General features: G+C 58.6%; 55 protein-coding genes and 1 tRNA gene (2 of these 56 only partly in view). 25 read left to right on the plus strand and 31 right to left on the minus strand.

Annotation, left to right across the window (positions count from 1 at the left end):
* On the minus strand, positions 1 to 505 hold the 5' portion of the coding sequence (locus tag B9Z42_RS01105; protein WP_100131494.1) for an NUDIX domain-containing protein. It extends 38 nt beyond the left edge of the window; only the first 505 of its 543 coding nucleotides appear in the window; its start codon is at positions 503 to 505; its stop codon lies off the left edge, out of view.
* Entirely contained in the window at positions 502 to 1404 is a 903-nt protein-coding gene (cysM, locus tag B9Z42_RS01110; protein WP_100131800.1) for a cysteine synthase CysM, read from the minus strand. Before cysM ends, B9Z42_RS01105 begins: the two co-directional genes overlap by 4 nt.
* 50 nt (positions 1405 to 1454) lie before the next feature.
* On the opposite strand from cysM, the gene B9Z42_RS01115 reads away from it, so the two are divergent.
* The 4 genes from B9Z42_RS01115 (at position 1455) to B9Z42_RS01130 (ending at position 5450) form a co-directional block, all read left to right on the plus strand.
* Positions 1455 to 1539: transfer RNA gene (locus tag B9Z42_RS01115), tRNA-Leu, on the plus strand.
* Positions 1540 to 1812: 273 nt separating this feature from the next.
* Positions 1813 to 3201, plus strand: a complete 1389-nt coding sequence (locus tag B9Z42_RS01120) for a hypothetical protein (RefSeq protein WP_158235882.1) — start codon at positions 1813 to 1815, stop codon at positions 3199 to 3201.
* Positions 3202 to 3307: 106 nt separating this feature from the next.
* Complete coding sequence (locus tag B9Z42_RS01125; RefSeq protein ID WP_100131801.1) at positions 3308 to 4429, plus strand: NADH:flavin oxidoreductase/NADH oxidase; 1122 nt, start codon at positions 3308 to 3310, stop codon at positions 4427 to 4429.
* A gap of 28 nt (positions 4430 to 4457) precedes the next feature.
* Entirely contained in the window at positions 4458 to 5450 is a 993-nt protein-coding gene (locus B9Z42_RS01130; RefSeq protein ID WP_100131802.1) for a tripartite tricarboxylate transporter substrate binding protein, read from the plus strand.
* On the opposite strand, the gene B9Z42_RS01135 is transcribed toward B9Z42_RS01130, so the two are convergent.
* Positions 5437 to 6375, minus strand: a complete 939-nt coding sequence (locus B9Z42_RS01135; protein ID WP_100131496.1) for an NAD-dependent epimerase/dehydratase family protein — start codon at positions 6373 to 6375, stop codon at positions 5437 to 5439. The two genes, B9Z42_RS01130 and B9Z42_RS01135, sit on opposite strands and share 14 nt — an antisense overlap.
* A gap of 34 nt (positions 6376 to 6409) precedes the next feature.
* On the opposite strand from B9Z42_RS01135, the gene B9Z42_RS01140 reads away from it, so the two are divergent.
* Positions 6410 to 7441: a CDP-6-deoxy-delta-3,4-glucoseen reductase gene (locus tag B9Z42_RS01140; RefSeq protein ID WP_100131497.1), complete on the plus strand. Its 1032-nt coding sequence runs from the start codon at positions 6410 to 6412 to the stop codon at positions 7439 to 7441.
* Positions 7442 to 7476: 35 nt separating this feature from the next.
* Positions 7477 to 8547, plus strand: coding sequence for a tripartite tricarboxylate transporter substrate binding protein (locus B9Z42_RS01145; RefSeq protein WP_100131498.1), 1071 nt, complete (start codon positions 7477 to 7479; stop codon positions 8545 to 8547).
* Positions 8548 to 8582: 35 nt separating this feature from the next.
* Here the strand turns inward: B9Z42_RS01145 and B9Z42_RS01150 are convergent, their stop codons facing one another.
* From B9Z42_RS01150 to B9Z42_RS01190, 9 genes are all read right to left on the minus strand, one after another.
* Positions 8583 to 9392, minus strand: a complete 810-nt coding sequence (locus B9Z42_RS01150; RefSeq protein ID WP_100131499.1) for a phytanoyl-CoA dioxygenase family protein — start codon at positions 9390 to 9392, stop codon at positions 8583 to 8585.
* A 5-nt stretch (positions 9393 to 9397) separates the two neighbouring features.
* Positions 9398 to 10126, minus strand: a complete 729-nt coding sequence (locus B9Z42_RS01155) for an ABC transporter ATP-binding protein (RefSeq protein WP_100131500.1) — start codon at positions 10124 to 10126, stop codon at positions 9398 to 9400.
* A 1-nt stretch (position 10127) separates the two neighbouring features.
* Positions 10128 to 10901, minus strand: coding sequence for an ABC transporter ATP-binding protein (locus tag B9Z42_RS01160; RefSeq protein ID WP_233203500.1), 774 nt, complete (start codon positions 10899 to 10901; stop codon positions 10128 to 10130).
* 62 nt (positions 10902 to 10963) lie between these two features.
* The gene (locus B9Z42_RS01165; RefSeq protein WP_100131502.1) at positions 10964 to 12067 is read right to left on the minus strand and encodes an ABC transporter ATP-binding protein; all 1104 of its coding nucleotides are present in this window, start codon (positions 12065 to 12067) and stop codon (positions 10964 to 10966) included.
* A 5-nt stretch (positions 12068 to 12072) separates the two neighbouring features.
* Positions 12073 to 13002 carry a branched-chain amino acid ABC transporter permease gene (locus tag B9Z42_RS01170; protein WP_100131503.1) on the minus strand — a complete coding sequence of 310 codons (930 nt, stop codon included), beginning with the start codon at positions 13000 to 13002 and terminating at the stop codon, positions 12073 to 12075.
* A 3-nt stretch (positions 13003 to 13005) separates the two neighbouring features.
* Complete coding sequence (locus tag B9Z42_RS01175) at positions 13006 to 14295, minus strand: replication-associated recombination protein A (protein ID WP_369806814.1); 1290 nt, start codon at positions 14293 to 14295, stop codon at positions 13006 to 13008.
* A 46-nt stretch (positions 14296 to 14341) separates the two neighbouring features.
* Positions 14342 to 14896 (minus strand): DNA-deoxyinosine glycosylase, encoded by a 555-nt coding sequence (locus B9Z42_RS01180; protein ID WP_233203476.1) that lies wholly within the window; start codon positions 14894 to 14896, stop codon positions 14342 to 14344.
* Between the two features lie 12 nt (positions 14897 to 14908).
* Positions 14909 to 15592 (minus strand): outer membrane lipoprotein chaperone LolA, encoded by a 684-nt coding sequence (lolA, locus tag B9Z42_RS01185; RefSeq protein WP_100131804.1) that lies wholly within the window; start codon positions 15590 to 15592, stop codon positions 14909 to 14911.
* Between the two features lie 31 nt (positions 15593 to 15623).
* Entirely contained in the window at positions 15624 to 17975 is a 2352-nt protein-coding gene (locus tag B9Z42_RS01190) for a DNA translocase FtsK (RefSeq protein WP_100131505.1), read from the minus strand.
* 102 nt (positions 17976 to 18077) lie between these two features.
* Between B9Z42_RS01190 and trxB the strand changes: the two genes are divergently transcribed.
* From trxB to rpmG, 3 genes are all read left to right on the plus strand, one after another.
* The gene (gene trxB / locus B9Z42_RS01195) at positions 18078 to 19034 is read left to right on the plus strand and encodes a thioredoxin-disulfide reductase (protein ID WP_100131506.1); all 957 of its coding nucleotides are present in this window, start codon (positions 18078 to 18080) and stop codon (positions 19032 to 19034) included.
* A 127-nt stretch (positions 19035 to 19161) separates the two neighbouring features.
* Positions 19162 to 19395 (plus strand): 50S ribosomal protein L28, encoded by a 234-nt coding sequence (gene rpmB, locus B9Z42_RS01200; protein ID WP_100131507.1) that lies wholly within the window; start codon positions 19162 to 19164, stop codon positions 19393 to 19395.
* A gap of 25 nt (positions 19396 to 19420) precedes the next feature.
* On the plus strand, positions 19421 to 19591 hold the full coding sequence (rpmG, locus tag B9Z42_RS01205; protein ID WP_100131508.1) for a 50S ribosomal protein L33: 171 nt from the start codon (positions 19421 to 19423) through the stop codon (positions 19589 to 19591).
* 164 nt (positions 19592 to 19755) lie between these two features.
* On the opposite strand, the gene B9Z42_RS01210 is transcribed toward rpmG, so the two are convergent.
* Positions 19756 to 20967: an acyl-CoA desaturase gene (locus B9Z42_RS01210; protein WP_100131509.1), complete on the minus strand. Its 1212-nt coding sequence runs from the start codon at positions 20965 to 20967 to the stop codon at positions 19756 to 19758.
* A 55-nt stretch (positions 20968 to 21022) separates the two neighbouring features.
* On the minus strand, positions 21023 to 22366 hold the full coding sequence (locus B9Z42_RS01215) for an RsmB/NOP family class I SAM-dependent RNA methyltransferase (RefSeq protein WP_100131510.1): 1344 nt from the start codon (positions 22364 to 22366) through the stop codon (positions 21023 to 21025).
* Between the two features lie 20 nt (positions 22367 to 22386).
* On the opposite strand from B9Z42_RS01215, the gene B9Z42_RS01220 reads away from it, so the two are divergent.
* Positions 22387 to 22629: a DUF1653 domain-containing protein gene (locus B9Z42_RS01220; protein WP_100131511.1), complete on the plus strand. Its 243-nt coding sequence runs from the start codon at positions 22387 to 22389 to the stop codon at positions 22627 to 22629.
* Positions 22630 to 22635: 6 nt separating this feature from the next.
* Here the strand turns inward: B9Z42_RS01220 and B9Z42_RS01225 are convergent, their stop codons facing one another.
* Together B9Z42_RS01225 and B9Z42_RS01230 are read right to left on the minus strand one after the other, a co-directional pair.
* Entirely contained in the window at positions 22636 to 23751 is a 1116-nt protein-coding gene (locus tag B9Z42_RS01225; protein ID WP_100131512.1) for an acyl-CoA dehydrogenase family protein, read from the minus strand.
* A gap of 15 nt (positions 23752 to 23766) precedes the next feature.
* Positions 23767 to 24987, minus strand: a complete 1221-nt coding sequence (locus B9Z42_RS01230) for an acyl-CoA dehydrogenase family protein (RefSeq protein ID WP_100131513.1) — start codon at positions 24985 to 24987, stop codon at positions 23767 to 23769.
* Between the two features lie 107 nt (positions 24988 to 25094).
* On the opposite strand from B9Z42_RS01230, the gene purN reads away from it, so the two are divergent.
* Complete coding sequence (gene purN, locus B9Z42_RS01235) at positions 25095 to 25685, plus strand: phosphoribosylglycinamide formyltransferase (RefSeq protein WP_100131514.1); 591 nt, start codon at positions 25095 to 25097, stop codon at positions 25683 to 25685.
* A 134-nt stretch (positions 25686 to 25819) separates the two neighbouring features.
* Here the strand turns inward: purN and B9Z42_RS01240 are convergent, their stop codons facing one another.
* A complete protein-coding gene (locus B9Z42_RS01240) occupies positions 25820 to 26377 on the minus strand; it encodes an HNH endonuclease (RefSeq protein ID WP_100131515.1) in 558 nt (185 codons plus the stop codon).
* A 110-nt stretch (positions 26378 to 26487) separates the two neighbouring features.
* On the opposite strand from B9Z42_RS01240, the gene B9Z42_RS01245 reads away from it, so the two are divergent.
* The 3 genes from B9Z42_RS01245 (at position 26488) to lspA (ending at position 31081) form a co-directional block, all read left to right on the plus strand.
* Positions 26488 to 27462, plus strand: a complete 975-nt coding sequence (locus B9Z42_RS01245; RefSeq protein ID WP_100131516.1) for a bifunctional riboflavin kinase/FAD synthetase — start codon at positions 26488 to 26490, stop codon at positions 27460 to 27462.
* A 127-nt stretch (positions 27463 to 27589) separates the two neighbouring features.
* Positions 27590 to 30514, plus strand: coding sequence for an isoleucine--tRNA ligase (gene ileS / locus B9Z42_RS01250; RefSeq protein ID WP_100131517.1), 2925 nt, complete (start codon positions 27590 to 27592; stop codon positions 30512 to 30514).
* Positions 30515 to 30571: 57 nt separating this feature from the next.
* Positions 30572 to 31081, plus strand: a complete 510-nt coding sequence (gene lspA / locus B9Z42_RS01255) for a signal peptidase II (protein ID WP_100131518.1) — start codon at positions 30572 to 30574, stop codon at positions 31079 to 31081.
* Positions 31082 to 31222: 141 nt separating this feature from the next.
* Here the strand turns inward: lspA and B9Z42_RS01260 are convergent, their stop codons facing one another.
* Complete coding sequence (locus B9Z42_RS01260; protein ID WP_100131519.1) at positions 31223 to 32206, minus strand: quinone oxidoreductase; 984 nt, start codon at positions 32204 to 32206, stop codon at positions 31223 to 31225.
* 127 nt (positions 32207 to 32333) lie between these two features.
* Between B9Z42_RS01260 and B9Z42_RS01265 the strand changes: the two genes are divergently transcribed.
* Positions 32334 to 33254, plus strand: a complete 921-nt coding sequence (locus tag B9Z42_RS01265) for a DMT family transporter (RefSeq protein WP_100131805.1) — start codon at positions 32334 to 32336, stop codon at positions 33252 to 33254.
* Between the two features lie 49 nt (positions 33255 to 33303).
* Here B9Z42_RS01265 and B9Z42_RS01270 read toward each other — a convergent pair whose 3' ends face one another.
* Together B9Z42_RS01270 and B9Z42_RS01275 are read right to left on the minus strand one after the other, a co-directional pair.
* Positions 33304 to 34098, minus strand: coding sequence for an SDR family oxidoreductase (locus tag B9Z42_RS01270; RefSeq protein ID WP_100131520.1), 795 nt, complete (start codon positions 34096 to 34098; stop codon positions 33304 to 33306).
* Positions 34098 to 35006: a DMT family transporter gene (locus tag B9Z42_RS01275; protein WP_100131521.1), complete on the minus strand. Its 909-nt coding sequence runs from the start codon at positions 35004 to 35006 to the stop codon at positions 34098 to 34100. Before B9Z42_RS01275 ends, B9Z42_RS01270 begins: the two co-directional genes overlap by 1 nt.
* Before the next feature lie 86 nt (positions 35007 to 35092).
* Here B9Z42_RS01275 and B9Z42_RS01280 point away from each other — a divergent pair, with 86 nt between their 5' ends.
* Together B9Z42_RS01280 and B9Z42_RS01285 are read left to right on the plus strand one after the other, a co-directional pair.
* The gene (locus B9Z42_RS01280) at positions 35093 to 36853 is read left to right on the plus strand and encodes a cation:proton antiporter (protein ID WP_100131522.1); all 1761 of its coding nucleotides are present in this window, start codon (positions 35093 to 35095) and stop codon (positions 36851 to 36853) included.
* Positions 36854 to 36940: 87 nt separating this feature from the next.
* Complete coding sequence (locus tag B9Z42_RS01285) at positions 36941 to 37894, plus strand: DMT family transporter (protein ID WP_100131523.1); 954 nt, start codon at positions 36941 to 36943, stop codon at positions 37892 to 37894.
* Here B9Z42_RS01285 and B9Z42_RS01290 read toward each other — a convergent pair.
* From B9Z42_RS01290 to B9Z42_RS01335, 10 genes are all read right to left on the minus strand, one after another.
* Positions 37869 to 38276, minus strand: coding sequence for a hypothetical protein (locus tag B9Z42_RS01290; protein ID WP_100131524.1), 408 nt, complete (start codon positions 38274 to 38276; stop codon positions 37869 to 37871). The two genes, B9Z42_RS01285 and B9Z42_RS01290, sit on opposite strands and share 26 nt — an antisense overlap.
* A 16-nt stretch (positions 38277 to 38292) precedes the next feature.
* Positions 38293 to 38802 (minus strand): EndoU domain-containing protein, encoded by a 510-nt coding sequence (locus B9Z42_RS01295; RefSeq protein WP_100131525.1) that lies wholly within the window; start codon positions 38800 to 38802, stop codon positions 38293 to 38295.
* 78 nt (positions 38803 to 38880) lie between these two features.
* Positions 38881 to 40800: a gamma-glutamyltransferase family protein gene (locus tag B9Z42_RS01300; RefSeq protein WP_100131526.1), complete on the minus strand. Its 1920-nt coding sequence runs from the start codon at positions 40798 to 40800 to the stop codon at positions 38881 to 38883.
* Positions 40800 to 42422 (minus strand): gamma-glutamyltransferase family protein, encoded by a 1623-nt coding sequence (locus B9Z42_RS01305; protein ID WP_100131527.1) that lies wholly within the window; start codon positions 42420 to 42422, stop codon positions 40800 to 40802. The genes B9Z42_RS01300 and B9Z42_RS01305 overlap by 1 nt, the downstream gene beginning before the upstream one ends.
* Positions 42419 to 43693 carry a DUF3422 family protein gene (locus B9Z42_RS01310; RefSeq protein ID WP_100131806.1) on the minus strand — a complete coding sequence of 425 codons (1275 nt, stop codon included), beginning with the start codon at positions 43691 to 43693 and terminating at the stop codon, positions 42419 to 42421. The genes B9Z42_RS01305 and B9Z42_RS01310 overlap by 4 nt, the downstream gene beginning before the upstream one ends.
* 108 nt (positions 43694 to 43801) lie before the next feature.
* Positions 43802 to 45313 (minus strand): tripartite tricarboxylate transporter permease, encoded by a 1512-nt coding sequence (locus B9Z42_RS01315; protein WP_100131528.1) that lies wholly within the window; start codon positions 45311 to 45313, stop codon positions 43802 to 43804.
* A 16-nt stretch (positions 45314 to 45329) separates the two neighbouring features.
* Positions 45330 to 45815 carry a tripartite tricarboxylate transporter TctB family protein gene (locus tag B9Z42_RS01320; RefSeq protein WP_100131529.1) on the minus strand — a complete coding sequence of 162 codons (486 nt, stop codon included), beginning with the start codon at positions 45813 to 45815 and terminating at the stop codon, positions 45330 to 45332.
* 115 nt (positions 45816 to 45930) lie between these two features.
* Positions 45931 to 46695 (minus strand): spermidine synthase, encoded by a 765-nt coding sequence (locus B9Z42_RS01325; protein WP_100131530.1) that lies wholly within the window; start codon positions 46693 to 46695, stop codon positions 45931 to 45933.
* 12 nt (positions 46696 to 46707) lie between these two features.
* Positions 46708 to 48417, minus strand: coding sequence for a single-stranded-DNA-specific exonuclease RecJ (recJ, locus tag B9Z42_RS01330; protein WP_100131531.1), 1710 nt, complete (start codon positions 48415 to 48417; stop codon positions 46708 to 46710).
* A 5-nt stretch (positions 48418 to 48422) separates the two neighbouring features.
* Positions 48423 to 49496: a hypothetical protein gene (locus B9Z42_RS01335; RefSeq protein WP_100131532.1), complete on the minus strand. Its 1074-nt coding sequence runs from the start codon at positions 49494 to 49496 to the stop codon at positions 48423 to 48425.
* A 102-nt stretch (positions 49497 to 49598) separates the two neighbouring features.
* Here B9Z42_RS01335 and B9Z42_RS01340 point away from each other — a divergent pair, with 102 nt between their 5' ends.
* The 3 genes from B9Z42_RS01340 to B9Z42_RS01350 all read left to right on the plus strand — a co-directional run bounded on the left by B9Z42_RS01340 (position 49599) and on the right by B9Z42_RS01350 (position 52001).
* Complete coding sequence (locus B9Z42_RS01340) at positions 49599 to 50870, plus strand: lipoprotein-releasing ABC transporter permease subunit (protein ID WP_100131807.1); 1272 nt, start codon at positions 49599 to 49601, stop codon at positions 50868 to 50870.
* Positions 50863 to 51579, plus strand: coding sequence for a lipoprotein-releasing ABC transporter ATP-binding protein LolD (gene lolD / locus B9Z42_RS01345; protein WP_100131533.1), 717 nt, complete (start codon positions 50863 to 50865; stop codon positions 51577 to 51579). The genes B9Z42_RS01340 and lolD overlap by 8 nt, the downstream gene beginning before the upstream one ends.
* A gap of 77 nt (positions 51580 to 51656) precedes the next feature.
* Positions 51657 to 52001, plus strand: coding sequence for a J domain-containing protein (locus tag B9Z42_RS01350; protein ID WP_100131534.1), 345 nt, complete (start codon positions 51657 to 51659; stop codon positions 51999 to 52001).
* A gap of 24 nt (positions 52002 to 52025) precedes the next feature.
* On the opposite strand, the gene nhaR is transcribed toward B9Z42_RS01350, so the two are convergent.
* Positions 52026 to 52922 (minus strand): transcriptional activator NhaR, encoded by an 897-nt coding sequence (gene nhaR, locus B9Z42_RS01355; protein WP_100131535.1) that lies wholly within the window; start codon positions 52920 to 52922, stop codon positions 52026 to 52028.
* A 129-nt stretch (positions 52923 to 53051) separates the two neighbouring features.
* On the opposite strand from nhaR, the gene B9Z42_RS01360 reads away from it, so the two are divergent.
* The 5 genes in view from B9Z42_RS01360 to B9Z42_RS01380 are tightly spaced (at most 57 nt apart) and all read left to right on the plus strand, a layout consistent with a single transcriptional unit that may run on beyond the window.
* On the plus strand, positions 53052 to 53582 hold the full coding sequence (locus tag B9Z42_RS01360; protein WP_100131536.1) for an Rrf2 family transcriptional regulator: 531 nt from the start codon (positions 53052 to 53054) through the stop codon (positions 53580 to 53582).
* A 57-nt stretch (positions 53583 to 53639) separates the two neighbouring features.
* Positions 53640 to 54470 (plus strand): TatD family hydrolase, encoded by an 831-nt coding sequence (locus B9Z42_RS01365; protein ID WP_100131537.1) that lies wholly within the window; start codon positions 53640 to 53642, stop codon positions 54468 to 54470.
* Positions 54467 to 55324 carry a 3',5'-nucleoside bisphosphate phosphatase gene (locus B9Z42_RS01370; RefSeq protein ID WP_100131538.1) on the plus strand — a complete coding sequence of 286 codons (858 nt, stop codon included), beginning with the start codon at positions 54467 to 54469 and terminating at the stop codon, positions 55322 to 55324. Before B9Z42_RS01365 ends, B9Z42_RS01370 begins: the two co-directional genes overlap by 4 nt.
* Positions 55324 to 56211 (plus strand): DMT family transporter, encoded by an 888-nt coding sequence (locus tag B9Z42_RS01375; RefSeq protein WP_100131539.1) that lies wholly within the window; start codon positions 55324 to 55326, stop codon positions 56209 to 56211. Before B9Z42_RS01370 ends, B9Z42_RS01375 begins: the two co-directional genes overlap by 1 nt.
* A 6-nt stretch (positions 56212 to 56217) precedes the next feature.
* Positions 56218 to 56588 carry the 5' portion of an L-threonylcarbamoyladenylate synthase gene (locus B9Z42_RS01380; RefSeq protein ID WP_100131540.1) on the plus strand. It continues 265 nt past the right edge of the window, so the window shows 371 of its 636 coding nt (coding positions 1–371); it begins with the start codon at positions 56218 to 56220; its stop codon lies beyond the right edge, outside the window.

The following is a 56588-nucleotide window of genomic DNA, read 5'->3' on the forward strand; positions in this document are numbered from 1 at the left end:
TGAAGCGCGGCTCAATGCCTTGGATGCGCTGCCAATCGGCCATGGCGTAACCCGTGCCGGCGGGCCAACAAATCACGTCAGCAGGGTTGTACAGCTTGTACTCAGCGAGCTCAGGCGAGAGCTGGATGTCGCCATCGGCCACCGCATGGTAGGCAATGATGACTTGGTTCATACGCTGAAAATCGTACACACCGATGAGCTTCAACGCGCTGACCTGCAAATTAGTTTCTTCAGCAATTTCACGGGTGATGCCACCTTCGGGCGTCTCACCCGCCTCCATGAACCCCGTGATCAACGCAAAGCGACGCCCTGGCCAAGCGGCATTGCGCGCCAACAAAATTTGGCCTCGGTATTGCACGATGCCTGCGAGCACGGGTGTGGGGTTGTTCCAGTGCGTCCAATCGCAAGCTGTGCAACGCAAGCGCTGCACCATGCCGCCATCTTCTTCACGTTCGATCAAGGCCAACGGGGTGGCACAGCTGGGGCAAAAACGGAATTGACTCATGCGGGAAACACTCCAGTAGACAAGTAACGGTCACCACGGTCGCACACGATGAAAGCAATCGTGGCGTTTTCAACCTGTTGTGCAATTTGCAAGGCCACCCAGCAAGCACCGGCTGCAGAGATGCCCGCAAAAATGCCCTCTTCGCGCGCCAAGCGACGGCACATGTCTTCGGCGTCGTCTTGGCTGACGTAGACCAATTCATCGACGTTTTTGGCATCGTAGATTTTGGGCAAATAAGCCTCAGGCCATTTGCGGATGCCAGGAATGCGCGAGCCTTCGCTGGGTTGCGCGCCAATGATGCGCACCGCTGGATTTTTTTCTTTCAAATAACGCGACACGCCCGTGATCGTGCCCGTGGTGCCCATGGCACTCACAAAATGGGTCACGCGCCCGTGGGTGTCGTTCCAAATCTCAGGGCCCGTGGTTTCGTAATGGATGCGCGGGTTGTCCAAGTTGGCGAATTGGTCGAGCATGCGACCTTTGCCTTCTTTTTCCATACGTTCCGCCAAATCACGGGCGTACTCCATGCCACCGCTTTTGGGCGTCAGGATCAATTCAGCGCCAAAAGCCTTCATCGTCTGAGCGCGCTCAATCGACAAGTCCTCCGGCATGATCAGCACCATGCGGTAACCCTTGATGGCCGCAGCCATGGCCAAAGCGATGCCGGTGTTGCCGGAGGTGGCTTCAATCAAGGTGTCGCCAGGCTTGATTTCCCCACGCTCTTGTGCCCGTTGAATCATCGACAAAGCGGGACGGTCTTTGACCGAACCTGCCGGGTTGTTGCCCTCTAACTTGCCAAGAATCACGTTGCCACGCTTGGCATTTTCAGCAGCATGAATACGCTGCAAAGACACCAGAGGCGTTTTTCCGATGGCAGCTTCAATGGTTTGGTAAAAAATCTGTTCAGTCATGCCATAAATGTGCCATAATATTGGCTGTTGATTCCAGTGCCCGGGTGGTGAAATTGGTAGACGCAGGGGACTCAAAATCCCCCGCCGCAAGGCGTGCCGGTTCGATTCCGGCCCCGGGCACCACTGGTTAATAACTTCATCTGACAACTTGACTTCGAATTTATGCAAGACGAAGAGTACGCCAACATTGTCAGAAGCGGTGCAAGGCATTCCGTTCAAGTCTCTGAACGCACAGGCAACGCAAAAACCCCAAAAAATATTGTCAATTCATTGGCTGATGTCGATTCAGCAAGGAAAAAAGCTGAGCTTGAAGCTCAGGCCTCAGCGCTTAAGACAGCCAAATTAGCTGAAGAAGAAGTACCACTCAGCAAGTTTGAGCTCGCACTCCAAGAAGCTTTGTCTGCCAAAGAGACGATCGTCACGCTCAAGAATGACGCAGAGGTTGAGCCCAACGTTCAACTCGTGACAGAGAACGATGCCGCATCGCCCAATGTGCAAAACGTTCCTATCGACAAGCTGCCAGCCAACATTCAATCGGTCACCAATGGCAACGCGGTGGCGTCCAACGTGCAACAAGTGTCTGTCGATCAGATGGTCGACAACGTTCAACACGTCGAGACATCCACCGACACAGAAAATCGTCAAACGCTGACCGTCGATGGCGCATCCTCCGCCAATGTTCAAAACATCGCGGTTGACAAAACGCAAGACAACCATCAGACCCTAGAAACGTCGACCACATCAGAGAATCGACAGGGCATTGCCACCGAGCAAGCCGCAGCGCCGAACGTACAAAGCATTCCTGTCGACAAAATTGCAGACAACGTGCAAACGCTCGACAAAGAAAGCGTCATCGACAACCGCCAAGGCATCGCCACAGAGCAGGCTGCAGCGCCCAATGTGCAAAGCATTCCGGTCGATCACATCGATGACAACACGCAAGCTATTGAAGTGTCGGCCAGCACTGAAAATAAAGTGGTGGTTGCCGAAGACTCTGCGACTTCACCCAATGTGCAAAACATAGCGGTTGACCAAGTCGCGAACAACGTTCAGCAAATCGACGTTGATGCCGCTGTTGACAACCGTCAAAGCATTCCCAAAGACGAGGTGTCTGAGAATGTGCAAGTCATTTCCAATGACAACGCGACGGACAATCGCCAAGCCTTAGACCCAACACCCAGCACGCCAGTCAACCACATCGCCATCGACACGGCCGTTGAGTCAGACAACCGCCAAGCTTTGGCAACCGTCCATGAGACAGACAACGTCCAAGCACTGGGCAATGCGGCCATCGTGGACAACGTGCAAGCGCTCGACAAAGAAGGCGTCATCGACAACCGCCAAGCCGCGCCAGAAAACCCGCTGCCCGGGTTGAACCAACAAGAGGTGCCGATCGATCGCGTCGAAGACCATCTTGAAGTGTTGCCATCGACCGCGGTTGAACGGGCCACCGTCTCGTTTCCAACCAGCGACAGCGCGCCAGCCACTGACACCCCACGAGAGGCTCCCGCAGCGCCATCCCCTGAAACTCAAGCAGCTGTGCCCACTGCGCCTGTGATTGCGCAAGCCGTGCCATCAGCGGCCGAACTCAAAAAGATCCAGCAAGAAGAAGCACGCGCCGTATTTCGCAGCCGTTTAGCGGGTATCAAAAACACGGTGAATAACCTGAATTCACGGCTGACCGACATTGAAGTGGATGCAAAGACCTCAAAAAGCACGAAGGTCGAGAATGCCATCAGTCTGGAGGATCTGGAAGCCGACGAGGACGACGAGGGTTTCCTCTGAAACCCATCCCGCGTGTCTTTGTCGCGCAGTTGCCAACTGAAACACAAGCAACGATTTACGATCCATGCCTGCCTCATCCGCAGGCATTTTTGTTTTTGGAGTTCTCTTGAGCCACCTCTTTTCTGAATTCACCCTCACCTCACCGCGCGGCCCTTTGACCTTGGCCAACCGCGGCGTCGTGGCCCCCATGTGCCAATACTCGGCCGACAACGGTCAAGCCACCGACTGGCACCTGATGCATTGGGGCAACCTGCTCAACAGCGGCGCAGCCCTGTTCATCATCGAAGCCACCGCTGTCACCGCACGCGGCCGCATCACGCCCTATTGCCTTGGCTTGTGGGACGATGCCACAGCCGCTGCACTGAACGACACCCTGCAACGCGCACGCAAACTCGCGCCGCAAGTCCCCGTGTGCATCCAGCTCGCACACGCAGGTCGCAAAGCCTCCAGCGCCGCCCCTTGGCAAGGGGGTCAATTGGTCGACGATGCGAACGGCGGCTGGCACCCCGAAGCGCCTTCCGCGTTGCCGCATTTGGCGCAAGAAACACCGCCTGAAGCCATCGACGCCCAAGGTTTGGAAGACATCAAACAGGCCTTCGTCAAAGCCGCCGAACGCGCCGACGCCATGGGCATTGAAGCCATTGAGTTGCACGGCGCTCATGGCTATTTGTTGCACCAGTTTTTGTCCCCCCTGTCCAACGTGCGCACCGACGGCTACGGCGGCAACTTTGACGGCCGCACGCGATTTCCCATGGAAGTTTTTGAAGCCGTGCGCGCGGTTTACAAAGGCGCTTTGGGCATGCGTTTGTCCGCGACCGATTGGGTCGAAGGCGGTTGGACACCCGAAGAAACCGCCGACTTCTCGTTGCGCTTGAAACTCGCCGGCGCAGACTTCGTGCACATTTCCTCAGGCGGCGTGTCGTCGCAGCAAAAGATCGCGATTGGCCCCGAGTACCAAGTGCCTTTCGCCAAGTTGGTGAAACAAAAAGCCCAACTGCCCACCATCGCTGTGGGCTTGATCACTGAACCCCAACAGGCCGAAGACATCTTGGCACGCGGTGACGCTGATCTGGTCGCTTTGGCCCGCAGCTTTTTGTATAAACCCCGCTGGATGTGGGAAGCCGCAGCGGCGCTTCAAGGCACCGTGCAAGCTAGCCCACAATATTGGCGCAGCATGCCGCGCGAAGCGCAAACCATTTTTGGTACCGTGCGTATTGGCCAACGCTAAAACCAACAAAATTCAAAGGAACCACAACATGAACCTGTTCAACCGTCGTCAACTCCACATCACGTTGGCAGCCTTAGCCGCACTGGCTAGCCTAGCGTCGTCAACCGTTTGGGCGCAAGCCGATGCCTACCCCAGCAAGCCCATCACCTTGGTCGTGCCCAACCCGCCCGGTGGCTTGGTCGACACCTCGGCTCGCTTGGTCAGCGAGTCTTTAGGCCGCTTCATTGGTCAATCTGTGGTGGTCGATAACAAACCCGGTGGCAGTGGCAATTTGGCTTACTCCCTCGTTGCACGCAGCCCCAAAGACGGCCACACGGTGCTGGTGTCGTATTCGGGCTACCACATCGCCAACCCCATCCTGATGGACAAACTGCCTTGGGAGCTCAAAGACCTCACGCCCGTGGGCTTGGTCACGGTTGCCACCAACGTCATTGCAGTCCACCCCTCCGTGCCTGCCAACACGCTCAAAGAGTTCATCGCGTGGGCCAAACAAAACCCGGGCAAGCTCAATTACGCGTCACAAGGCAACGGCTCTGTGTCGCACATTGGCACCGAAATTTTCAAGCAGCAAACCGGCATTGAGATGACGCATGTGCCTTACAAAGGTTCGGGCCAAGCCATTCAAGATGTGCTGGCCGGCCAAGTGCAAGTGTTCATCACCACACCACCATCGGTGATGGGCCATGTGCTCAACGGCAAGCTCAAAGCCTTGGCCGTCACAGGCAAGATTCGCCATCCCCAATTGCCACAAGTACCCACCGCGTCCGAAGCGGGTTTGACGGGTTTTGAGTTGGAGTCGTGGGTGGCTTTGTACGTCGCCAGCGGCACGCCCAAAGAAGTGGTGCAAAAACTCTCAGCCGAAGTCAAACGCGGCATGGAGTTGCCTGAGACCAAGCAACGCGCCGACCAGGCGGGCATTGAAATTCGCTACCTCACCCCTGACAACACCACCAAACTGCTGGAGCGCGACACCGTCAGCTGGGCCAAGGCCATCAAGGCCGGCAACATCAAGTTCGATTGATGGTTGGCGAGCTGGTCAAGCCCGCCGTCACATCCACATAGCGCAGCTGCAACCGCAGCTCGCGCTTCATGCGGGTGTTCTCCAGGCGGCGTGACTCGCTCATGAAACTCAGCTGCATCGCAGGCACGTCAAACTCCGCTTGCGCACGGCTGATGCGCGGCGGTTTAGGCAAACAGTACAAACCTGCAGCCATGTCAAAGTAATCGCCCATCAACAAGCTGCTGTCGTCGCTCACGTTGTAAGCGCGCTGCGTTTTGCCGCGCCACAGCGCCAGCTGGCACGCACGGGCCAAATCGTCGGCGTGAATGTGGTTGGTGAACACATCGTCTGCGCGGTTCAACACCGGCGCACCGCGTAAAAGGCGCTCGCGGGGCGTGCCGCCTTCACGATCCGGCGCATAAATGCCCGGAATACGCAACACGCTCATACGCACCGCGTTGCCCCGCAAACGCGCATAGTGGCGCTGCCGCGCCTCTGCGTCCACACGGCGCATGGCACGCGGCGTGGCGGGGTTCACAGGGCGGCTGTCGCTCACCCAAGCACCCGCGCAATCGCCAAACACGCCGCTGGTGGAGCCATACACCCAGCTGCGCGGCGGCGTGCGCACGCTGAGGGCACGGGTGATTGCTTGGGTGCGCGGATCGGTGCTGCCGCGCAAAGGCGGTGGCGCTAAGTGAATGACTCGGGTGGCCAAGCCCGCCAAGCGTTTCAAGGTGGCAAGCTGGTCTAAATCACCCAGCAGAGGGGTGACACCCAAGGCTCGCAATTCAGTCAGACGCGCAGCATTAGAAGTCAGCGCCAGCACGCGCACATGGCGCTGGGCGCGCACCACACGCACGCCCACATCACCACAACCGATGATCAGTAAGCGTTCACGTCGAAATCGGGCAGGCAAAGCGCCAAGAGGGGATTGGTTGGAGGGCAAAATACAGCCTATAAAAGTTCAAGGATACCCAAAGATGAGTTTCAACATTACGGTCCAGCCCAGTGGCCGCACTTTCACATCAACGTCTGACGAAACCTTGCTCGCCGCAGGCATGCGCCAAGGCATTGGCCTGCCCTATGGCTGCAAAGACGGCGCCTGCGGTTCTTGCAAATGCAAAAAGATTTCGGGCGATGTGACCCATGGCAAGCACCAAGAAAAAGCCCTGAGCGCTGAAGAAGCCGCCAACGGCTTTGTGCTCACCTGCTGCGCTACCGCCCACAGCGATGTGGTGCTGGAGTCGCGCCAAGTGGTGGAAGAAGGCGCGTTTCCCATCAAGAAGATGCCGGTGCGCGTGATCTCTCTGGAGAAAGCCTCGCACGACGTGATGATCGTCAAACTCCAACTGCCCGCCAACGACGTGATGAAGTTTCACGCCGGTCAGTACATCGACTTTTTGTTGCGCGACGGCGATCGCCGCAGCTACTCGATGGGCAATGCGCCACACACCTTGGTCGCGGGCAGCCCCGCGATTGAATTGCACATCCGCCACATGCCCGGCGGCAAGTTCACCGACCATGTGTTTGGTGCCATGAAAGAAAAAGAAATTCAACGCATCGAAGGTCCGCAAGGCACCTTCTTCTTGCGTGAAGACTCAGACAAACCTTTGGTGTTCTTGGCTTCGGGCACGGGCTTTGCCCCGATCAAGGCCATCTTGGAGCACATGCAATTCAAAGGCATCACACGCCCTGTCACCCTGTACTGGGGTGGCCGCCGTCCTGAAGACTTGTATTTGAACGACTGGGTGCAAGCCCAATTGGCCAACATGCCCAATTTGACTTACGTGCCCGTCATCTCCAATGCCTTGCCTGAAGACAACTGGAGCGGCCGTACCGGCTTTGTGCACCAAGCCGTGTTGCAAGATACCCCTGACCTCAGCGGCTATCAGGTCTACGCGTGTGGTGCGCCCATCGTGGTGGACTCGGCGCGTGCCGACTACACCGCAGCAGGGTTGCCCGCCGATGAGTTTTACGCCGACTCGTTCACCTCGGCTGCCGACAAAGCCTGAGCCAACTCAGCCACCTAAGCCTCGAAAGCCTTCACATGCCCCACATTCAAACGCAAACCACAGGCGCCACCCACATCGCTGTCCATCGCAAGATTCAAGCGTCGTGGCCCCACATCCGACGCATCGGTGCCAATGTCTATCTGGGGCTGGGCTTAGGTCTAGGTTTGGCGACAGCGTCACTCACAGCCAACGCACAAAGCTTCCCCACCAAACCCATCCGTTGGGTGGTGGTGGCGCCTGCAGGCTCATCATTGGATGTGATCGCACGCGCCATGCAAGACCGCCTCAAAGACAATTTGGGGCAAGCGGTGGTGGTCGAAAACAAACCTCAAGCCGGTGGCACCGTGGGCACCAACGAAGTGGCCAAGTCAGCGGCCGATGGCTACACCTGGGTCATGTCGTACAACGGGCCTTTGTCGTTTGCGCCCTACCTTTACCCCAAACTGCCTTATCAGCCTTTGAAAGACTTGCAGGCGGTCATGATCACCACCTCGCAACCCAATGTCATTGCCGCCAACGTGCAACTGCCTGCCAACAACATGCGGGAGTTGGTCGGACTGCTGAAGGACTCTCCGGGCAAATACAACTTTGCATCGGTGGGCAATGGCAGCTCGTCGCACCTGACGATGGAATACATCAAGGCGGTCACGAACACCTTCACGGTTCACATTCCGTTCAACGGGAGCCCACCTGCGGTGCTCTCTACCTTGTCGGGCGAGACCCACTTGATTGCCTCCGTTCCCACGGTCATCGCACCCCAAGTCAGACAAGGTCGTTTGAAGTATTTGGCGGTCACCAGTGCGCAGCGTTACGCCTTGCTGCCCGATGTGCCCACGGTGGCCGAGAGTGGCTTGCCCGAACTGAAAGGCTTTGAAGCTTTGGCTTGGAACGGCGTGTTAGTCGCCGCTGGCACCCCGCGTGCCGTGGTGGACCGCATCAACAGTGCACTCAACGCAGCCTTGCAAGATCCCGCCGTCAAAGAGCGCCTCAAAGCGGCAGGACTCGAAGCCATCGGCGGCACGCCTGAGCAGTTCGCCAAGTTGATTCAAGATGAGTCAACCAAATGGGCGCCCATCATTCAACGCTCTGGCGCACGCATTGACTGAGCGCAAGTCGGTTTTAAACCGACTTTGAACCGACTTTAGGCTTGTCTGTGCCCCACTTGAAAATCGTTGCGTCCTGTGCGGTCTTCACCGCGTAGCAGCCACAAAGGACGCGTGCCGAAACTCACGGGCACACCGGTCTTGCCATCCATAGGGCGCAAGTCACGGTCAAACAAAGAGGTGCCAGGCATGAAGCGCAAAGCCACACCGGTTCGACGCTGGGTGGAGGTGTTGGCTTTGGCCCCGTGGATCATGTAGACGTCATGCATGGACATCTGGCCGGGCTGCAGCTCCAAATCAACCGCCTGCGCCTCGTCGAAAGTGCCTTCGGCCATGCGCTGGTTCAAGACCAAATCTTGGCGGTCTTCGTGCAGATGCTCGTGCAACACATGGTCACGGTGCGAACCAGGGACAACACGCAAACACCCGTTCTCACGCGTGCTGGGCTCCAGGGCCACCCAGACAGTACAAGTGGCCAAAGGACGAATGGGCCAGTAGTGACCGTCTTGGTGCCACGGTGTCTCAAACCCCTCACTGGCCGGTTTGCAAAACACATGACAGCCCCACAAGATGATGTCAGGCCCTATCAATTGCTCGACCAAATCCACAATCGGCTTGTGCATCGCAAGCTCTAAAAAGCGCTGACTGCCGTGCACGCCTTCGTCGTTGCGCCCCTCAATGTGGGCGCTCACCAGCTTTTCAGGGCGCACTCCTGGGTTGTTGGCAATCAGGGTGTTGAGGGCGTCTTGCAAGCCCTTGAGCAACTCCGGCTCCAAACGGTAAGGCGGAATCACAAAGCCTTGTGTTTGGTAGTGGGCGATGTCGTCGGCACTGAGTCGCTGGGTCATGGTGATTACGCTCCTAAATAAGCTGCTCGTACTTTGGGGTCATGCAACAGGTCTTGCGCGGGGCCACTGAGGGTGATCACACCCGATTCCATCACGTAGCCACGATCGGCAATTTGCAAGGCCCGGCTGGCATTTTGCTCCACCAGCAAAATCGTCACACCTTGGGCCGAGACCTCACAGATCACTTCAAAAATCTTGTCCACCATGATCGGCGACAAGCCCATGGATGGCTCGTCCAGCAACAGCATTTGGGGTCGGCTCATCAACGCACGGCCCATGGCCAGCATTTGCTGCTCGCCGCCCGACAAGGTGCCGGCCAGTTGATCGCGCCGTTCTTTAAGGCGAGGGAAGGTGGTGAACACGCGCTCGATGTCGTCGGTGATTGCCGCTTTGTCGTCACGCAGATAAGCGCCCATTTGCAAGTTCTCAAGGATGGTCATGCGCGTGAACACACCACGGCCTTCGGGCACCATGGCCAAGCCTTGTTGCACCAGGTTCCAAGGACCAAGGCCCGAGATGTTTTGGCCCGCCAACACAATCTGGCCGCCGCCCAAAGGCAAGAGCCCCGTGATGGCGTTCATGGTGGTGGTCTTACCCGCCCCGTTGGAGCCGATGAGCGAGACCAACTCGCCCTGCCTCACCTCAAAGCTCACGCCCTTGACGGCTTGAATGCCACCGTAGCCGACTTTGAGATCGCTGACCTTCAGCAGCACCTTTGCGTTGTGATCGGTCATATCAGTGCGCTCCCGTGCCGAGATAGGCGTCAATCACCTGCGCGTTGCGCTGCACCTCGGCGGGCGTGCCTTGCGCAATCACTTTGCCGTAATCGAGCACGGTCACGCGATCGCACAGGCCCATGACCAGCTTCACGTCATGCTCGATCAGCAAGACCGTGCGCTGGTCGCGCCGAATTTTGTCGATCAGCTCGCGCAACTGCACTTTTTCGGTGGCGTTCATGCCCGCTGCCGGCTCGTCCAAGGCAATGAGTTGCGGGTCGGTGGCCAAGGCCCGCGCAATTTCTAAACGCCGCTGGTCACCGTAACTGAGCGTGCGCGATTTGTAATCGGCGAGTGGCCCAATGCCCACGTAGTCCAGCAGTTCGCGCGCGCGTTGTTCAATCGCCGCTTCTTCGGCGACAAAAGCACGGGTTCTGAAAATCGCACCCAACAACCCAGAATGCGTGCGCACATGACGGCCCACCATCACGTTTTCGAGTGCGGTCATTTCGGCAAACAAACGGATGTTTTGGAAGGTGCGTGCAATGCCCGCTTGGGCCACACGGTGCACCTCGGTGGGCTGGTAAGGCTGGCCCGCCAATTCAAACTGACCGCTGTCGGGGGTGTACAGGCCCGTGATGACGTTGAAGAACGTGGTCTTGCCCGCGCCGTTAGGGCCAATCAAGCCATAGACCTGACCGCGCTCAATCCGCATGCCCACCTCGCTCAAGGCTTGCAAACCGCCAAAGCGTTTGGAGATGCCAGACACATTCAACACCCAATCGGCGGTCAGTCCGTGGGCCACGTTCGAAGAAGGGTTGGCCGTGCTGGCCGGGTTGCTGGTGCTGGTGCTGCTCATGCTTGACCTCCCGCTGCGGGCAAATTTTTGCCATGCTCAGGCGTAGGCCACAAGCCACGTGGCCGCCAAAGCATGATGACGATCATGGCCAGCGCAATCAACAGCTGACGCAAGATGGCCGCGTCCAAACGCCCACCCGTCATCTCTTGCAACGGCCCCGCCACATAGCGCAGGGCTTCGGGCAAAGCGGCCAACAACACCGCGCCCAAAATGACGCCGGGCAAATGGCCCAAGCCTCCCAAAACCACCATCGCCACAATCATCACCGACTCCATCAGGCTGAACGACTCTGGGGACACAAAGCCCTGAAACGACGCAAACATCGCCCCCGACACACCGCCAAAGGACGCGCCCATGCCAAAGGCCATGAGTTTCAAGTTGCGGGTGTTCAAGCCCATGGCTTTGGCCGCGATTTCGTCTTCACGAATGGCCATCCAAGCGCGGCCGATGCGCGAGTGTTCGAGCCGCGAACACAGCACCACGCTCACCACCACCAAGGCCAAGAACAGGTAGTAATACAGGGTCACCGAGGGCAGCTGAAAGAAGCCCAAATCCAAACGCCGCGACAGGGGGTAGCCAAAGACCGTCACCGCATCAATTTGCCCCAAGCCTTTGGGGCCATTGGTGATGTTGACGGGGTGGTCCAAGTTGTTCAAAAACACGCGGATGATTTCGCCAAAGCCCAGCGTGACGATGGCCAAGTAATCGCCGCGCAGCTTCAACGTGGGCGCACCCAGCAAGAGACCGAACAGCCCCGCCAAGCCCGCTGCCAAAGGCAGCACCAGCCACAAACTCATGTGCAAGCCATCTGGAAACAAGGTGGCGATGAGGGGAAACGTCTCGGTCAAATGGGGCGAGGCCATCAAACCAAACAAGTAAGCGCCCACCGCAAAGAAGGCCACATACCCCAAATCCAGCAAACCGGCGTAGCCCACCACGATGTTCAGGCCCAGTGCCAGCAACACATAGAGCAGCGACATGTCGGCAATGCGCACCCAAGCGTTGCCAAAGCTTTGCAGCACCAAGGGCAACACCAACGCCAAGCCCAAGATGAGCCAAGGTTGGTTGAGCCCGCGTTTAGAAAGATAAGTCTGTGTCATGTCCGTCAAGCCCGATCTGCCACACGCTCGCCCAACAGGCCCGAAGGCCGTAGCGTCAACACCACGATGAGCACGATGAACGCCAAAATGTCGGTGTAGTGGCTGCCCAACACGCCCCCCGTCCAAGCGCCCAAGTAACCCGAACCGATCGACTCAATCAGACCCAACAGCAGCCCGCCCACCACAGCGCCGGCCAAATTGCCAATGCCACCAAACACGGCAGCTGTGAAGGCTTTCAGACCCGGCAAAAAGCCCATCGCGTGCTGCACGGTGCCATAGTTCGACGCCCACATCACACCCGCGATGGTGGCCAGCACCGCACCGATGATGAAGGTGGCCGAAATCACCGTGTCGGGCTTCACGCCCATCAAGCTGGCGACGCGCGGGTTTTCTGCCGTGGCACGCATGGCACGTCCGAGCTGGGTGCGGTTGACCAACCAAGACAACACAGCCAGCGCCATGGCTGTGACCGCCAAAATCATGATCTGCGTGGGTGTGATGACCGCCTCGCCAATGGCAATGGGCGTGCTGGGCAACAGCGTGGGAAACGATTTGTAATTGGGCTTCCACACAATCATGGCGATGGTTTGCAACAAGATCGACATGCCGATCGCGGTGATGAGTGGGGCCAACTTGGGCGCATTGCGCAAAGGTCGATAAGCGATTTTTTCAATCGCAAAGTTCAGCGCAGCGGCTGCAGCCGAGGCCACCACCATGGAAATCAGCAAGATCACCCAACCCGGTGTGTCAGGCATGAGAGGCTGCAAAAGGCCGATGACCGACCAGCTGCACAAAGCACCGATCATCAGCACCTCACCATGCGCGAAGTTGATGAGGTTGATGATGCCGTAGACCATGGTGTAGCCCAGCGCCACCAACGCGTACATGCTGCCCAGCACCAAGCCGTTGATGACTTGTTGAAGCAAGACGTCCATTTGTTATTTACCTGCTTGTTGGTTTTTGTCGCGCAATTGGCGCAATTTGTCAGCGATTTTGATCTCTAAACCGCGCTCCACGGGACGGTAAAAGCCCGTACTTTCCAAGCCTTCGGGCATGTAGTTTTCGCCCGCCGCAAAGCCATCTTCTTCGTCATGGGCGTAGCGGTAGCCCTTGCCCCAGTCCATGTCTTTCATCATTTTGGTAGGGGCGTTGCGCAGGTGCATGGGCACGGGGCGCGTGCCGTCTTTCTTGACCAGGGCCCTGGCTTCTTTGTAGGCTTTGTAGACCGCGTTCGATTTGGGGGCGACTGCCAAATACACCACACACTCGGCCAGCGCCAGCTCGCCCTCAGGCGAGCCTAAGCGCTCATACACCTCGGCGGCATCCAGCGCCAGGCGCAAGGCGCGTGGGTCAGCCAAGCCGATGTCCTCGGCGGCCATGCGAATCAAGCGGCGGGCCATGTATTTGGGCTCAGCGCCGCCATCGAGCATGCGCACCAGCCAATACAAAGCCGCATCGGGGTCTGAGCCGCGCACCGACTTGTGCAGGGCGCTGATGGTGTCGTAAAACTGTTCGCCACCTTTGTCGTAACGGCGCATGCGTTCGCCCAGCACGCGCATCAGCCATGCGTCGTTGATGGCTTCTAGCTTCTCTCGGTTGGCCGCCACCGCCAAGGTTTCCAGCGTGTTGAGCAAGCGGCGGGCATCGCCATCGGCGTAGGCAATGAGTCGCTGCAAGGCGGCTTCATCCAGCGCAGGCACCGCACCCATGGCTTGCGCTTTGGCAATGATTTGCCCCAAATCTTGCTCGCTCAGCGACTGCAACACATACACCGCAGCGCGAGACAGCAAGGCCGAATTCACCTCGAACGAAGGGTTCTCGGTGGTCGCGCCAATGAAGGTGAACAACCCCGATTCGACGTGCGGCAAAAACGCGTCTTGCTGGCTTTTGTTGAAGCGGTGCACCTCGTCCACAAACATGATGGTGCGCTTGGGGTCGATGCCATCACGCTGGGCGATGGCCAAATCCACCGCTTCGCGAATTTCTTTCACGCCGCCCAACACCGCGCTGATCGACAAGAACTGCGCATCAAACGCATCGGCCATCAAACGGGCGATGGTGGTTTTGCCCACGCCGGGCGGCCCCCACAAGATGCAGCTGTGCGGTTGCCCCGACTCAAACGCCACACGCAGCGCCATGCCCTCGCCCAGCACATGCTGCTGGCCGATGACCTCACCTAAAGTGCGCGGCCGCAGACGTTCAGCGAGGGGGGTGTGGGTGGTATTCACAAGAATGTGGGGTGTCGTCAAAGGTCGAGAAAGTGTACCGAGCGTTTCAAGCGTGATCGTTAGGCGCGAGCATGCAGGGCGTGCTGTCCAGCCATTCACGCCAAGCCGCCAATTTACGTTCCAACGACCATGACGCATGGGCTGGGCTGGTAGATGGCAAGCGAGACACCGGCAAGCCCAAAGCGCGGGTCAGCACCGCGTGTTTGAAACTCTCGCCGCCATTGTGGCCAATCGCCACCAAGGCGGGGCAACGCACGCGTAAGCTGAGCAAGTCGTTGGGCACGGCGTTTTGAATGCGGCTGTCCAAGCTGCCTTCGCGCTCACACGACCCGTAAACGTCCCACAAACCGACGCCTTGGGCCAGCAACCATTGCGCACGTTCGGCATAGGCAAGCGTCAACACGTCAGGTCGATCGGGGGCCAATAAAGCGACCATGATTTTCCAAAATTGGTTGTGAGGATGGCCGTAGTACTGCTGTGACTTCAGCGATGCAACCCCCGGAAAACTGCCCAAAACCACCACCCGCGTGCGGGCATCAAGCAACGGCGGCAAGCCCAACAACACGTTCGGGCTGCGCTGAATGCCGACCTCAGTACTCACCCACTGCACGCCTCAAGGGCGCACCACATCAACGCCTTTGGGCGGCACAAAATTAAAAGCGGCATGCCCCAAGCTGCTGGGGTTGACTTCGAACCGCTCAAAACTCAGCACCGAGCGCTGGCCCAAGGCATCCAAAATATCCAGCTTGGCCAAGGCTGCGTAACCGCCGTCGAGGCGCAAGCCGATGCGAACCGACTGCAAGGCACTGTCGCGGGCTTTGGGCGTGGCTAGCACCCATTGCAGGCTCTCGGCATCGGGCTCGGCGGTCAAGGTAAAGTCTTTTTGCAAAGCGCCCAAGTCGGCGGCCGTGGCCACCAAGGCAGCAGGCGTGCTGGCCAAGGTTTGGGCCTGCTTGCGGGCTGTCACTTGTTCTAGGTCGGCGTCGTAGAGCCACAAGGTTTGACCATCGGCGACGATGACCATGGGGAACGGTTTTTGGTAATCAAAACGAAAGCGCGAGGGCCGTACAAAGGCAAAAGTGCCTGTCGATGTTTTGCCGCGCACAGTCTGCCCAGATTTGGCGGGCGGCGTGACCACTTGGGTGAAATCGGCGCGTCCGCTTTGGGTGGCTTTTAAAAATCGCTCTAGCGTGTCTAAGCTGCTGGCACAGGCCAGGCTGGCACTCAAGGCGCAGACGACGAGCACAGCACCACCGCGACGTATGCCGCGTTTTAAAAAAGCCAAATTGATGACCATGCCGCTTTCGGCCGGATCCTGCGCATCTTGCTTATTCATCTCTTTTAGGTACCAAAATTTCGCGCTGGCCGTTGTTGCTCATGGCGCTGACCATGCCGGCTTTTTCCATGTCTTCCACCAAACGGGCCGCACGGTTGTAGCCAATCTTCAAATGGCGCTGCACCAGCGAAATGCTGGCCTTGCGGTTTTTGAGCACCACCTCGACGGCTTGGTCGTACATGGGGTCTTTTTCAGCGGGTGCATCACCAAACAAATCGGGGCCTGCAGCATTGCCGTCGCCATCGAGCGTGCCACCTTCGAGCACGCCTTCGATGTAGTCGGGCTCACCTTTGCTCTTCAAGTAGTTCACGACGCGGTGCACTTCTTCGTCACTCACAAACGCACCGTGCACCCGCACCGGAAAGCCTGTGCCGCTGGCCATGTACAACATGTCACCCATGCCCAACAAGGCCTCTGCGCCCATTTGGTCGAGGATGGTGCGGCTGTCAATTTTGGAGCCCACCGAAAACGCAATACGCGTGGGAATGTTGGCTTTGATCAGACCGGTAATCACGTCCACACTAGGACGTTGTGTGGCCAAAATCAAATGGATGCCTGCTGCACGGGCCTTTTGCGCCAAGCGTGCAATGAGCTCTTCAATCTTCTTGCCCACCACCATCATCAAGTCGGCCAACTCGTCAATCACCACCACGATGTGCGGCAGGCGTTGTAAGGGCTCGGGCTGATCGGGGGTCAAACTGAAGGGGTTGTAGATGAACTCTTCACGCGCGGCGGCTTCGTCAATCTTGGCGTTGTAGCCCGCGAGGTTACGCACGCCCAGTTTGCTCATGAGCTTGTAGCGTTTCTCCATTTCGCCCACGCACCAGTTCAGGCCGTGTGCAGCTTGACGCATGTCGGTCACCACGGGGGCTAGCAAATGCGGAATACCTTCGTACACCGACATTTCCAACATCTTGGGGTCGATCATCAGCAGGCGAACATCGCGCGCTTCGGCCTTGTAGAGCAAGGACAAAATCATGGCGTTGATACCCACCGACTTACCTGAGCCCGTGGTACCCGCCACCAAGACGTGGGGCATCTTGGCCAAGTCAGCCACGATGGGATTACCCACAATGTCTTTGCCCAAACCCATGGTGAGCATGGACTTGGATTCGTTGTACACATCGGAGCCCAAAATTTCGCTGAGGCGAATGGACTGACGCTTGGCATTGGGCAGCTCCAACGCCATGTAGTTTTTACCGGGAATGGTTTCGACCACGCGAATGGACACCAGCGACAACGAACGCGCCAAGTCTTTGGCGAGGTTCAGCACTTGCGAACCTTTCACGCCAGTGGCGGGCTCAATTTCGTAACGGGTGATCACAGGGCCAGGCGACGCCGCCACCACACGCACTTCCACGCCGAAGTCTTTGAGTTTTTTCTCAATCATGCGGCTGGTCATTTCCAGCGTTTCGGGGGCCACGGTGTCTTGGCGAATGAGGGGGTCGTCCAGCAAATCGACTTGCGGTAAACGGGAGTCGGTCGCCGCGTCGGTGAACAAGGTTTTTTGGCGTTCTTTGGCCACGCGTGCACTCTTAGGCACCTCGATCACTTCGGGCTCAATGTGCACGGCGATAGGCGGGTGCTCTTTGATGTCCACACGTTCTTCAAACACCACTTCTTCGCGCTCACGGGCAGCGACCAAACCATAGGCCACGTCTTGCTCACGCTCACGGCGTTCACGCCACGTCTCGATGGCACCGTCCAACCAAGCGCCTAAGTTTTCAGCGGTCTGAGCCCACGAAAAGCGAAACACCCACGAGGCACCCACCACGCCAAACACAATAAAAATCAAACCCGATCCGTTGAAGCCCAACCACTTCAAGCTGGATGGGCCCACCACATAGCCCAGCACACCGCCGCTGACATGGCCGGGCAAGCGGTCTTCAAAGCGGTACAAACGCGTCCACTCCAAACCTGCGCTGCAAATCAGCAACAAAGCCAAGCCTATCCAAAACGCGAACTGGGTGTAGCGCCAACCGACAGGGTCGTCGTGTACCGAATCGTCATCACGCAAACGGTCGGCCAAGGCGGAGAGCCAGGCCACACTGGCCGCTGCAAAGCACCACCACACCGAGTAGCCCAGCAAAAAGAAGCTCATGTCGCCCAACCATGCGCCCAAGCGGCCGCCAAAGTTACGCACTGTGCCACCCGCCCCCGACGTGGTCCAAGCAGGGTCCAGTGGCGAATGGGTGATCAGGGCCAAAAACCAAAAGGTCATGAACACAAAGCCAGCGGTCAGCGCAATTTCTTGCGCAAAGCGTCGCCAGCCAGTCGGTTCGCGGTCCTTGTCAGCGCCAGAAGCGCGGGTTTCGTTTTTGAGGGTGTTGAGCGAGTAAGTCATGTTTCAAGAGAGAGCTTACCCGAGAGGCAGCCTGACGCAACGCAGGGCCATGGGGGCTTTCTTACAATCTAGCTCTTATTGTCTCTTTGGATAGCGCGCCTCATGTCTAATTCCCAACACGCTCAAGTTTTGATTCTCGGCTCTGGCCCTGCTGGCTACACAGCCGCCGTCTACGCAGCACGCGCCAATTTGAAGCCCCTGCTGATCACCGGCATGGCCCAGGGCGGCCAATTGATGACCACCACCGAAGTCGATAACTGGCCCGCCGACGTGCACGGCGTGCAAGGCCCCGAGCTGATGCAACGTTTTCAGCAACACGCGGAGCGCTTCAACACCCAGATCGTGTTTGACCATATCAACAAAGTCGATTTCTCCAAGCGCCCCTTCACTTTGACGGGCGACAGCGGCACCTACACCTGCGACACCCTCATCATTTGCACGGGCGCATCGGCCAAGTACCTCGGTCTGCCCTCTGAAGAAGCCTTCATGGGCCGCGGCGTGTCAGGCTGTGCCACCTGCGACGGTTTCTTCTACCGCGACCAAGTGGTCAGCGTGGTGGGCGGCGGCAACACGGCCGTGGAAGAAGCACTGTATTTGTCCAACATCGCGTCCAAGGTTCACTTGGTGCATCGCCGCGACACGTTCAAGGCCGAAGCGATCATGATCGACAAGCTCATGGAGAAAGTCGCCGCAGGCAAGATCGTGCTCGAAACCCACAGCACCTTGGACGAAGTCTTGGGCGACGCGTCTGGCGTCACCGGCATTCGTTTGAAGAGCACGAAAGACGGCAGCACCCGTGATTTGGCGACCCAAGGCTGCTTCATCGCGATTGGCCACTCACCCAACACCGGCATTTTTGAAGGCCAACTGGACATGAAAGGTGGCTATTTGCTGACCAAGAGCGGTTCTGAAGGCTTTGCCACCATGACCAGCGTACCTGGCATTTTTGCGGCCGGCGACGTGCAAGACCACATTTACCGCCAAGCGATCACCAGCGCTGGCACTGGCTGCATGGCCGCTTTGGACGCCCAGCGTTTCTTAGAGCAAGGCGCTCACTGATCAAAGCGACTTAAAACGCGCTACAATTTCAGGCTTTGCTGGATTCAGCGAAGTTGGGTTACCGCCACCCTTTCTGGCGAGGTGAGGCGCTCGTGTGAACGACCGCCGTTGAATATGGAGTGTCCACATGGCACGCGTATGTGAAGTCACGGGCAAAGGCCCTATGTCTGGGAACAACGTTTCCCACGCTAACAACAAAACAAAACGCCGTTTTTTGCCTAACCTGCAATACCGCCGTTTCTGGGTAGAGACTGAAAACCGTTGGGTTCGCTTGCGCGTTTCTAGCGCAGCTCTGCGTTTGATCGACAAAAACGGCATCGACGCCGTGTTGGCTGACTTGCGTTCGCGCGGTCAAGCTTAATTCCAGTTACTGAAAGGACACGATCATGGCATCCAAAGGCGGACGCGAAAAAATCAAGCTGGAATCGACAGCCGGCACAGGTCACTTCTACACGACCAGCAAAAACAAGAAAACAATGCCCGAGAAAATGTTGATCATGAAATTTGATCCCAAAGCTCGCAAGCACGTTGAATACAAGGAAACCAAACTGAAGTAATTCAGGTTGGACCTCAACAAATAACCCGCTCATCGTTTGATGGCGGGTTTTTTGTTGTCTGTACGAAACTAAGCTCATGTGCACTGCGGGCTCAGCTGTGCGGGATTGACGTCGCCCAAAAGAAAAGGCACCCGAAGGTGCCTTTGTCTTGAGCGCTGTATTGTTTACACGCGTGCAGCGCGCATCTGCATCGAGAACTCTTGCAGGGCAGCAATGCCGCTGGCCTCAGCGCGTTTGCACCACGCTTGCAGGTCTTGCGCCAGCTGAGCGCGGTTGAGGTTGGTGTTGAGCCACAACTGGCGCAGCTCTTCACGCATCTTCACCATGGTGTCCACATTGGGCAAGGCAGCGCGGGCAAGGGCTAACTGCTCGGCGACCGTTGCAGGCACCTTCTCGGCATCGCGGTGCATCCAACGCTTGGCTGCCGCCAACACCGCTTCAGTGGGCAAGGTCGGCAGGTTGGACAACTCTTGGTTCATCGTCAAACGCAATTGGCGTGCGTAATTGGCCATCACCTCGTAGCGGTTGGCAATGACGGCTTCTAAGGTCTTTTCGTCAGCCACAGGCTTGATATCGCCAAAGGCCAATTTCGGCACAGTTTTCTTCACGGTGGCAAGACCACAGGTTTCCAAAATTCGAATGTAGAACCAACCTAAGTCGAACTCGTAGGGCTTGACCGACAACTTGGCCGATGTGGGGTACGTGTGGTGGTTGTTGTGCAACTCTTCGCCACCAATCAGGATGCCCCAAGGGGAAATGTTGGTACTGGCATCGGTTGCCTCAAAATTGCGGTAACCCCAGTAGTGCGCTGCCCCGTTGATGATGCCGGCGGCTGTGATGGGAATCCACATCATTTGCACGGCCCAAACGGTGAGACCCAAGGCGCCAAACAAGGCCAAGTTGATGATGAGCATCAACGACACACCCCACACGGAATGGGGGGTGTAGAGGTTGCGCTCGATCCAGTCGGTGGGTGTGCCGTGGCCGAAACGATCCAACGTCTCTTGGTTCTTGGACTCTTTGCGGTACAGCTCAGCACCGGTGAACAACACGGTTTTGATGCCATGCACATGCGGGCTGTGTGGGTCTTCCGCTTGCTCGCACTTGGCGTGGTGTTTGCGGTGAATCGCTGTCCACTGCTTGGTCACTTGGGCGGTGGTGAGCCACAGCCAAAAGCGGAAAAAGTGTGCCACGACAGGGTGCAAATCTAGCGCACGGTGCGCCGAATGACGGTGCAAATAAATGGTCACACTGGCAATGGTGATGTGGGTGAGCACCATCGTGACCAAGAAAACTTGCCAGCCAGAGAAATTCAAAAGGCCATTGCTCAACCAGTTCAAGGTTGCGTCAAGCCAAGCCCATTGGGGTAACAACATGTCAGAAACTTTCAATTCAATTGAATAACGAGCAGCGAGTTTAAGTGGGATAGCCTTATTTGGCTACCCAAACTGCCGCGAAGAAGCCATCCGTGGCATGTATGTGGGGCCAAAGACGCAAATACAAGCCGTCAGGTGTGCAAAGCTTGTCGGCATTGGCCACCTTCAGCTCGGTCAAGGTGTCGACGGCCGACAAAGGCACGAAGTTAGGGTGCGCCGCGCTGAAGGCTTGGGCAATGGCCTCGTTCTCTTCAGGCAACACGCTGCACGTGGCATACACCAGGCGACCACCCGACTTCACCAAACGCGCAGCGCTGGCAAGAATCGCAGTCTGCTTCTCGGTCAACTCTTGCACCGCCTTGGGCGATTGACGCCACTTGAGATCGGGGTTGCGGCGCAATGTGCCTAAACCTGAGCAAGGGGCATCCACCAACACACGGTCGATCTTGCCGCTCAAGCGTTTGATGCGCTCGTCGCGCTCATGCGCAATCGCCGAAGGGTAAACGTTCGAGAGCTTGCTGCGCGCCAAACGCGGCTTCAACGACTCCAAGCGGTGTGCCGAGGTATCAAAGGCGTACAAACGACCCGTGCTGCGCATGGATGCGCCCAAGGCCAAGGTTTTGCCGCCTGCGCCTGCACAAAAGTCGACCACCATTTCGCTGCGCTTGGCGTCAAGCAGCAGGGCTAACAACTGCGAGCCTTCGTCTTGCACTTCTATCGCGCCACGCGCAAAAGCGTCCAAATTCGACAACGCCGGTTTGCCTTCAATCCGCAAACCCCAAGGCGAAAAAGGCGTGTCCACGGCCTTGATGCCCGCCAACTTCAACTCATGTTGCACATCGGCGCGTTTGTCGGTGAAGGTGTTCACGCGCAAGTCGAGCGGCGCACCGCCGTTCAAACGCTCGACCAACGGCCAAAAGCCCTCGCCCACTTGGGCTTTGAGCGGCTCTACCAACCACTCGGGCATGTTGTGGCGATGGCGATCCATCAAATCAGTGGGGTTCACCGCTTCACAAGCTTCGAGCCAGGCAGCTTCTTGCTTGTTCAGGGCGCTGATCAAAAAGTCCAGCGCTTGGCTGCCGGGTTGTTGGTGACGCTTGGGTTGGTTGGACGCAGGCTGAGGCGCCGCGTGCTCTTTCAAATGCTGGGCAAATCCCAAAATCGCCAAACGGCGCTCTTTGGGCCCCGAGCCTGAAGGGGCGAAATGGTCGAAGCGCAATTTGTTGCGCAACACGTTGTACGTGGTTTCGGCTAAGGCGGCGCGCTCACGCGGGCCGAAGGCGTAGGTCTTACGGTAATCACGAAAAAACTTAGAAACCACCGCGTCAGCAGGGTGGTCAAACTTCAAAGTGAGGCGAACGAGCTCAGTACAAGCTTCAAGAAGGGCTTTTGGATGCATAGGGTGTATTGTCCCACCCTATGAACGACCAAGACCTGACCCCACTCCAAGAAACCCCAACCGGACTCTACCGCCACTACAAAGGCGGCCTGTACGAGGTGATTGGCACCGCCAGACACAGCGAAACCCTAGAGGTGATGACGGTTTACCGTGCTCTCTACGGCGAACATGGCCTGTGGGTGCGCCCCGCCGCCATGTTCACCGAGCAAGTGACGATTGAAGGCGTGTTGCAACCACGCTTTCAAAAAACCGCCACCGCCTAGAAACGCTTAAGCAAACACCCCTGCGGTGTCTTGCATGTACGCCGACACTTCGCCCAAGTGGTGCAAGGTGTCTCCAAAGGTCATTTCAAGTTGCGTGAGCTTCTTGAAATAGTGGCTGACGATGTACTCGTCGGTCACCCCAATGCCACCGTGCAACTGCACCGCTTGTTGGCCCACAAAACGCATGGACACGCCCAATTGGTACTTGGCGCGGCTCATGGCGCGACGACGCTCGAGCGCGGGGTCATTGAGCTTCAAGGTGGCGTAGTAGCTCATGGAGCGGGCCAACTCAAGCTGCATCTTCATGTCGGCCAAGCGATGGCGCAGGGCTTGGAAACTGCTGATGGCCACACCAAACTGCTTGCGCATGTTCATGTAATCAATCGTGATGGTCACGGTTTTATCCATCACGCCCACGGCTTCAGCGCACAAAGCAGCAACGCCAATATCCACAGCATGCTCCAAGGCGGTTTGGCCATCGGCCGTCACCAGCTGCGCAGAAGCGTTGTTCAAATGCAGTTCTGCCGCGCGGCTGCCGTCTTGCGACACATAGCCCTTGGCCGACACGCCAGCGGACGCGCGCGCCACGATGAACAACGCCAATTTGCCGTTGGCCACCGCAGGCACCAAATACGCATCGGCCATGTCACCTGCGGGCACCACGCTCTTGGCACCCGTCAACGTCCAGCCCGTGCCCACTGGCGTGGCTTGTGTTTTACAAGCTGCCAAGTTGTAGCGCCCTGCGCGCTCTTGCTGCGCCAGCACCACCAAAGCTTCGCCGGAGGCCACTTTGCCGCACCACTCGGCTTGTACGTCAGCAGGCGCATAACCCGTCAACACCGCGCCCGCAATCAGGGTGTGTGCCAGAGGTTCAAGCACGATGCCGCGCCCCAACTCCTCCATCACCACCATGCCCTCGACAGGACCCATGCCCAAACCGCCCAGCTCTTCAGAGACATACAAGCCGCCCAAGCCCAGCTCGGTCAACTCGGTATAGGCCTCGCGCGAAAAGCCGCCCGCAGCCACGATGCCACGGCGACGCTCGAAGTCGTAGCCTTTATCCACCCATTTGCGCACCGCATCGCGCAGTTGTTCTTGGTCGTCAGAAAAATTGAAATCCATGATGAATCCTTGTGTTTAGCCCAGCACCACTTGCGCCACGATGTTGCGTTGCACCTCGTTAGAGCCGCCGTAAATGGTGGTTTTACGCATATTGAAGTAGGTCGACGCCAAAGGCGCGCTGCCCATGTCGCCGTTGGGCCACAAGCTGCTGAGCGCTTGATCGCCTTGGTAACCGGCTTGCATGGCCTCTTCAATGAACGGCACGCTGGCAGGGCCAGCCGCCAACATCATCAACTCGCTGTAACGCTGCTGAATTTCGCTGCCCTTGATTTTGAGCAAGCCCGCGATGTCCAGCGACTGCTTGCCTGACTTCTCGGCCGACAGCACACGCAGCACCAGCATTTCCAGCGCCACCACATCCACCTCCAGCTTGGCCACTTCGTCGCGGAAGCGTTGAGCTTCTGCACCACCCGTGGCGGGGTCGTACACGCCCTCGGCCTTGGCAATGCGCTTCAAACGCTCCAACTCGCGCTTGGCGCGGTTCACGTCGGCAATGTTGGTGCGCTCGTGCGCCAGCAAATGCTTGGCATACGTCCAACCCTTGTTCTCTTCGCCCACCAAGTTTTCGACGGGTACTTCGACGTTGTCGAACCACACCTCGTTCACCTCACACTCGCCGTCGAGCAGCTTGATGGGTCGCACGCTCACGCCGGGAGACTTCATGTCGATCAGCAAAAACGAAATGCCGGTCTGGGGCTTGCCCTCGTTGCTGGTGCGTACCAAGCAAAAAATCCACTCGCCAAACTGGCCCAAGGTGGTCCACGTTTTTTGGCCGTTCACGATGTACTTGTCACCCACGCGCTCGGCGCGGGTTTTGACCGAGGCCAGGTCAGAGCCCGAACCCGGCTCGCTGTAGCCTTGGCTCCACCACACATCGCCGCTGGCGATGCCAGGCAAGAAGCGCTGTTGTTGCTCGGCATTGCCAAACGCCATGATCACAGGCGCCACCATCACGGGGCCAAACGGCACGATGCGCGGGGCACCGGCCAACGCGCACTCTTCTTCGAACAAATGCTTTTGCACCGCTGTCCAACCGGGGCCGCCAAACTGCGTGGGCCAACCGTAGCCCAACCAGTTTTTAGCGCCCAAAATCTTGGCCCAACGCTGCATGTCTTCACGCGTCAGACGCAGCGCGTTGTGCACCTTGTGCGACAAATCTTTGGGCAAATTGGCGTGCACCCAAGCACGCACTTCTTGGCGAAAAGCCTCTTCTTCCGGGGTGAAGGCCAAATCCATGACGGGTTCCTTTAGTTTGACGAATGCGATGTTTTAGCACGACCGTGCTCTTTTTCTTGTCCAGACCACGACAAACGAGGGCAAACCCTGATTGATAATTTACCCACATGAAAAATATCGTGATCTTGATTTCTGGCGCTGGCTCCAACATGGCCGCCATCGTGCGCACCGCAGAAAAGCAAAACTGGACCCAACGCCTCAACGCCCGTGTCAGCGCCATCATCAGCAACAAAGCGGACACAGAAGGCTTGGTGTTTGCCAAAGAACACGGCATTGCCACCGTTGTGGTGGACCACAAAGCCTTCGCTGGCGAACCACAACCCCGCGAAGCCTTTGACGCTGCGCTGATGGCCGAAATCGACAAACACCAGCCCCACCTTTTGGTTCTGGCCGGATTCATGCGCATCCTCACCCCAGGCTTTGTGGCGCACTACGAGGGTAGGCTCATCAATATCCACCCCTCACTGTTGCCTGCCTTCACAGGTTTAAACACCCACGCACGCGCCATCGAAGCCGGCTGTAAATTTGCGGGAGCTACTGTGCACCGCGTCACCGACCAGCTCGACCATGGCGACATACTGGCCCAAGCCGTGGTGCCCGTGCTGGATGACGACACCGCAGACACACTGGCTGCCCGGGTGTTGACGCAGGAGCATTTGATTTATCCGAAGGCCGTGGCGGCGTTGTTAGCCCATTAACAAAGGTCGAGTGAAGAAACTCGCAGCTGAGAGTGGTATGGCCAGCTGACGATTTTTGGTACCCCAGCATGAGGAAGCTGGCCATACCACTCTAAGCGGAGCAACAGCCCACAGGCCGGAGCTAACGCAAAAACCTAAGCCATCAGCCGAGAACTTTTAGGCACATGCGCCATCAAAAACTCCATCTGGTCCGCCAAGATACGGCGGTTACGCAAGATGAAGTCTTCCCACAACGATGGCTCGTAAGGCGTGTACAACAACGGCATGCGCGCTTGCTCAGGGGTGCGATTGCCCTTGCGGTGGTTGCACGATTTGCACGCTGTCACCACGTTCATCCACACATTGGGGCCGCCTTGGCCGACGGGACGAATGTGTTCGCGGGTGAGTTCTGATTCGTGAAAGTGGTCACCACAATAAGCGCAGACGTTGCGGTCACGGCTGAAGAGCTTGTCGTTGCTCAGGCCGGACTTCAAATCAAACGGGTTGATATTGGGCACGCCTTTGGTGCCGATGATGCTGTTGACCGTGATGATCGATTGCTCACCCGTGATGGCGTTGGTGCCGCCATGAAACACCGCCACCTCGCCGCCAGATTCCCAGCGCACTTCGTCGGCCGCGTAATGGAGGACCGCTTCTTCCAGCGATATCCACGACTGCGGCAGCCCTTGGGCAGACAGTTTCAAGACTTTCACACCTCACCTCCATTCGCTTGCAAAAACGACCGTTTGGGAATGCACATCTATCGCTGACAATATACCTTTATTGGGTGACAGTTTCATGTTCGTCGCCCCACACTCAAATCATGCAAATTTTTCGAGGCTTCCATCACCCGCAATTGGCCAAAGCCTGTGCTTTGACCATCGGTAACTTTGACGGCGTGCACCGTGGTCACCAAGCCATGCTGGCCCTGCTCAACAGCGAAGCGCGCCACCGTGGCGTGCCCAGTTGTGTGATGACGTTTGAGCCGCATCCGCGCGACTTCTTTGCTTCAAAGCTGAGCCAACCCGACTTGGCACCTGCCCGCATCGCCACGCTGCGCGACAAGTTCAATGAGCTCAGCGCCTGCGGTGTTGATCAATGTGTGGTGTTGCCGTTCAACCACGCCTTTGCCTCGCAACAGCCGCAAGCCTTCATCGAAGAGGTGTTGGTCAAAGGCTTGGGCGTGAAATACGTGCTGGTGGGGGACGACTTCCGCTTTGGGGCTAAACGCGCGGGCGATTACGCCATGCTCGATGCGGCAGGCACCGCGCAAGGCTTCGATGTAGCCCGTATGAACAGCTACGAAGTCCGCGGCCTGCGTGTGTCAAGTTCTGCCGTTCGCGAGGCCATGGGCCGTGGCGCCATGCAAGAGGTGGCGCAGCTGCTGGGTCGCCCCTACGCCATCTCGGGCCATGTGGTGCATGGCCGCAAGTTGGGCCGCGAGCTGGACTGCCGCACACTCAACTTGCGCTTCACCCACTGGAAGCCCGCCGCCAGCGGCATCTTCGTGGTGCAGGTACACGGTTTGGCCGAACAGCCCCTCGCAGGCGTGGCCAATTTGGGCATTCGCCCCTCGCTTGACCCGACCGATGTGAACGGTGGCCGCGTGCTGCTTGAAACCCATTGCCTCGACTGGCCCGCCCACCTAGGCGCTGAGGGGGGCTACGGTAAAATCATCCGTGTGGAACTGCTGCACAAATTACACGACGAGCTGAAGTACGACGGTCTGGACGCCTTGATGCAAGGCATACACAAAGACTGCAACGACGCACGCGCTTGGCTCGCAGCCCGAATTTGACGGGGCGTGCAGCCCCTTCCGCTGCACATTGCCCCGCGCCTTTTTTTCCTCGTCTGCCCAGATGCCGCCCTTTAAACGCGGATCTCACAGACACCGCCCAGATTTAAGCCTCCGACCTGAGACAGCCATGACCGACAAAGCCACTCCCGCATCCACCGACTACCGCGCCACCCTCAACATGATGGACACCCCGTTCCCCATGCGAGGCGACTTGCCTAAACGCGAACCCGCTTGGGCCAAACAATGGAACGAAGAAGGGTTGTACAAAAAACTGCGCGTGGCCCGCCAAGGCGCACCGCTGTTTGTGTTGCACGACGGCCCGCCCTACGCCAACGGCAAGCTGCACATCGGCCACGCGCTGAACAAAGTGCTGAAGGACATGATCGTCAAGTCCAAGCAACTCGCTGGCTTTGACGCGCAATACATCCCCGGTTGGGACTGCCACGGTTTGCCCATCGAGAACGCCATCGAAAAACTGCACGGCCGCAAACTCAGCCGCGATGACATGCAAGCCAAGAGCCGCGCATTCGCCACCGAGCAAATTGACCAACAGCGCGAAGACTTCAAACGCTTGGGCGTCTTGGGTGACTGGGAGCGCCCCTACCGCACCATGGACCCCGCCAACGAAGCCGGCCAACTGCGCGCCTTCAAACGCGTGATGGAACGCGGCTTTGTGTACCGTGGCTTGAAGCCCGTTTACTGGTGCTTTGACTGCGGCTCGTCACTCGCTGAGTTTGAAATTGAATACGCCGACAAAAAGAGCGACACCTTGGACGTGGCCTTTTTGTGCGCCCAGCCCGAGAAACTGGCTTCTGCGTTTGGTTTACCCAAACTCGACAAAGAAGCCTTTGCAGTCATCTGGACCACCACCGCGTGGACCATCCCTGCCAACCAAGCGCTCAACATGAAGGCAGACATTACCTACGCGTTGGTCGACACCGAGCGTGGTTTGTTGATGTGCGCGGCCTCGTTGGTCGAGAAATGTTTGGCGCGTTGGAAGCTCGAGGGCACGGTCGTTGCCACAGCCACGGGCGACAAGCTGGGCCTGATTGAATTCAACCACCCACTGTCACACGTGGACGCTGGCTACCAACGCACCGCCCCCGTGTTCTTGGCCGACTACGTGGGCGAAGGCGACGGCACAGGCATCGTGCACAGCGCGCCTGCCTACGGCGTGGATGACTTCAACTCATGCATGGCCAACGGCATGAAGTACACCGACATCTTGAACCCCGTGCAAGGCAACGGCGCCTACGCGGCGGACTTCCCGCTGTTCGGTGGCCAGCACATCTGGAAGGCTGTGCCCGTCATTCTGGAAGCGCTACAAAACGCAGACCGCTTGATGGCCACACAAACCATCACGCACAGCTACCCACACTGCTGGCGTCATAAAACGCCCGTCATCTACCGCGCTGCGGCGCAGTGGTTCATCCGCATGGATGCGTTTGACAGCACCACCGAAAAAACCACCGGCAAGTTCATCACCGACAAGTCGTCGCATTCATTGCGTGAACTGGCGTTGAACGCGATTGATAAAACGCACTTCTACCCAGAAAACGGCCGCGCACGTTTGCGCGACATGATTGCCAACCGTCCCGATTGGTGCATCTCGCGCCAACGCAGCTGGGGCGTGCCCGTGCCGTTCTTCTTGCACAAGGACAGCGGCGAGTTGCACCCACGCACCATGGCCATCATGGACCAAGCGGCCGACATCGTCGAAAAAGGCGGCATCGAGGCATGGAGCCGCGTGACAGTGGAAGACATCCTCAACCAGCCCGGCGACGACGCAGCCAGTTACACCAAGAGCACCGACATCTTGGAGGTGTGGTTTGACTCAGGCTCCACCTTCCAACACGTGCTGCGTGGCAGCCACAAAGATGCCTATAACTTTGGCGTGAACCACCGTGCGCCCTTCCACGCCTCGGCTGACAACTCAACCCCTGAAGCCGATTTGTATTTAGAAGGCCACGACCAACACCGCGGCTGGTTCCACAGCTCCTTGTTGCTCGGCTGCGCCTTGTACGACCGCGCCCCCTACAAAGGCCTGCTGACCCACGGCTTTGCCACCGACGGCCAAGGCCGCAAGATGAGCAAGAGCTTGGGCAACACGGTCGCGCCACAAGAAGTGAGCGACAAGATGGGCGCTGAAATCGTGCGCTTGTGGGTGGCATCGACCGACTACTCGGGCGACTTGAACATCGACGACAAAATCTTGGCCCGCGTGGTCGACGCGTACCGCCGCATCCGCAACACCCTGCGTTTCTTGCTCGCCAACGTGAGCGACTTTGACCCAGCGACAGACGGCGTGGCGTTTGATGACTTGTTGGAAATCGACAAGGTCGCGCTGTCCCGCGCCGCCCAAGTGCAAGCCGACATTCGCGCGCACTTTGATGCGTATGAGTTCCACCCTGTGGTGTCGAAGTTACAGCTGTATTGTTCAGAAGATTTGGGCGCGTTCTATTTGGACGTGCTCAAAGACCGCTTGTACACCACAGCGCCAAAATCACTCGCTCGTCGCAGCGCACAAACCGCGTTGCACCAAATCACCCAGGCCATGCTGCGCTGGATGGCGCCGTTCCTCAGCTTCACGGCTGAAGAGGCGTGGACGACATTTGGTACGTCGGAATCAATCTTCTTGGAGACTTTCACCCACTTCGGCGAAGTCAATGCCGAGCTGATGCACAAGTGGCGCACCGTGCAACAGGTGCGCGAGTTGGCTAACAAAGAAATCGAAAATAAACGCACCGAAGGTTTGGTGGGGGCATCGCTGCAAGCCGAGTTGGTCATCCACTGCGATGGCGCAACCTATGACGCGCTGGCCTCGCTGGGCGAGGACTTGAAGTTTGTGTTCATCACCTCCAAGGTCGCACTCGTCAAAGGCGAAGGCTTGACGGTTGAAGTCAAAGCAAGCGTTGCCACCAAGTGTGACCGCTGCTGGCATTACAGCGACGATGTGGGCGAAAACGTGGCGGTTAACCCCGCTCACCCCACCCTGTGCGGCCGTTGCGACAGCAACTTGCATGGCAGCGGTGAAGTGCGTCACTTCGCTTAAACCTTGGTGCTTCAACACTGACGCCTTCACCCTGAACTCCACACCTCAAAGGCCCCTATGGCACGCCCCTCCCTCGTTCGCAAAGGCAACAGCCACACGTCTTACTGGCTGTGGCTGGGTTTGGCCTTGGTGGTGTTGCTCGCCGATCAGTTCACCAAGGTGTTGATCGTCAGCACCTACAGTTTGGGTGAAGGCTTTCCAGTCACCAGCTTCTTCAACATCGTGCGGGTCCACAACACGGGCGCAGCCTTCTCGTTCCTCGCTTCAGCGGGTGGTTGGCAACGTTGGTTCTTCACGGGGTTAGGCTTGGTCGCAGCCACAGTGATGGTGTGGATGCTCAAGAAGCACCCCAACCAAAAGCTGTTTGGCTTTGCCATTGGCTGCGTTTTAGGCGGGGCCATTGGCAACGTGATCGACCGCTTGCTTTACGGTTATGTGGTGGACTTTCTTGACTTCCATTACGCGGGAATCCACTTCCCAGCGTTCAACGTGGCTGACAGTGCCATCACGGTAGGCGCGGCGTGTTTGATCTTGGATGAAATTTTGCGCGTGAGGCGCGGTCACTGAGGCTGACACGGGCCATCCAACTGACTTAGAAACGAAAAAGCCTTGCTGAATTTCAGCAAGGCTTTTTTAGTCTGATCCACCCTACGCCACATCACCTGTGGCGCAGGGTTGCGAGGTCGAAGCGCAAGCTCCGACGCAAGTTCACAACGTGATGATGGTGCAGCCCGTGGTCTTGCGAGCTTCCAAATCACGGTGCGCTTGGGCAATGTCGGCCAAGGGATAGGTTTGGTCGATGTGAATCTTCACCTTGCCGCTGGTGACGGCTTCAAACAAATCGTCGGCCATCTCTTGTGTGCTCTCACGCGTGGTGATGTGGCTGAACAAGGTTTGACGGGTGAGGTAGATCGAGCCCTTGGGGCCCAAGATGCCGGGGGAGATCGGGGCGGGTGCGCCAGAGGCGTTGCCAAAGCTCGCCATCAACCCAAACGGTGCCAAGCAGTCGAGCGACTTGTCCCACGTGTCTTTGCCCACCGAGTCGTACACCACTTTCACACCCTTGCCGCCTGTGATTTCTTTCACACGCGCCAAGAAGTCTTCGGTGTTGTAGTTGATGGCGTGTGAGGCGCCGTTGGCCAAGGCCAATTGGCACTTGGCATCGCTGCCTGCGGTGCCGATCAAGTTGTAACCCAGCGCCTTGGCCCATTGGCAAGCGATCAAGCCCACGCCACCGGCAGCGGCATGGAACAAGATGAAGTCACCCGCTTTCAAGCCGCCTTGAGGCAAGGTGCGCTTGAGCAAATACTGGGCGGTCAAGCCCTTGAGCATCATGGCGGCACCGGTCTCGAACGAGATGGCATCAGGCAATTTGCACACGCACTTGGCGGGCATCACACGCTCTTCGCAGTAGCTGCCGGGAGGCTGGCTGGCGTAAGCAGCGCGGTCGCCCACTTTCAAATGGGTCACCCCCTCACCCACGGCTTCCACCACGCCCGAGGCCTCCATACCCAAGCGCAAAGGCATGGGCAAGGCATACAAACCACTGCGTTGGTACACGTCAATGAAGTTCAAGCCGACGGCCTTGTGGCGGATGCGAATTTCGCCGGGACCGGGTTGACCGACTGTGACGTCGACGAGCTTGAGTTCTTCAGGGCCGCCGTTTTTTTCGATGATGACTGCTTTGGTCATGGTGATGTGCTCCAAGGTTTGTAAAGGTGATTCTGGTTTTCAAGACGATGAATCCTGCCATGAATTTGGTCCCCCACATGTCACTTGGGTTATCTGGCGACGTGTGGCTCAGGTAGAGTCAAACCCTATGTCTTTTGCCCCTCTTGCCTTGACGCCGCGCACTGCGGCGTTGTTGTTAATTCCACCACTTTTGTGGGCCGGCAACGCCATCGTCGGCCGCTTGGTTCACGAGCTGATTCCGCCGCTCACGCTCAACTTTTTTCGTTGGGTATTGGCGTTTGTCTTGCTACTGCCCATCGCCAACCAAGCCTTGCGTGCCAGCAGCCCACTCTGGTCGCATTGGCGGCGATACGCCTTGCTCGGGCTGCTGGGCGTGGGCGGCTACAACAGCCTGCAGTACTTGGCCTTGCAAACCTCCACGCCCATCAACGTGACCTTGGTGGCATCGAGCACACCGGTGTTCATGCTGGTATTGGGTGCCCTGTTTTTCAAACAAACCATTCGCAAACGGCAAATTTTCGGCGCGGTGCTGTCCATTGCCGGCGTGCTGTTGGTGCTGTGCCGTGGCCAGTGGCAAGCCTTGACCCAAGTACAGCTGGTGCTGGGTGATGTGTTTGTGTTGATCGCCACCGCCTGCTGGGCTTGGTACAGCTGGCTGTTGGCGCAAACCACTGAGCCCACCGAGGTGCGCGGCAACTGGGCTTATTTTTTGATGGCACAAATGGCCTTTGGCCTGAGTTGGTCGGGCTTGTTCACGGCTGCCGAGTGGACGGGCTTCACAGGCCTCACCGACGCGCACATCGTGTGGGGATGGCCGCTGGTGGCCGCGCTGGTCTACGTGGCTGTCGGGCCTGCTTTATTGGCCTACCGCTGCTGGGGCTTGGGCGTGCAACGCGTGGGCCCCAACATCGCTGGCTTCTTTGCCAACCTCACCCCCGTGTTTGCCGCCACGATGTCCGCGTTGGCCTTGGGTGAGTTGCCTCAGATTTACCACGCGGCCGCCTTTGTGATGATCATTGGCGGCATCGTGGTGTCCTCGCGGAAGTAACCCACACGACGGATTAAGTTGTGAGGGTTAATTCCCGAGGGCTGAGGTTTTAGTAAGTGCCTGAGTAAGCACCACCGTCGGTCAAGATGTTTTGACCGGTGATGTAGCTCGCTTGGGCGGAACACAAAAATGCGCAGGTGTCGCCAAACTCTTGCGGATTGCCAAAGCGCAATGCAGGAATGGTTTTCTTGCGGGCTTCGGCAATGGTTTCAATCGACTGACCTGTTTTCTCAGACGCGCCCTTCATGGTGCCCTTCAAGCGGTCGGTGTCGAACGCGCCGGGCAACAGGTTGTTGATGGTGACGTTGTTCGAAGCCAGTTTTTGCGTGCGTGCCACGCCCGCCACAAAACCCGTCAAGCCCGAGCGTGCGCCGTTGGACAGACCCAAGATGTCGATGGGTGCCTTCACTGCGCTGGACGTGATGTTGATCACACGACCAAAGCCGCGATCGGCCATACCGTCCACGGTGGCTTTGATGAGCTCAATCGGGGTGAGCATATTGGCGTCGACCGCCTTGATCCACGCGTCACGGTCCCAGGTACGGAAGTCGCCAGGGGGCGGACCACCGGCGTTGGTCACCACGATGTCGAAGTTTTTACCGGGGCCACCCGCGACCGACCAAATGGCCTCTCGCCCTTCGACCGTGGTGATGTCCACCGCCACCGCAAGAATCGTGGTGCCCAACTTACGCAGCTCCACCGCCGCAGCCTCCAAGGCCTCAGCGCCGCGCGCCACGATGACCACGTTGGCACCCTCACGCGCCAACGAATGCGCACAGCCCAAACCGAGGCCCTTGCTTGCGCCGCCCACCAATGCCCATTTACCTTTGATTCCTAAATCCATCACTTCGCTCCATACTTTGAAACAACAAACACACCACCCAACACCAGCAGGGTTCCCACCCCGATCCATGCGTTGAGTGGCTCACCCAAAACCCACACGCCAAGCGCGATGGTGGCCATTGGCCCAATCATGCCTGTTTGCGCCGTCAAGGCCGCACCAATGCGCTCAATGGCCATCATGACCATCAGGACAGGCGCCACGGTACAAGCCACCGCATTCAACGCGGCCAACCACAGAACCTCCTGTGGCACATCGGCGGCCGACAAAGGCCGCAACAACAAAAACTGAACAATACAACAGACACACGCCACGCTGGTGGTCCAGCCCACCAAACGCATGGCCCCAATGCGCTGCACCAATTGGCCGCTGTAAATCAAGTAGATGGCGTAAGTCAACGCACTGGCCAGCACCAGCGAACCACCCAAAACCACATCCGTCCCCGCCACGTTGAGCTCATGCGAAAACACCAACAACACACCGCTGTAGCTCAAGCCCATGGCCCACATACGCAGGGGCTGAATGGGTTTCTTGAAAAACAACCAACCGAGCACCACCACCATCGTGGGGTTGAGATACAGAATGAGCCGCTCCAAGCTGGCCGTGATGTATTGCAGCCCCAAAAAATCCAAAAAGCTCGACAGGTAATAACCCACAAACCCCAACGCCATGATGCTCACCGCATCGCGCCGCGTCAGCGGGTTGGCCTTGGCGTGCGCTTGGCGCTCCGCCCATAACCCCAAGCCCACAAAAAACGGCAACGCAATCAACATGCGCAGCATCACCACGGTCACGGCGTCGACACCATATCGGTAAGACAGTTTGACGATGATGGCCTTGCCACTGAAGGCGATGGCACCTGCCGCAGCGAGTAACAACCCCGAAAAAACGGGACGCGAAGAAAAGGTCATGAAGGACGCAAAGGTCTAGGGTAAATCTGGAGTTTATGTGAGGGCAATCCAGAGCCTTGTCGCAAACGCTCGGTACCATTGGAAACATGTCATCGTTAGAACTCACCCTCCTCTATTTATGCGCTGCGGTTGTCAGCGTGGTGGGTTGCCGACTGATGCATTTGCCTGCCATGTTGGGCTACTTATTTGCTGGCGTGGTGATCGGCCCGAACGCCTTGGCGCTGGCCAAAGACTCGGTAGCGGTCGAGCATTTGGCAGAGTTTGGCGTGGTATTTTTGATGTTCGTCATCGGCTTGGAGTTCAACCTGCCCAAGCTCATGCGCATGCGCAAGCTGGTGTTTGGTTTGGGGCTGGGCCAAGTGGTGTTGACCCTGATCGGTGCGCTGTTGTTGAACATCGCGATCGGTCTGGCCATTCGACAGTTCGGGCAAAGTTGGCAGGTCAGTTGGCAAACCGCATTGGCCTTGGGCAGTGCCATGGCCATGTCGAGCACGGCGATTGTGGTCAAACTCATGTCCGACCGCATCGAGATGGAATCACCGCACGGCCAACGCGTGATGGGCGTGTTGCTGTTTCAAGATTTGGCCGTGGTGCCGCTGCTGGTGTTGATTCCTGCCTTGGCCGACATGGCCGACAACAACCTCTGGCGCGTGCTGGGCATCGCCCTGCTCAAAGCAAGCGTGTTGGTAGGCTTGCTGCTTTGGGGCGGCCAGCGGGTGATGCGCAAATGGCTCAACTTGGTGGCACGACGCAAGAGCGACGAGCTGTTCATGCTCAACCTCTTGTTCATGACCTTGGGCTTGGCTTGGCTGACCGAACTGGCCGGCTTATCCCTCGCCATGGGCGCGTTCTTGGCCGGCATGTTGATTGCCGAAACCGATTTCAAGCATCAAGTGGAAGCCGACATTCGACCTTTCCACGACGTGCTGCTGGGCCTGTTCTTCATCACCATCGGCATGAAGTTGGACTGGGAAGTGATTCACGACAGCTGGGGCTGGGTGCTGCTGCTCAGCGTGGTGCCGGTGTTGCTCAAAGCAGGCTTGGTATTTGGCTTAGCGCGTCTGCAAGGGGCGGCGGCGGGTGTGAGTTTGCGCACGGCCATCTATTTGGCACAAGCTGGCGAGTTTGGCTTTGTGCTGCTGTCCTTGAGTGCGCAAAACGCGTTGATTCCTGCTGAGTGGATGAGCCCTATCTTGGCCTCGATGGTGCTCTCGATGATTGCCACGCCATTTTTGGTGATGAATGCCGACCGCATCGTCAACCGCCTCATCAGCAACGATTGGCTCATGCAGTCCCTCGCGCTCACGGGCATGGCGCAGCGCACATTAAAAACAGAAAACCACGTCATCGTCTGCGGCTATGGTCGTTGCGGCCACAGCTTGGTGGACTTGTTCAAATCTGAGGGCATCGCTTACGTGGCCCTCGACTCCGACCCCGACAAAGTGCAGGCGGGTCGCAGCGCAGGCAACCTCGTTGAGTTTGGCGACGCCACGCGTCTGGCCAGCCTGATGTCTGCCGGTCTGGTGCGTGCCTCGGCCGTGGTGGTGACTTACCCCGACACGCCCTCGGCCCTGAAAGTGCTGGCCTGGGCCACTGAGCACGCGCCGCAAGTGCCTGTGATTGTGCGCACCCACGACGACCACGACTTAGAGCGACTGCGCGCCGCAGGGGCGGCCGAAGTGGTCCCCGAGGTGCTGGAAGGCAGCCTGATGCTGGCGAGCCAAACTTTGGCCCATATTGGCATTCCGCTCAAACGTGTGATCCGCTTGGTCCAAGGCCAGCGTATGACGCGCTACGCCATGATGCGCGACGCCGTTCCCCCCGCAGACGACGCACCTGCACCTTGAGCGTCCAGTTTGAACGCCATGTGTTGCAAACACTGGCGTAACACAAGCGACTGCCCCCGCCAGCCCGCTGACTTAAAGTGGTCAGCAATGAAGATTTCTTTCTTGCGACGCCTGACGTGGGCCAAGCACCAAACCCACCGCAAAGCGCAGCGCCTGCCTGCGGCATGGCAAGGCATGTGGTGGATGGCCCTAGGCGGCTTGATGTTCTCGCTGCTCAACACCATCGCCCGTGCCATCGCCCTGGAGATGGACCCCTTCCAAACCCAGTTTCTGCGCTACCTCTTTGGTTTGCTGGTCATGCTGCCCTTCGTCTGGCGGGCGGGCTTCAAAGCCTATTGGCCCAAAGACATGAAGGGTCAGTTCTGGCGCGGCGGCGTGCACACCTTAGGCCTGATGTTGTGGTTCATCGCCCTGCCACGCATTCCGCTGGCCGACATGACGGCCATCGGCTTCACCGGACCGATCTTCATCATGATCGGTGCGGGTTTGTTTTTGGGCGAGTCCATGCACCGCGACCGATGGGTGGCATCGCTGATTGGCTTTGCGGGTGTGCTGGTGGTGGTACTGCCCAAACTCTCAGGCGAAGGCGGCTGGTACCACTTGGTCATGCTGGCTTCGGCGCCGGTGTTTGCCGCGTCCTTCTTGATCACCAAAGCTCTGACCCGGTATGAAAACGCGGGCGTGATCGTGCTGTGGCAAGCCTTGACCGTCACCCTGCTGAGCTTTCCCCTCGCATTGCCGCACTGGCAAGACCCCAGTGCGTGGCAATGGGTGGGCTTTTTTGTCGCGGGCATTTTGGGCACCACGGGCCATTACTGCCTCACGCGGGCTTTTGCAATGGCCGATATTTCAGCCACCCAATCACTGCGTTTTCTCGACTTGGTGTGGGCCTCCATCATGGGATGGCTGGTGTTTGCCGACGTGCCCAGTCAATCCACCTGGCTGGGTGCCTTGGTGATTTTGATGGCCACGGTTTGGATTGCGCGGCGCGAAGGTCGCCGCCCGGTCAAGCAGACTAACCCAAAAACGCCTGCCACTTGAGCAGCGCGTCTTTCACGACGGCCAAGCTGAAACGGCCCTCGGGTTGGTCCCACCAGTCGGTGTCTTCAGGGCCGATATTGCTGGCATTGAACTGAACACCCTCTGGGGTGAGGTTCACACACCACGCATCGCCATCGGCAAACCACTGCGGGCAAGTACCTGCTTCTAAATCAGCCACCGCCTCCACGATTTCTTGGCAACGCTCAGGGTCATCCACATCGCTGGCGAGCCAACTGCAGATGAAGCGGTTCATCGGGTGCGATTCATCCACCGTTGCATCGGGTTGGTCGTCGGGCGTCCATTCGCAAAAGGGATAAAACACGCTGGCGGCAGAGCTGCCAGGAACGGGCAATTGTTCGGCGTCAAAAAAATGAAAAGGCATGGTGCGTCCTGTCGCGTTATTGACGTTTGCTGTAAACGGGGTAAGCCGTGACGCGTGGGGCCAAGTAGCCCTCCACACGCACGCCGCTGGGGGTCAAAGCGCTCCACTTCTCCCCTTTTTGGGTTTTGGTCGGGCTGTTCCAAGCGGCATCTAACTCGGTGGTGATGCGCTCAGCCGTCCAGTCCTTGGGAAACATGGTGTTGAGCATGGGCTGACCGTTGCGGTCGTTTTTGGTCAGCCATTGACCGGGCTTCTTGGGATCGGCCATTTGCACATGGGCGCGGTACACGCCGGTGGCATCGGGGGCCGACTCGCTGCCGGGCACGATGCGCACATCGCCTTTCAGCAAACTGTGGCCGCCGGTGGGCTCACCCGTGCGACGGTTGAAGTCGGCGCCAATGATGTGCGCCATGTCAATCGGGCTGTTGGGGCTGAATGCCAACGCGGGGCTGAGGACGCCCAAGCCCATCAGGCCCAAAACGGCGGCGAGCGTCAACTGACGTCCCCATGAATGCAGCAATGCCATCGCTTACCTTTGAATGTGTGAATGAAGAGGCACTGAGTTTAGGTGACAGACGCAACACAATCTGGTCGGACACCGCGCTCATTCGCCCAAAGCCACACCTTCGCGCCGTGGGTCGGCCGCACCGATCCACACCGAGCGGCCATCACGCTGCTGACGCATCACCACATGCACGCCGCTGGTCAGCGCTTGGGTGCGCACCTCGGTGCCGCGTGCACGCAAAGCGTCGACCGCGCTAGCGCTGAATCGCCCAGACTCCAGCACCAAGGGTCCGCCCAGCGAGCCGAAATTGGGGCTATCTAACGCCGCTTGGGGCGACCAGCCTTGTTGCAACACACCCAACAAGGTTTTGGTGGTGAAGTGAATGATCATCGGGCCACCGGGGCTACCCAAACTCATGCGTAACTGGCCCGTGGATTTGTCAAAGACCAAGGTCGGCGACATCGAAGAACGCGGGCGCTTGCCGGGCTGCACACGGTTAGCCACCAGACGTCCTTGGGCGTCGCGTGGCACAAAGCTGAAGTCGGTCAATTCGTTGTTGAGCAAAAAGCCTTTCACCATTTGCCGAGCCCCAAAGGCGTCTTCGATGGTTGTGGTCATGGCCACCGCGCGGCCCTGTGCATCCACGATGCTGAGGTGAGACGTGCCCACTTCGGGTTGCTCAACCATCGAGGAGAAGTCTTGCCCAGCACGGGGCACGGGCTCGCCGGGGGCCACTTGCGCAGCGGCCACGGGCTTGATCAATTGGGCACGCGACTTCAAATAATCAGGCTGCAACAAGCTCTGCCAGTCGCCGCCCGGTGGGGTGACAAAATCAGGATCGGCCACGTAGTGGGCTCGGTCGGCAAAGGCCAGGCGCGAGGCCTCGTTGTAAGCGTAAATCCAAGAGACATCCGGCCCGCTCGCTGACCAAGACTGTCCCGCCAAGGCGGTATGAGGCAACATGCCCAAGATTTGCGCCATCACGAGCGTGCCCGAACTTGGAGGCGGCGCGCCGCAGATGCGGTACTGAACTGCAGCGCTAGGCAAAAGGCGGCTGATGATGCCAGCTTGAACTGTGGCTGTGGCTGTGGCTGTGGCTGTGGCTTGAGCTGCGCCAGTGCCAGTGAGGTCTGCGGATAGGTCAAAGCACAAAGGGACCCGCAATTTGGTTTGGTAGTTCGCCAAATCCCTCAACTGCAAACGCCCAGGATTGCTGGGGTGCTGCTGCACTTTGTCCACGATGGCTTGCGCCACCTCGCCGGTATAAAACGCGGACACGCCCTCCGTGGCGATGCGCTGCAAGACATCTGCCAATTCAGGATTTCGCAATACATAGCCAACAGGATGAGGATCCAACGGGGCTTGCGCTTGGTAAAAATAAGCACGGGCCACGGGGTCCAAGCGCAAATAAGCATCGGCCTTGAGTTGCTCATGCAGGCGTGGGCTGATGGCAAAGCCTTGGCGAGCCAAACGAATGGCAGGCTCAAACAATCGCGGCCACGGCAAAACGCCATGCTGCCGATGCGCCTGCGCCAGCATGTGCAACACACCCGGTGTGCCCACAGAGCGCCCGCCCACCACAGCCTTGTGAAAGGCCAAGGGCCGACCGGCATCGTCGAGCAAAGCATCTTCAGTCACCGCAGCTGGCGCGGTTTCGCGGCCATCAAACACTTGCACGTTGGCGCCTGCCGCGTGAACCAAAAATGCACCGCCCCCTATCCCGCTAGACTGCGGCTCCACCAAGCCCAACACCATTTGCACAGCCACGGCCGCATCAACCGCCGAGCCACCGGCTTGCAGCATCTCTAAGCCGGCTTGGGTGGCCAAGGGATGTGCGGCAGCAACGGCAAAGCGCTGGCTGACCACCTCGGTTTTGGGCGTGTAGCCAGTGGCGATTTCTGGCTGCAACGGTGCCGATGATGCGGCCGCAACAGAGCTTCGTTCAGACGGCAGAGACCACGCCTGGCACCCCATCAACACCAGCAGCGCCAAAACAGAGGCGATGCGCGACACGTGCATCAGAAGCCTGCCACCAACCCATCACGACGCGCATCGCTGGCAGCCACATAACCTTCGACCTTGGGATCACCCGCGCGCCAGATGAATTGGCCTGCGCCGAAGTCTTGGTAGCTGTCGTTGATGACGCCCACTTGGTGACCACGGGCCTGCAAGCCCGAGGCCGTCTCGGCGTTCAAGCTGGCTTCGACGTTGATCTCCATGCCCGCGTTGTAGCGCCAACGCGGTGCGTCGCACGCGGCTTGTGGGTTTTGACCGTAATCCAGCATGCGCACCAAGGTTTGCATGTGGCCTTGTGGTTGCATGTTGGCCCCCATCACGCCGTAGCTCATGACCGGTTGGCCGTCTTTGCTGAGGAAGGCGGGAATGATGGTGTGGAACGGGCGCTTGCCCGGTGCCACCAAGTTGGCAGGGTTGAGCCCCTTGGCATCCAAGCTGAAGCCGTGACCCCGGTTTTGCAAACTCACGCCAAACGTGGGCTCCACGCAGCCCGAGCCAAAGCCCATGTAATTGCTTTGGATGAAGCTCACCATCATGCCGTTTTCGTCGGCGGTGGTGAGGTAGATGGTGCCGCCCTTGACGGGATTGCCCGCGCCAAAGTCTTGAGCTTTACGCAGGTCGATCAATTGCGCACGACCCTTCAAATAAGCGGGGTCTAACATTTGCGCGGGCGTGACTTCCATGGCGCTGGGCTCGGCCACATAGCGGTACACGTCGGCAAAGGCGAGCTTCATAGCTTCGATTTGCAAATGCTGCGAGTCCACACCGTCCACAGCCAAGCTGGCCAAGTCGAAGTTTTCCAAAATGCCCAACGCGATCAAGGCCGCGATACCTTGGCCATTGGGCGGAATTTCGTGCAAGGTGTAGCCACGGTAGTTTTGCGCAATGGGTGTGACCCACTCCGCTTTGTAGTTGGCAAAGTCACGCGCCGTGATGCTGCCACCATGTTCAGCGGAAAACTTCTCGATGGCCTGCGCGATCTCGCCGCCGTAAAACGCTTGGCCTTTGGTTTTGGCAATCGCACGCAAACCCCGCGCTGCGCCCGGGAACTTGAACAACTCGCCCACGGCAGGCGCACGCCCCCAAGGCAAAAAGCTTTCTGCAAATCCCGGTTGGCTTTGCAGCTCAGGCGTGGCAGCGGCCCACTTTTGTTGCACCACCACGGGCAGCAAGTAGCCGCGCTCGGCAATTTCGATGGCGGGCTGCATCAGGTCTTCAAAAGGCAACTCGCCAAAGCGCTCGCTCAATGCCACCCAGCTGCCCACGGCACCAGGCACGGTGACCGAATCCATACCGCGCTTGGGCGGTGTCTTGGCGCCGTCCCCGTATTTGCGGTGAAAGTAATCGGCCGTCCACGTTTGCGGAGCTTGGCCGGAGGCATTGAGGCCATGCAGTTCTTTGCCATCCCACAAAATACAAAACGCGTCCGAGCCCAAGCCGTTGCTCACGGGCTCGGTCAGCGTCAACGCTGCCGCAGCGGCGATGGCGGCGTCGACCGCATTGCCGCCTTGCCACAGCATGCGCAAACCCGCTTGCGCGGCCAAAGGGTGCGAGGTGGATACCACGTTGCGCGCGAACACGGGCAAACGGGTGGAGGTGTAGGGATTGTTGAAATTGAAATTCATTTTTTAAACACTTTGTTGTGCAGACGTCGCATGAACCACCAGACCAAGAGGCCCACAAAAGGCAAAGCACAGGCTGCCGTCAAGTCGGCAGCAAACGGCCACCCGACCAACTGAGCGCCCTTGGCCAAATAACTCACCAAACCCGTGAAGTAATAGGTGATGGCTGCCACCGACAAGCCTTCCACTGTGGACTGCAGCTTGAGCTGCAGATCTTGGCGTTGGTTCATTGTGGCGAGTAGTTGTTGGCTGCTGAGTTGTTGCTCAAAGTCCACGCGCGTTCGCAACAAATTGCTCATGCGCGAGACACGTTCAGACAGCGCGGTTTGGCGGCGCGCCGCCCAATCGCAGGTACTGCGTGCCGGTGAGAGGCGCCTTTCCATGAACTCGCCAATGGTCTGCATGCCAGGCATGCGCGACTCAGCGATGTCGCGGATACGGCGATCGACCAATTCAAAGTAGGCCCGTGTGGCCGAAAAGCGCGAATGGGTGGCGGCGTATTGCCCCTCCACCTCGCCTGCCAAACGGGTCAAACGGTCTAACAACCCCGCTTCATCAGCGCGTGCCGCGCTGCGAATGGCCTGTGCCAAGGCCGCCAATTCGCGTTCGGCATCGGCCAACACCTGCGACGCTTCGCGGGCCGCTGGCAAGCCCAAAGAGGCAGCCATACGGTAGGTCTCAATTTCGAGCAGTTGCTGCACCAAGCGGCCTTGGCGACGCGGCGAGAGTGAACCCGTCATCAACAACACCCGCGAGTAACCATCGGGGTGCAACTGAAAATCGGTGTACACCTCACCATGCCCCTCAGCCACAGTGGACGCCACCAAGGTGTCCTCGTGCAACACATGGGGCAATACGGTATGAATGTCAACGCGACTTGCGGCCAAGAGCCACACATGCAAGCGCGCCAAACACGCACCCGGCAGCTGCGCGAGCCAAGCTTGTGGAACGGCTTGGACGGCGGTCATGGGCTGCACCATGGCCATGGCGGGGTCGCTCACAGGCCGGATGAAGGTCCACGAGACAAATTCGGTGTGCAGCTCCCAACGCAATCGAAACGCACCAAAGTCCACACGCACATGGTTGGTGTGGTCGTCAGGCGCGGGCAAGTGGTGGTCTAAAAGCAAACGCGACAAATGCGCGCGACTGGCTTGTGCGCTGTCACGGTCAACCCACATCACCACATGTGAGATCACCAAGGGGCTTTGCATCGGCTCGGGGGGGCGGGCGTGCACTTCGTTGTACAAAGCCTGGCTTTGGGGGTGCTCAATCATCAACGGCCTTTCAGTCAGTGTCCACAGATTGTGGCCCATCCAGGGTCGCCAACATGCAAAACGGCACCCGAAGGTGCCGTTTTAAAAGTCAAAACTGAATGAACAGAATCAATCTTCCACGAAGGCCTCTTCGCGCTTGGACTTGATGGACGGCAGGAGCACGATCACCAAGAGCAAGGCCGCAGCCGCCAGCAAACCAGCAGACAGAGGACGGGTACCAAACACGGTCCAGTCACCACGCGACAGCAACAAGGCACGACGCAGGTTCTCTTCCATCATGGGGCCCAAGATGAAGCCCAGCAACAAAGGCGCAGGCTCCACACCCAGCTTGACGAACAAATAGCCCACAAAGCCAAAGGCCGCGACCATCCAGATGTCAAAGGTGTTGTTGTTGGTTGAGTACACACCAATCGCGCAGAACAGCACGATGGCAGGGAACAGAAAACGGTAAGGCACAGATAACAACTTGATCCACATGCCAATCAAAGGCAAGTTCAAGATGACGAGCATCAAGTTACCAATCCACATCGAGGCGATCAGACCCCAGAACAACTCGGGGTTGCTGGTCATCACCTGTGGGCCGGGCTGGATGTTGTGGATGGTCATCGCACCCACCATCAAAGCCATCACGGCGTTAGGTGGAATACCCAAAGTGAGCAAGGGGATGAACGAGGTTTGTGCACCGGCGTTATTGGCCGCTTCAGGAGCAGCAACGCCACGGATGTTGCCTTGACCAAATGGAACTTCGCCAGGACGCAACTTGGTTTTCTTCTCGATGGTGTAAGCCGCAAACGCAGCCAACAACGCACCGCCACCAGGCAGCACGCCCAGCAATGAACCGAGCGCTGTACCGCGAAGCACAGCAGGCATCATGTTGACGAAATCTTCCTTGGTGGGGAACAAACCTTCCACCTTGGCCGTGAACACTTCGCGCTCATCTTCGGGACGCGACAAGTTCGAAATGATCTCGCCGTAACCGAACACGCCCATCGCCACCACCACAAAGCCCACACCGTCGGTGAGTTCAGGGATGTCAAAGCTGAATCGCGCGACACCAGAGTTCACGTCGGTACCGATCAAGCCCATCAAGAGGCCCAACACGATCATGGCAATCGCTTTGAGCAAAGAGCCCGAAGCCAACACCACCGCGCCGACCAAGCCCAAGATCATGAGGGAGAAGTATTCGGCAGGGCCGAACTTGAACGCGAGTTCTGTCAGAGGCGGCGCGAAGGCAGCCAAGATCAAGGTACCCACCGAACCGGCGAAGAACGAACCCAAGCCAGCAGCCGCCAAAGCGGGGCCTGCTCGACCTTTGCGGGCCATTTGGTAGCCGTCAATGGTGGTGACCACCGACGACGATTCACCCGGCAAGTTCACCAAAATCGCGGTGGTGGAGCCACCGTATTGGGCGCCGTAGTAAATACCGGCCAACATGATCAGCGCCGACACAGGGGGCAGCGCGTAAGTGGCGGGCAGCAACATGGCGATGGTCGCCACGGGGCCAATGCCTGGCAACACGCCAATGAGCGTGCCCAAGATACAGCCGACCAAGGCATACATGAGGTTGATGGGCGTGAACGCCACACCAAAACCCAATGAGAGGTTTGAAAGCAAATCCATTTTTTTACTCCTGAGCTCAGCCAGTGATGAAAGTAGGCCACACGGGCATCTGCAATTTCAGCAGCATGATGAAAGCCAAGTAGCTACCGACTGACAAGATCGTGGCCAAAATCAGCGCTTCCTTCAGCGAAAAGGTGTCGCCGGCTTTGCTGGCAATGATGACCAAGGCATAAATCGCCAAGATCAAACCCATCGATGGCACGCCAAAGCGGGGTAAACCGCCCAACAAAATACCAAAGGCCACGTTGGCACCCAGCACGAACACAATGGGTTTCCAAGCGAACTTGCCCACTTTGTCGCCGTCTTTTGTGTGCTCGACGAACGAGTAAAACATGATGAAGGCACCCAATACAGCCAAACAAACGCCCAGCAATAGGGGGAAGTAGCCAGGGCCCATGCGAGCACCGGTACCGACCGTGTAACTGGTGGCGCCCCAGGCAAAGCCACCACCGACCAATGCGAACATCAGGCCGGAGAAAAAGTCTTTTTGACTTTTGATCATTTCGTCTCCTCAAACAAAACTGCGAAAGTGCGCAAATTGTGAGGGGCTAAAGCCAGACGGGAGATGTGGGTTACACCTACTTTTGAAACCTGAGCGACAAGGGGTAAACCCTAGATCATGTGGGCTTCAAGGGTTTGAAAACCCGCAACCACTTGGTCGCTGGCAGGCTAGGCCAACGGGCTTGAATCGCCTCGGCACGGTCCATCAATTCAGCGCGTTTGACCGATGTGGGCGAGCGTTGCGCCAACACAATGGTGTTGCCCTCACGCGTGGGTTTGAAGGCCCAGAGCGCATCTGCACCAAAAGCAGCCGCCATCTTTTCCACGCTCTGGTCAAAGCTGGAACTGCGGCCAAACAGGTTGACGGTCATGCAACCGTCATCGGTCAAGAGTTGACGGCAATCGGCGTAAAACTCGGCACTGTCGAGCACGGGCGAGGCAGCGTCATGGTCGTACAAATCGACCTGCAAGGCATCAATCTGGCCGCGCCAGTGGTCGTGTTTGGCCACCTCGGCGGCGTCGCCCAACACCACTTGCAGCTTGGCGCTGTCGGCGGGTAGCTTGAACCACAGGCGGCACGCGGCCACGACTTGCGGGTTGATCTCGATCGCCGTGGTTTTCATGCGCAATTGCTTGAACGAAAACTTGGTCAACGCCGCCGAGCCCAAGCCAAGCTGCATGGCGTGGCGCTTGCCCACTTGGTCGATGTCCACAAACAACAGCCACGCCATCATGCGTTGCACGTATTCCAGATCAATGTCAAAAGGCTTGTCAATGTTCATCGAGCCTTGTACCCACGGGGTGCCCAAATGCAGATAACGGGTGTCGCCGTAATCGGAGAAATTGACTTCGGGGAGTTGGAGTTTTTTCTTGGTCGCCATGTGGTTCTTTCTTTACTCGGCCATGCCTTCAATCACAAAGCGCACGCGCTTGTTGCCTTGCCATTCGTCGGCTTCAAGACGGAAGGCCAAGTGCGCCACGGCAGGCAGCGGGTCCACGCGACCAAACCAAATGCCATCCACGGGCTGACCTTGGTGGCGCAGCTTCAACGCCAAATGTTTCTCGCCCACCAAGCGCTGGCTCAACACCTCAATGTTTTCGCTGAAGGTGGGCGGCGCAAAGCCTTGGCCCCACACCTCGCGGGCCAGTGTGTCGGCCAGCTCTGGTCGGCGGTACTCGGCCAACAAGGGGCCATCGGTTTCTAAGCGACGTTGCAAGGTGGCCGCGTCCAGCCACTCAGCGGCGACTTGCTGCAAGGCTTCTTCAAAGGTGGCGAGGTTGTCCTCTTCCAAGGTGCAGCCTGCGGCCATGGCGTGCCCGCCAAAACGCAGCAACACGCCTGGGTGACGCTTGGCCACCAAGTCGAGGGCATCGCGCAAATGAAAGCCCGGAATCGAGCGCCCAGACCCTTTGAGCTCATGCCCCTTGCCGGCAGCTTGACTGGGCGCGAACACAAACGTGGGGCGGTGGTGCAAATCTTTGAGCTTGGAGGCCACGATGCCGACCACGCCTTCGTGAAAGTCGGGGTCGAACACGCACAGGGCCGAGGGTGGCTCCTCTTCGGGGTCGAGCATGTCTTGTGCGAGTTCAAGCGCTTGCTCGCGCATGTCGCCTTCAATCTCGCGACGCTCGCGGTTGATGCGGTCAAGCTGGGTGGCCAATTCGGTGGCACGGCCCACATCGTCGGTGGTGAGGCACTCAATGCCCAGCGTCATGTCGGACAAGCGGCCTGCGGCATTGATGCGTGGGCCCAAAGCGAAACCAAAGTCTTGCGACGTGCAAGTCGCGCTTTGACGGCCTGAGGCGACAAACAAAGCGCTCATGCCAGCGGGCATTTGCCCCTTGCGCACACGCGCCAAACCTTGCGCCACCAAACGGCGGTTGTTCGCGTCGAGCTTGACCACATCGGCCACGGTGCCCAAAGCCACCAAGGGCAACAAGGTGTCGAGCTTGGGCTGCTGTTCGGCGGTGAACACACCGCGCTTGCGCAACTCCGCACGCAACACCAGCAGCACATAAAACATGACGCCCACACCGGCGAGCGACTTGCTCTCGAAGGTGCAACCGGGCTGGTTGGGGTTGACGATGGCGTCGGCCTCGGGCATCACGGCGGCAGGCAAATGGTGATCGGTCACCAGCACTTGCAAGCACAAGGCTCGGGCCGTGGCCACGCCGTCGACGCTGGCGATGCCGTTGTCCACGGTGATAAGCACATCCGCGCCGCTGGCTTTGACGCGCTCGGCAATCGGGGGCGTGAGGCCGTAGCCGTCAACCACGCGGTCGGGCACGATGTAGCTCACCTGACGTGCGCCCAGCAAGCGCAGGCCACGCACGGCAACGGCGCAGGCGGTGGCGCCATCGCAGTCATAGTCGGCCACGATGCAGAGCTTTTTGTCGGCGGCCATGGCATCGGCCAGCAACACGGCGGCGGCTTCGATGCCCTTCAAGCTGGTGGGGGGCAGCAAATGCGCCAGCGCCACGTCAAGGGTGGTGGCTTGGCTGATGCCACGCGCTGCATACAAACGCGCCAGCAAGGGGTGCACACCCGCTTGCTCAAGGGCCCAAATGCTGCGTGGCGGCATGTCACGGGGAATGAATTGCATGGGGCTTAGTCTTTCAAGGGCGCAACGGCCAACACAGTGTCTAAAGAAATCGGGGCGAAGCGCTGGCGCACGCGTTGCCAAAGGCTGGGTGCGGCGCTGTCGAACACCTGAAATTTTTGTTCGCCGCACAGCACCAAACGCTGGGGCTCACCCGCTGCCACGCGCGCCAACAAGGGGGCGATGACCTCGGCATCCACCGATTGCCACGCTTCCAGCCAACCGATGAAGTCTTGCTGCAAGGCGCTGCTGCGCAGGGTCTGAACCACGTTGGGCGCGTGACGCACAAGCTTTGCATCTGGAAAAGCACCCGTGCCGTGCACCCAAAAGGAGTTGATGGTCAAACGGCGGTTGTCGTTGACGGGGTGGGTGTAGAGCAACATTTGCATTTCGTTTTGTAAACGACGCACCAGCTGTGCCGCGGGGCTCAAACGCTCAACCCCTGTTTCGCAGCCCACCAACCACGGGTCGATATTGCGGCCAATCACGCGATCCAAACTCGCCGTGCGCAGCTCTTCAAATAAGGGAGATCGCGCCAGCCATTGGCCGGGTTTGTAGGGAAAGAGCTCAATGCCGTCTTCCGCAAAAAACGGCTGCATGGCCTTGAACAAGAGGGCATCGGTGTCGGCGTCTAGCGCCAAATGCGCGGGGTCGCCCAAGGTCACTTGGCCGTTGCTGACGTGCCAATTGCACAGGCTGATGAAGGCCCAAGCAGAAGGCGACACGGGCGATGCCTCATGGGTGTGAGTCTCTGGGGCTTGATATGCAGCGCCTGAGTGGGCGTGGGTTGCAGCCAAAACCTGCTTTGCCGCCGCACGCGCGGCCCAAGGCAACCCGCCATCCACCATCGGCCAACCCAAAAGCTGCCCCCAAGCCCGCTCATGCGGGGGCGTCAAGGTGGCGAGCAAGGGTTCAGCAGGCGCGTCAACCGCCACCGCCACGCGTTGGGACAACGTCAGCCATTGACGCAGGTGGGGCAGCGCTTGCTGGGCCAAGACACCCGCTTCGGGGCCTTGGGCCGACCAAAGCGAGAACGGCAGCAGCGTGGTGGGGCGCGGGGAATCAAAAATCTCAAGGGGCATGGGCCTGATTGTCCGTGATGGACAGCCCAGCGAGGTTGGTCGACACCCGCGCATGCGGTGCGCCATGGGAGCAATCAGCCCAGTGACACAATGACGCTCGTCATGAACAGCACCTCCTCCAAACTCCCCTACGAACTTCTCATCGGCTGGCGCTACACGCGTGCGGGCCGAGTGGCTGGACGCAATGGCTTTATTTCCTTCATCTCCGGCGTGTCCATGCTGGGCATCGCGCTAGGCGTGGCAGCCCTCATCATCGTGTTGAGCGTGATGAACGGCTTTCAAAAAGAGGTGCGCGACCGCATGCTGGCCGTGGTGGCCCACATTGAATTGCTCTCGACGGGTGGCGAAGGCTTTGCCGATGTGAATGCGGTCATGGCCCAAGCCAATCGCAACGCATCGGTCGTAGCCGCCGCACCATTTGTGGCGCAGCAAGCCTTGATGGCGCGTGGCGACGACATGCGCGGTGCCTTGGTGCGCGGCATTGAGCCCGAACTCGAAACCCAAGTGACCGACTTCACCCTGCAATTGCCCCCAGACGTTCGAAGCGCCTTGACGGCGGGCAGCTTCAACGTGGTGCTGGGCGGCGAACTGGCCCATGCCTTGGGCGTGCGCGTGGGCGACCGCGTGACGTTGGTGGCACCCGGCGGTCAAGTGACACCTGCGGGCGTGATGCCACGATTGAAACAATTGAATGTGGCCGGTCTGTTCGACTCCGGCCATTACGAATACGACGCCACCTTGGTGCTGATGCACATCGAGGACGCGCAGCGCATCTTCCGCCTTGAAGCGCCCAGCGGCGTGCGCCTCAAACTCAAAGACGGCCAACAAGCGCGCAGCGTGGCCAGTGAATTGGCCGTGAGCTTCGGCCCAGACGTGATCGTGCGCGATTGGACCCGCCAAAACCGCACCTGGTTTGCAGCGGTACAGGTTGAAAAACGCATGATGTTCATCATCCTCACCCTGATCGTGGCGGTGGCGGCGTTCAACCTCGTCACCACCTTGGTCATGACGGTGACCGACAAACGCGCCGACATCGCCATCTTGCGCACTTTGGGTGCCAGCCCGCGCAGCATCATGGCCATTTTTGTGGTCCAAGGCGCAACCGTTGGCGTGCTGGGCACCTTGGGTGGATTGCTGATGGGCTGGGGCGTGGCCTGCAACATCGACGTCATCGTGCCCGCCATTGAAAACGCGCTGGGTGCGAGCTTTTTGCCGCGTGACATTTACCTCATCAGCCGCATGCCCAGCGACCCACAAGCCGCCGACATTTGGCCCATCGCCTTAATTTCGTTGGCGATGGCTTTTGTGGCCACGATTTACCCGAGCTGGCGCGCCAGCCGCATCAACCCCGCACAGGCGCTGCGCTATGAATAACGAACCCAGCGCCATGAACCACGCCATGTCTGCCACCCCACCCGTGTTGACTGCCCGCAACCTGAGCCGCCGTTTCACGGAAGGCCCTCTGGATGTGACGGTGCTGCAAAACATTCACCTCGACATTCACGCAGGCGAAACCGTGGCCATCGTCGGCACCTCGGGCTCGGGCAAAAGCACGCTGCTGCATGTGTTGGGCGGCTTGGACACGCCCAGCACCGGACGCGTGTCGCTCATGGGCCGCGATTTGCAGGGCCTGAGCGCCACCGAGCTGGGCGATTTGCGCAACCAGCATTTGGGCTTTGTTTACCAGTTTCATCACCTCTTACCCGAATTCACCGCGCTCGACAACGTGGCGATGCCGCTGTGGATCCGCCGAATGGACCGCGCAGCCGCCAGCGCGCAAGCGCAAGCCATGTTGGAGGCTGTGGGCTTGGGCGCACGCCTGCACCACCGCCCCTCCGAGTTGTCGGGTGGCGAACGTCAACGCGTGGCCATTGCGCGCGCCTTGGTCACCCGCCCAGCGTGTGTGCTGGCCGACGAGCCCACAGGCAACCTCGACCGGCACACCGCCGACCAAGTGTTCGCCCTAATGCTGCAACTGGCCCGTGACCAAGGCACCGCCTTTGTGCTGGTCACCCACGACGCCAGCTTGGCCGCCCGCTGTGACCGGCAGCTACAACTCAGCCTCGGCCAACTGTCGCAATGAAACAACAAAGTTAACAATTTCAATTAAATTTACTACTTAGTAGTACTTTGTAGCGTTTTTAGTGTCTAATTCGTTACATGGACGGATTTAAAGACTTTTACGCAGTGCTGGGCGTGGCCCCCGCGGCAGCCCCCGAGGTGATTCGGGCGGCCTACCGTGCATTGGCATTGCGTCACCACCCCGATCGCCAAGCGCACCGCGCGATGGACGGTTCGGTGATGGCCGGTCTGAACAAAGCCTACGAAATCTTGTCGTGCCCCGAACGCCGCCGCACCTACGACCAATGGCGTCACAGCGTGCACATCCAGTTCGCGGCTGAGCGCATCAACGCCTACCAAAGCCAAATTGGGCCCGCACACCGCACAGCGCCGGTGGTGTTGACCACGTACGACCGACGCGGTCGTTTGCACGCTTACGCTTAAAACACTGCGTCGCGGGACACTGGATTAGCCATTGAACAAACGCCCACGCGCGTTTTGCGTAATGGCCGCCACACACGGGTGGCTGATGCGTCGCTCCACCGACACCGCAAAAAACTCCTCCACCAACTCGTCGCTACGGCCCAGCACCTCCACGCCGTAATGCGCCACGGTTTCATCTTCCAAGATCGTGGGTGACATGAACACACCGCGGCCTTCACGCCCAAAAGCGGTCATCAACGCTCCGTCGTCAAACTCGCCCACCACCCGAGGGTGCAGGTGGTGCTTGGCCAGCCAGCCCTCTAACTGCTGACGCACCGAGGAGGCAGCGCCCTGAATCAGCATGGGGGCGTTGTGCAAGCATTGTGGAAACTCCCCTTGCAACGACGCTTTGAGGGCGGGTGTGCAGAAAAAGCTCATGGGCGTGGTGCCCAAGGCATGGTTGAAGGCTTTCACACTGATACGCCGTGACAGCGGCTCATCGGCAATCACCAAGTCAAGGCGGTGCAGGGCCAACTGGGCCAAAAGATCAGGAAACTTACCCTCGCTGCCAATCAAGCGCACGGGCTGTGCCATCGACATGGCAGGTTCCAACAAGCGGTACGCGACTGACTTGGCCACAGAATCGGCCACACCGACCCGAAAATCTAAGATTTGGGTCTCATTGTTGGCTTGGCGCATGGCATTTTGAAGCTCCGCGCCTAAGTTAAAAATACCATCGGCGTAGCCCAACGCGGTCCGCCCAGCGTCGGTCAACTCCAATTGGCGGCCATTTTTTCGAAACAACTGCCGGCCTAAGCTGTCCTCCAGCAATTTGATTTGACCTGACAGGGTTTGGGGGGTGGTGTGCAGCTGCTCGCCGGCACGCATCACGCCGCCGGCACGGGCCGTGACCCAAAAATAGTAGAGGTGCTTGAAATTCATCGCTAATGTGCTGATTGTTCGTTTTTAACGAAGCTATTAAATCAAAAATACGAATTTACACGAAGTGTTTTCCAGCTTAAAGTTCGTCCATCAAGCATTTTTGGCTTGTATCGAACAAAGGAGTTTGAGATGCGTTTAAGTACCAAAAGCAGATTTGCCGTCACCGCCATGATCGATGTGGCATTGCGCGAGACCCAAGGTCCCGTGGCCTTGGCCGCCATCAGCGCACGTCAACACATCTCGCTGTCTTACTTGGAACAGCTGTTCAGCAAATTGCGCAAAGCTTCGCTCGTCGAAAGCACCCGCGGCCCAGGAGGCGGCTACACCTTAGCCCGACACGCCCAAGCGGTCACCGTGGCCGACATCATCGGCGCAGTGGATGCAGATGGCAGCAGCAAACCCTACCAACAAGAGGGCGTCGATGGCAGCAGTTTGCTGACCCACGATCTTTGGGACAACCTGAACCAAAAAATGGTGGATCACCTGTCGTCCATTACGTTGCACCAGCTGATGCAAGAAACGCTGGCCAAAGGGGCAAATGTCGAACTTCGCCCTGCCAACAAACGCGGCATTTTTACGCAACGCGACAAGGCAACGTTCAAAGTCAATGCACCGAACTCGGTGTTCGCCTTGGGCGGCAACTGGGTACCGTCGCGTTAACTCACCTCAGCGCCGTCACGGCTGGCGCGCCTTCTCGGGTTTGGTACGCTGTGCCTCATGCCTTGGATTGACACGCACTGCCACCTAGACGCCGCCGAGTTTGACCCTGACCGTAGCGCCATGCGCCAACGCGCTCGCGCAGCTGGGGTTGCGCATTGCGTGATCCCCGCTGTTGCGGCGGGCAATTTTGAAACCGTACGCGACTTGGCCCATGCCCAAGATGACCATTACGCCTTGGGCATTCACCCGCTGTTCACCCCGCAAGCCACGACGGAGCATTTAGCCCAACTCGACGCTGCTTTGCACGCCAACAAAGACGACCCCCGTTTGGTCGCGGTGGGCGAAATTGGCTTGGATGGCTTTGTGCCCAGCCTCAACACCCCCGATGCCTTAGCGCAACAACGGCGTTTTTACACCGCACAACTCAAACTCGCACAACGCCACCAACTGCCCGTGATCCTGCATGTGCGCCGCTCTGCCGACTGGCTCCTGCAAGGCTTGCGTCAAACCCGTGTGGTGGGCGGCATTGCCCATGCGTTCAACGGCAGCTTGCAGCAGGCGCAGGCCTTCATCGCCTTGGGCTTCAAGCTGGGGTTTGGCGGCGCATTGACGTACGAGCGCGCCTTGCAATTGCGACGCTTGGCCACAGAACTGCCGCTGTCTGCGCTGGTGCTCGAAACCGATGCCCCCGACATTCCCCCACATTGGCTCTACGCCACGGCCGAGCAACGCGCGGCCGGCACGCCCCAAGGCCGCAACGAGCCGGCAGAGTTGCCACGCATCGCCCAAGTGTTGGCTGATTTGCGTGGCATTTCGCTGACCGAGCTGGCCGCTGTCACCACCGCGAATGCACGTTCCGCCTTGCCGCGCCTACAATTGAAACCGTGAGCACTTCTATCCTGAACGCCGATCTGCACTGTCACTCCGTGATGTCGGACGGCACCCTGACCCCCGAGCAACTCGCCGCGCGTGCCAAGGCCAACGGCGTCGAGTTGTGGTCTTTGACCGACCATGACGAAATCAGTGGCCAAGCTCGCGCCATTGCGGCGGCACAGGCGCAGGGCATGAAATACCTCACTGGCACTGAAATTTCCGTCACGTTTGCCAACAAGACCGTGCATATCGTCGGCTTGGGCTTTGACCACACCAACGCGGCCTTGATCCAAGGCCTGCACAACACACGCGGCGGACGCAGCGAACGCGCCCAAGAAATGGCTGAAGGCTTGGCCAAAGTCGGTATCCATGGTGCCTTTGAAGGCGCGCTCAAATTTGTGGGCAACCCCGAGCTCATTTCGCGCACCCACTTTGCGCGTTTCTTGGTCGAAAGCGGCGCCTGCCAAGACACCCATGAGGTGTTTCGCAATTACCTGACCGAAGGCAAACCGGGCTTTGTGCCGCACCGCTGGGCCACGCTCAAAAACGCGGTGCAATGGATCACCGAGGCCCAAGGGATTGCGGTGATCGCCCACCCCGGACGTTACGACTTCACGGCCAACGAAGAGTACGCCTTGTTCACCGAGTTCAAAGCCCACGGCGGCCAAGGTGTCGAAGTGGTGACCGGCAGCCACACCGTGCCCGAATACGTGGAATACGCGGACATGGCCCGTGAGTTCAATTTACTCGCATCCCGCGGCAGCGATTTTCACAGCCCTGATGAGAGTCGCATCGACTTGGGCACCTTGCCTTGGTTGCCAGGGCAGCTCACCCCCGTGTGGGATGCGCTGGCCCACCGCATCCAGTGATGAAACCACCCGCTCCCGGCGCTTTCGCTGGCATGACCTACGCCGTGATTGCCATGGCGTGCTTTGCGGTACTGGACACCACCAATAAGTTTTTGATCGCCAGCGTGCCCTTGCTGATGGTGCTGTGGTTTCGCTACACCTTCCAAGCCGTGGCCACCACGGCCGTGATGTGGCCACGTCGTGGCCTTCGCATGTTTCACACGGCCAGCTTCAAATTGCAAATGCTGCGGGGGCTGCTACTGCTCATTTGCAGCGTGCTCGGCTTTGCCAGTTTGCAGCGCATGCCTGTGGCCGAGTTCAGTGCCATCGCCATGCTGACCCCGCTGGCCGTCACGTTTTTGGCCCGATTTGTGATGAAAGAACATGTCTCGCGTTGGCGCTGGCTGTTTGTGATGGGCGGCTTGGGCGGCGCACTGCTGATCGTGCGTCCCGGCGGCAGCATGGACACCAGCGCGGCTTGGCTACCGCTGACCATGGTGGTCGCCTATGCCAGCTTTCAAACGCTGACCAGCTACATGGCCAAGACCGAAAGCCCCGTCACCATGCACATCTACACCGGCTGGGTGGGCTTTGCCATCGCCTCGGTCTTGGTACTCAGCGCATGGACGACCGACCTCACCCGCACGCAATGGCTGCTGATGTGCTTGATTGGCTTTGCCGGCACTTTGGGGCATTATTTGTTGATCGTCGCTTTCTCAAAGGCACCTGCAGCCAACGTCACACCATTTTTGTACAGCAGCATTGGCTTTGCCACGTTGGGCGGCTGGTGGGTGTTCGGCGATGTGCCCGACCGCATTGCCATGGTGGGTATGCTGCTGATTGCTCTGTGCGGCTTAGGCGCAGGCTGGCTCACCCAACGCGAAAACCAAAAGGCCCAACGGGTGTGAGTTGGTATGGCCCAGTTTCTCCAAGTGCACCCCGATAACCCGCAGCCCCGCTTGCTCAAGCAGGCCGTTGCGTTGCTCGAGCGCGGCGGTGTGCTGGCCGTGCCCACCGACTCCAGCTATGCCTTGGTCTGCCACTTGGACGACAAAGCGGCGGTGGAGCACATGCGCCGCATTCGCCAAGTCGATGACAAACATCACCTGACCTTGATGTGTCGCGACCTGTCTGAGCTGGCGAATTACGCCAAGGTCGACAACCGGCAATACCGCTTGCTCAAAGCCGCCACGCCTGGTGCCTACACCTTCATTTTGGAAGCCACCAAAGAAGTGCCGAGGCGTGTCAGCCACCCGCAGCGCAAAACCATTGGGCTGCGCGTGCC

Source organism: Limnohabitans sp. B9-3, assembly GCF_002778325.1.
Lineage (GTDB): Bacteria > Pseudomonadota > Gammaproteobacteria > Burkholderiales > Burkholderiaceae_C > Limnohabitans > Limnohabitans kasalickyi.

Excerpts from the sequence above, each read along its gene's own strand:
- B9Z42_RS01170 (WP_100131503.1), bottom strand. The coding sequence starts at position 13,002 with ATGGACGTCTTGCTTCAACAAGTCATCAACGGCTTGGTGCTGGGCAGC.
- B9Z42_RS01265 (WP_100131805.1), top strand. The coding sequence starts at position 32,334 with ATGTCTTTTGCCCCTCTTGCCTTGACGCCGCGCACTGCGGCGTTGTTG.
- B9Z42_RS01300 (WP_100131526.1), bottom strand. The coding sequence starts at position 40,800 with ATGCACGTGTCGCGCATCGCCTCTGTTTTGGCGCTGCTGGTGTTGATG.
- B9Z42_RS01210 (WP_100131509.1), bottom strand. The coding sequence starts at position 20,967 with ATGTTGTTACCCCAATGGGCTTGGCTTGACGCAACCTTGAACTGGTTG.
- B9Z42_RS01280 (WP_100131522.1), top strand. The coding sequence starts at position 35,093 with ATGTCATCGTTAGAACTCACCCTCCTCTATTTATGCGCTGCGGTTGTC.
- rpmG (WP_100131508.1), top strand. The coding sequence starts at position 19,421 with ATGGCATCCAAAGGCGGACGCGAAAAAATCAAGCTGGAATCGACAGCC.
- rpmB (WP_100131507.1), top strand. The coding sequence starts at position 19,162 with ATGGCACGCGTATGTGAAGTCACGGGCAAAGGCCCTATGTCTGGGAAC.
- lolD (WP_100131533.1), top strand. The coding sequence starts at position 50,863 with ATGAATAACGAACCCAGCGCCATGAACCACGCCATGTCTGCCACCCCA.
- B9Z42_RS01220 (WP_100131511.1), top strand. The coding sequence starts at position 22,387 with ATGAACGACCAAGACCTGACCCCACTCCAAGAAACCCCAACCGGACTC.
- trxB (WP_100131506.1), top strand. The coding sequence starts at position 18,078 with ATGTCTAATTCCCAACACGCTCAAGTTTTGATTCTCGGCTCTGGCCCT.
- ileS (WP_100131517.1), top strand. The coding sequence starts at position 27,590 with ATGACCGACAAAGCCACTCCCGCATCCACCGACTACCGCGCCACCCTC.
- purN (WP_100131514.1), top strand. The coding sequence starts at position 25,095 with ATGAAAAATATCGTGATCTTGATTTCTGGCGCTGGCTCCAACATGGCC.
- nhaR (WP_100131535.1), bottom strand. The coding sequence starts at position 52,922 with ATGAATTTCAAGCACCTCTACTATTTTTGGGTCACGGCCCGTGCCGGC.
- B9Z42_RS01245 (WP_100131516.1), top strand. The coding sequence starts at position 26,488 with ATGCAAATTTTTCGAGGCTTCCATCACCCGCAATTGGCCAAAGCCTGT.
- B9Z42_RS01320 (WP_100131529.1), bottom strand. The coding sequence starts at position 45,815 with ATGATCAAAAGTCAAAAAGACTTTTTCTCCGGCCTGATGTTCGCATTG.
- B9Z42_RS01360 (WP_100131536.1), top strand. The coding sequence starts at position 53,052 with ATGCGTTTAAGTACCAAAAGCAGATTTGCCGTCACCGCCATGATCGAT.
- B9Z42_RS01310 (WP_100131806.1), bottom strand. The coding sequence starts at position 43,693 with ATGATTGAGCACCCCCAAAGCCAGGCTTTGTACAACGAAGTGCACGCC.
- B9Z42_RS01225 (WP_100131512.1), bottom strand. The coding sequence starts at position 23,751 with ATGGATTTCAATTTTTCTGACGACCAAGAACAACTGCGCGATGCGGTG.
- B9Z42_RS01335 (WP_100131532.1), bottom strand. The coding sequence starts at position 49,496 with ATGCCCCTTGAGATTTTTGATTCCCCGCGCCCCACCACGCTGCTGCCG.
- B9Z42_RS01290 (WP_100131524.1), bottom strand. The coding sequence starts at position 38,276 with ATGCCTTTTCATTTTTTTGACGCCGAACAATTGCCCGTTCCTGGCAGC.
- B9Z42_RS01375 (WP_100131539.1), top strand. The coding sequence starts at position 55,324 with ATGAAACCACCCGCTCCCGGCGCTTTCGCTGGCATGACCTACGCCGTG.
- recJ (WP_100131531.1), bottom strand. The coding sequence starts at position 48,417 with ATGCAATTCATTCCCCGTGACATGCCGCCACGCAGCATTTGGGCCCTT.
- B9Z42_RS01145 (WP_100131498.1), top strand. The coding sequence starts at position 7,477 with ATGCCCCACATTCAAACGCAAACCACAGGCGCCACCCACATCGCTGTC.
- B9Z42_RS01190 (WP_100131505.1), bottom strand. The coding sequence starts at position 17,975 with ATGACTTACTCGCTCAACACCCTCAAAAACGAAACCCGCGCTTCTGGC.
- lspA (WP_100131518.1), top strand. The coding sequence starts at position 30,572 with ATGGCACGCCCCTCCCTCGTTCGCAAAGGCAACAGCCACACGTCTTAC.
- B9Z42_RS01295 (WP_100131525.1), bottom strand. The coding sequence starts at position 38,802 with ATGGCATTGCTGCATTCATGGGGACGTCAGTTGACGCTCGCCGCCGTT.
- B9Z42_RS01285 (WP_100131523.1), top strand. The coding sequence starts at position 36,941 with ATGAAGATTTCTTTCTTGCGACGCCTGACGTGGGCCAAGCACCAAACC.
- B9Z42_RS01260 (WP_100131519.1), bottom strand. The coding sequence starts at position 32,206 with ATGACCAAAGCAGTCATCATCGAAAAAAACGGCGGCCCTGAAGAACTC.
- B9Z42_RS01215 (WP_100131510.1), bottom strand. The coding sequence starts at position 22,366 with ATGCATCCAAAAGCCCTTCTTGAAGCTTGTACTGAGCTCGTTCGCCTC.
- B9Z42_RS01350 (WP_100131534.1), top strand. The coding sequence starts at position 51,657 with ATGGACGGATTTAAAGACTTTTACGCAGTGCTGGGCGTGGCCCCCGCG.
- B9Z42_RS01365 (WP_100131537.1), top strand. The coding sequence starts at position 53,640 with ATGCCTTGGATTGACACGCACTGCCACCTAGACGCCGCCGAGTTTGAC.
- B9Z42_RS01130 (WP_100131802.1), top strand. The coding sequence starts at position 4,458 with ATGAACCTGTTCAACCGTCGTCAACTCCACATCACGTTGGCAGCCTTA.
- lolA (WP_100131804.1), bottom strand. The coding sequence starts at position 15,592 with ATGGTCATCAATTTGGCTTTTTTAAAACGCGGCATACGTCGCGGTGGT.
- B9Z42_RS01150 (WP_100131499.1), bottom strand. The coding sequence starts at position 9,392 with ATGACCCAGCGACTCAGTGCCGACGACATCGCCCACTACCAAACACAA.
- B9Z42_RS01340 (WP_100131807.1), top strand. The coding sequence starts at position 49,599 with ATGAACAGCACCTCCTCCAAACTCCCCTACGAACTTCTCATCGGCTGG.
- B9Z42_RS01230 (WP_100131513.1), bottom strand. The coding sequence starts at position 24,987 with ATGGATTTGGCCTTCACCCCGGAAGAAGAGGCTTTTCGCCAAGAAGTG.
- B9Z42_RS01325 (WP_100131530.1), bottom strand. The coding sequence starts at position 46,695 with ATGGCGACCAAGAAAAAACTCCAACTCCCCGAAGTCAATTTCTCCGAT.
- B9Z42_RS01315 (WP_100131528.1), bottom strand. The coding sequence starts at position 45,313 with ATGGATTTGCTTTCAAACCTCTCATTGGGTTTTGGTGTGGCGTTCACG.
- B9Z42_RS01165 (WP_100131502.1), bottom strand. The coding sequence starts at position 12,067 with ATGACACAGACTTATCTTTCTAAACGCGGGCTCAACCAACCTTGGCTC.
- B9Z42_RS01275 (WP_100131521.1), bottom strand. The coding sequence starts at position 35,006 with ATGACCTTTTCTTCGCGTCCCGTTTTTTCGGGGTTGTTACTCGCTGCG.
- B9Z42_RS01305 (WP_100131527.1), bottom strand. The coding sequence starts at position 42,422 with ATGAATTTCAATTTCAACAATCCCTACACCTCCACCCGTTTGCCCGTG.
- B9Z42_RS01155 (WP_100131500.1), bottom strand. The coding sequence starts at position 10,126 with ATGACCGATCACAACGCAAAGGTGCTGCTGAAGGTCAGCGATCTCAAA.
- B9Z42_RS01140 (WP_100131497.1), top strand. The coding sequence starts at position 6,410 with ATGAGTTTCAACATTACGGTCCAGCCCAGTGGCCGCACTTTCACATCA.
- B9Z42_RS01270 (WP_100131520.1), bottom strand. The coding sequence starts at position 34,098 with ATGGATTTAGGAATCAAAGGTAAATGGGCATTGGTGGGCGGCGCAAGC.